This window comes from Demequina iriomotensis, from assembly GCF_000971395.1.
GTDB lineage: Bacteria > Actinomycetota > Actinomycetes > Actinomycetales > Demequinaceae > Demequina > Demequina iriomotensis.
Map to the genome: position 1 here is coordinate 1 of NZ_BBME01000016.1, position 55314 is coordinate 55314.

At 72.9% G+C, this 55314-nt stretch carries 57 protein-coding genes (1 of these 57 only partly in view); 24 read left to right on the top strand and 33 right to left on the bottom strand.

The annotated features are described in order from the left end of the window. Positions 1–112: 112 nt before the first annotated feature. From dusB to AOM09_RS10795, 3 genes are all read right to left on the bottom strand, one after another. Positions 113–1285: a tRNA dihydrouridine synthase DusB gene (gene dusB / locus AOM09_RS10785; RefSeq protein ID WP_062388144.1), complete on the bottom strand. Its 1173-nt coding sequence runs from the start codon at positions 1283–1285 to the stop codon at positions 113–115. 286 nt (positions 1286–1571) lie between these two features. Next, positions 1572–2786: a YibE/F family protein gene (locus AOM09_RS10790; RefSeq protein ID WP_062388147.1), complete on the bottom strand. Its 1215-nt coding sequence runs from the start codon at positions 2784–2786 to the stop codon at positions 1572–1574. 2 nt (positions 2787–2788) lie between these two features. Then, positions 2789–4174, bottom strand: coding sequence for a glycine--tRNA ligase (locus tag AOM09_RS10795; RefSeq protein ID WP_062388150.1), 1386 nt, complete (start codon positions 4172–4174; stop codon positions 2789–2791). 215 nt (positions 4175–4389) lie between these two features. Between AOM09_RS10795 and AOM09_RS10800 the strand changes: the two genes are divergently transcribed. From AOM09_RS10800 to AOM09_RS10820, 5 genes are read left to right on the top strand one after another with little or no spacing between them, the layout of a single operon-like run. Beyond that, complete coding sequence (locus AOM09_RS10800; RefSeq protein WP_156162339.1) at positions 4390–5322, top strand: metal ABC transporter substrate-binding protein; 933 nt, start codon at positions 4390–4392, stop codon at positions 5320–5322. Beyond that, positions 5315–6142, top strand: a complete 828-nt coding sequence (locus tag AOM09_RS10805) for a metal ABC transporter ATP-binding protein (RefSeq protein WP_228375125.1) — start codon at positions 5315–5317, stop codon at positions 6140–6142. The genes AOM09_RS10800 and AOM09_RS10805 overlap by 8 nt, the downstream gene beginning before the upstream one ends. Continuing rightward, positions 6139–6975, top strand: coding sequence for a metal ABC transporter permease (locus AOM09_RS10810; protein ID WP_369346099.1), 837 nt, complete (start codon positions 6139–6141; stop codon positions 6973–6975). Before AOM09_RS10805 ends, AOM09_RS10810 begins: the two co-directional genes overlap by 4 nt. Then, positions 6972–7385 carry a Fur family transcriptional regulator gene (locus AOM09_RS10815; protein WP_062388156.1) on the top strand — a complete coding sequence of 138 codons (414 nt, stop codon included), beginning with the start codon at positions 6972–6974 and terminating at the stop codon, positions 7383–7385. The genes AOM09_RS10810 and AOM09_RS10815 overlap by 4 nt, the downstream gene beginning before the upstream one ends. After that, on the top strand, positions 7385–7927 hold the full coding sequence (locus AOM09_RS10820; RefSeq protein WP_062388158.1) for a DedA family protein: 543 nt from the start codon (positions 7385–7387) through the stop codon (positions 7925–7927). Before AOM09_RS10815 ends, AOM09_RS10820 begins: the two co-directional genes overlap by 1 nt. A gap of 3 nt (positions 7928–7930) precedes the next feature. Here the strand turns inward: AOM09_RS10820 and AOM09_RS10825 are convergent, their stop codons facing one another. The 3 genes from AOM09_RS10825 to AOM09_RS10835 are packed head-to-tail and all read right to left on the bottom strand — an operon-like array spanning position 7931 to position 10161. Continuing rightward, on the bottom strand, positions 7931–8689 hold the full coding sequence (locus AOM09_RS10825) for an isoprenyl transferase (RefSeq protein WP_439644978.1): 759 nt from the start codon (positions 8687–8689) through the stop codon (positions 7931–7933). Between the two features lie 46 nt (positions 8690–8735). Then, a complete protein-coding gene (recO, locus tag AOM09_RS10830) occupies positions 8736–9467 on the bottom strand; it encodes a DNA repair protein RecO (RefSeq protein WP_062388164.1) in 732 nt (243 codons plus the stop codon). Between the two features lie 19 nt (positions 9468–9486). Continuing rightward, positions 9487–10161, bottom strand: a complete 675-nt coding sequence (locus AOM09_RS10835; protein WP_267127881.1) for a TetR/AcrR family transcriptional regulator — start codon at positions 10159–10161, stop codon at positions 9487–9489. 99 nt (positions 10162–10260) lie between these two features. Here AOM09_RS10835 and AOM09_RS10840 point away from each other — a divergent pair, with 99 nt between their 5' ends. After that, entirely contained in the window at positions 10261–11268 is a 1008-nt protein-coding gene (locus tag AOM09_RS10840; RefSeq protein ID WP_228375126.1) for an NAD(P)-dependent alcohol dehydrogenase, read from the top strand. 25 nt (positions 11269–11293) lie between these two features. On the opposite strand, the gene AOM09_RS10845 is transcribed toward AOM09_RS10840, so the two are convergent. The 10 genes from AOM09_RS10845 to hrcA form a co-directional block, all read right to left on the bottom strand. Next, a complete protein-coding gene (locus AOM09_RS10845; protein WP_156162340.1) occupies positions 11294–11809 on the bottom strand; it encodes a hypothetical protein in 516 nt (171 codons plus the stop codon). 11 nt (positions 11810–11820) lie between these two features. Continuing rightward, positions 11821–13560 (bottom strand): 2-isopropylmalate synthase, encoded by a 1740-nt coding sequence (leuA, locus tag AOM09_RS10850; RefSeq protein WP_062388169.1) that lies wholly within the window; start codon positions 13558–13560, stop codon positions 11821–11823. 292 nt (positions 13561–13852) lie between these two features. Beyond that, positions 13853–14752 carry a GTPase Era gene (gene era / locus AOM09_RS10855; RefSeq protein ID WP_062388172.1) on the bottom strand — a complete coding sequence of 300 codons (900 nt, stop codon included), beginning with the start codon at positions 14750–14752 and terminating at the stop codon, positions 13853–13855. After that, positions 14745–16055, bottom strand: a complete 1311-nt coding sequence (locus tag AOM09_RS10860; RefSeq protein WP_062388175.1) for a hemolysin family protein — start codon at positions 16053–16055, stop codon at positions 14745–14747. Before AOM09_RS10860 ends, era begins: the two co-directional genes overlap by 8 nt. Next, positions 16052–16501 carry an rRNA maturation RNase YbeY gene (ybeY, locus tag AOM09_RS10865; protein ID WP_062388177.1) on the bottom strand — a complete coding sequence of 150 codons (450 nt, stop codon included), beginning with the start codon at positions 16499–16501 and terminating at the stop codon, positions 16052–16054. Before ybeY ends, AOM09_RS10860 begins: the two co-directional genes overlap by 4 nt. Continuing rightward, positions 16498–17523 (bottom strand): PhoH family protein, encoded by a 1026-nt coding sequence (locus tag AOM09_RS10870; protein WP_082099099.1) that lies wholly within the window; start codon positions 17521–17523, stop codon positions 16498–16500. The genes ybeY and AOM09_RS10870 overlap by 4 nt, the downstream gene beginning before the upstream one ends. Before the next feature lie 38 nt (positions 17524–17561). Then, the gene (locus AOM09_RS10875) at positions 17562–17903 is read right to left on the bottom strand and encodes an HIT domain-containing protein (protein WP_062388183.1); all 342 of its coding nucleotides are present in this window, start codon (positions 17901–17903) and stop codon (positions 17562–17564) included. A gap of 4 nt (positions 17904–17907) precedes the next feature. Next, positions 17908–18663: a 16S rRNA (uracil(1498)-N(3))-methyltransferase gene (locus AOM09_RS10880; RefSeq protein WP_062388195.1), complete on the bottom strand. Its 756-nt coding sequence runs from the start codon at positions 18661–18663 to the stop codon at positions 17908–17910. Then, on the bottom strand, positions 18660–19799 hold the full coding sequence (dnaJ, locus tag AOM09_RS10885; protein WP_062388198.1) for a molecular chaperone DnaJ: 1140 nt from the start codon (positions 19797–19799) through the stop codon (positions 18660–18662). Before dnaJ ends, AOM09_RS10880 begins: the two co-directional genes overlap by 4 nt. Beyond that, positions 19800–20807, bottom strand: coding sequence for a heat-inducible transcriptional repressor HrcA (gene hrcA / locus AOM09_RS10890; RefSeq protein WP_062388199.1), 1008 nt, complete (start codon positions 20805–20807; stop codon positions 19800–19802). Between the two features lie 188 nt (positions 20808–20995). On the opposite strand from hrcA, the gene AOM09_RS10895 reads away from it, so the two are divergent. Together AOM09_RS10895 and AOM09_RS10900 are read left to right on the top strand one after the other, a co-directional pair. Next, positions 20996–21361: a DUF4870 domain-containing protein gene (locus AOM09_RS10895; RefSeq protein WP_062388203.1), complete on the top strand. Its 366-nt coding sequence runs from the start codon at positions 20996–20998 to the stop codon at positions 21359–21361. An 82-nt stretch (positions 21362–21443) separates the two neighbouring features. Then, positions 21444–21941, top strand: coding sequence for a DUF4870 domain-containing protein (locus AOM09_RS10900; protein WP_062388206.1), 498 nt, complete (start codon positions 21444–21446; stop codon positions 21939–21941). On the opposite strand, the gene AOM09_RS10905 is transcribed toward AOM09_RS10900, so the two are convergent. The 3 genes from AOM09_RS10905 to lepA all read right to left on the bottom strand — a co-directional run bounded on the left by AOM09_RS10905 (position 21922) and on the right by lepA (position 27081). Next, positions 21922–23895: an acyltransferase family protein gene (locus tag AOM09_RS10905; protein WP_369346104.1), complete on the bottom strand. Its 1974-nt coding sequence runs from the start codon at positions 23893–23895 to the stop codon at positions 21922–21924. The two genes, AOM09_RS10900 and AOM09_RS10905, sit on opposite strands and share 20 nt — an antisense overlap. Positions 23896–23996: 101 nt before the next feature. Then, positions 23997–25175 carry a radical SAM family heme chaperone HemW gene (gene hemW / locus AOM09_RS10910; RefSeq protein WP_062388213.1) on the bottom strand — a complete coding sequence of 393 codons (1179 nt, stop codon included), beginning with the start codon at positions 25173–25175 and terminating at the stop codon, positions 23997–23999. 52 nt (positions 25176–25227) lie between these two features. Then, the gene (lepA, locus tag AOM09_RS10915) at positions 25228–27081 is read right to left on the bottom strand and encodes a translation elongation factor 4 (RefSeq protein ID WP_228375127.1); all 1854 of its coding nucleotides are present in this window, start codon (positions 27079–27081) and stop codon (positions 25228–25230) included. A gap of 168 nt (positions 27082–27249) precedes the next feature. Between lepA and AOM09_RS10920 the strand changes: the two genes are divergently transcribed. The 4 genes from AOM09_RS10920 to AOM09_RS10935 all read left to right on the top strand — a co-directional run bounded on the left by AOM09_RS10920 (position 27250) and on the right by AOM09_RS10935 (position 30539). Next, a complete protein-coding gene (locus AOM09_RS10920; protein ID WP_062388215.1) occupies positions 27250–28908 on the top strand; it encodes a putative bifunctional diguanylate cyclase/phosphodiesterase in 1659 nt (552 codons plus the stop codon). A gap of 23 nt (positions 28909–28931) precedes the next feature. Further along, complete coding sequence (locus AOM09_RS10925) at positions 28932–29432, top strand: type II toxin-antitoxin system PemK/MazF family toxin (RefSeq protein WP_439644979.1); 501 nt, start codon at positions 28932–28934, stop codon at positions 29430–29432. A 77-nt stretch (positions 29433–29509) separates the two neighbouring features. Then, entirely contained in the window at positions 29510–29770 is a 261-nt protein-coding gene (gene rpsT, locus AOM09_RS10930; RefSeq protein WP_042212820.1) for a 30S ribosomal protein S20, read from the top strand. Between the two features lie 85 nt (positions 29771–29855). Next, positions 29856–30539 carry an EAL domain-containing protein gene (locus tag AOM09_RS10935; RefSeq protein ID WP_062388218.1) on the top strand — a complete coding sequence of 228 codons (684 nt, stop codon included), beginning with the start codon at positions 29856–29858 and terminating at the stop codon, positions 30537–30539. Positions 30540–30548: 9 nt separating this feature from the next. Here AOM09_RS10935 and holA read toward each other — a convergent pair whose 3' ends face one another. The 5 genes from holA to leuS all read right to left on the bottom strand — a co-directional run bounded on the left by holA (position 30549) and on the right by leuS (position 38148). Next, complete coding sequence (holA, locus tag AOM09_RS10940) at positions 30549–31550, bottom strand: DNA polymerase III subunit delta (protein WP_062388636.1); 1002 nt, start codon at positions 31548–31550, stop codon at positions 30549–30551. Between the two features lie 5 nt (positions 31551–31555). After that, positions 31556–33832: a ComEC/Rec2 family competence protein gene (locus AOM09_RS10945; RefSeq protein ID WP_062388220.1), complete on the bottom strand. Its 2277-nt coding sequence runs from the start codon at positions 33830–33832 to the stop codon at positions 31556–31558. Next, positions 33829–34539 carry a ComEA family DNA-binding protein gene (locus AOM09_RS15570; RefSeq protein ID WP_062388223.1) on the bottom strand — a complete coding sequence of 237 codons (711 nt, stop codon included), beginning with the start codon at positions 34537–34539 and terminating at the stop codon, positions 33829–33831. Before AOM09_RS15570 ends, AOM09_RS10945 begins: the two co-directional genes overlap by 4 nt. 104 nt (positions 34540–34643) lie before the next feature. Next, the gene (locus AOM09_RS10955; RefSeq protein WP_062388225.1) at positions 34644–35492 is read right to left on the bottom strand and encodes a DegV family protein; all 849 of its coding nucleotides are present in this window, start codon (positions 35490–35492) and stop codon (positions 34644–34646) included. A 154-nt stretch (positions 35493–35646) separates the two neighbouring features. Continuing rightward, a complete protein-coding gene (leuS, locus tag AOM09_RS10960; RefSeq protein ID WP_062388228.1) occupies positions 35647–38148 on the bottom strand; it encodes a leucine--tRNA ligase in 2502 nt (833 codons plus the stop codon). Between the two features lie 181 nt (positions 38149–38329). Between leuS and AOM09_RS10965 the strand changes: the two genes are divergently transcribed. Both AOM09_RS10965 and AOM09_RS10970 read left to right on the top strand, forming a co-directional pair. After that, entirely contained in the window at positions 38330–39358 is a 1029-nt protein-coding gene (locus AOM09_RS10965; RefSeq protein ID WP_062388231.1) for a CAP domain-containing protein, read from the top strand. Between the two features lie 91 nt (positions 39359–39449). Continuing rightward, on the top strand, positions 39450–41162 hold the full coding sequence (locus AOM09_RS10970) for a D-alanyl-D-alanine carboxypeptidase family protein (protein ID WP_062388233.1): 1713 nt from the start codon (positions 39450–39452) through the stop codon (positions 41160–41162). A 6-nt stretch (positions 41163–41168) separates the two neighbouring features. Here AOM09_RS10970 and AOM09_RS10975 read toward each other — a convergent pair whose 3' ends face one another. From AOM09_RS10975 to AOM09_RS10985, 3 genes are read right to left on the bottom strand one after another with little or no spacing between them, the layout of a single operon-like run. After that, complete coding sequence (locus AOM09_RS10975) at positions 41169–42005, bottom strand: transglutaminase family protein (RefSeq protein WP_062388235.1); 837 nt, start codon at positions 42003–42005, stop codon at positions 41169–41171. Next, positions 42002–42925, bottom strand: a complete 924-nt coding sequence (locus tag AOM09_RS10980) for an alpha-E domain-containing protein (protein WP_062388239.1) — start codon at positions 42923–42925, stop codon at positions 42002–42004. The genes AOM09_RS10975 and AOM09_RS10980 overlap by 4 nt, the downstream gene beginning before the upstream one ends. Further along, positions 42919–44523: a circularly permuted type 2 ATP-grasp protein gene (locus AOM09_RS10985; RefSeq protein WP_062388242.1), complete on the bottom strand. Its 1605-nt coding sequence runs from the start codon at positions 44521–44523 to the stop codon at positions 42919–42921. Before AOM09_RS10985 ends, AOM09_RS10980 begins: the two co-directional genes overlap by 7 nt. A gap of 103 nt (positions 44524–44626) precedes the next feature. Between AOM09_RS10985 and AOM09_RS10990 the strand changes: the two genes are divergently transcribed. The 8 genes from AOM09_RS10990 (at position 44627) to moaA (ending at position 50206) form a co-directional block, all read left to right on the top strand. Then, positions 44627–45160: a PH domain-containing protein gene (locus tag AOM09_RS10990; protein WP_062388245.1), complete on the top strand. Its 534-nt coding sequence runs from the start codon at positions 44627–44629 to the stop codon at positions 45158–45160. Between the two features lie 50 nt (positions 45161–45210). Continuing rightward, positions 45211–45612, top strand: a complete 402-nt coding sequence (locus tag AOM09_RS10995) for a TOBE domain-containing protein (RefSeq protein ID WP_062388248.1) — start codon at positions 45211–45213, stop codon at positions 45610–45612. Beyond that, positions 45609–46394, top strand: coding sequence for a molybdate ABC transporter substrate-binding protein (modA, locus tag AOM09_RS11000; RefSeq protein WP_062388251.1), 786 nt, complete (start codon positions 45609–45611; stop codon positions 46392–46394). Before AOM09_RS10995 ends, modA begins: the two co-directional genes overlap by 4 nt. A gap of 13 nt (positions 46395–46407) precedes the next feature. After that, positions 46408–47190 (top strand): molybdate ABC transporter permease subunit, encoded by a 783-nt coding sequence (modB, locus tag AOM09_RS11005; RefSeq protein WP_062388254.1) that lies wholly within the window; start codon positions 46408–46410, stop codon positions 47188–47190. Beyond that, a complete protein-coding gene (locus AOM09_RS11010) occupies positions 47187–48209 on the top strand; it encodes a sulfate/molybdate ABC transporter ATP-binding protein (RefSeq protein WP_062388256.1) in 1023 nt (340 codons plus the stop codon). Before modB ends, AOM09_RS11010 begins: the two co-directional genes overlap by 4 nt. A gap of 79 nt (positions 48210–48288) precedes the next feature. After that, entirely contained in the window at positions 48289–48783 is a 495-nt protein-coding gene (locus AOM09_RS11015; RefSeq protein ID WP_062388259.1) for a MogA/MoaB family molybdenum cofactor biosynthesis protein, read from the top strand. Next, positions 48783–49199, top strand: a complete 417-nt coding sequence (locus AOM09_RS11020) for a molybdenum cofactor biosynthesis protein MoaE (RefSeq protein WP_062388262.1) — start codon at positions 48783–48785, stop codon at positions 49197–49199. The genes AOM09_RS11015 and AOM09_RS11020 overlap by 1 nt, the downstream gene beginning before the upstream one ends. After that, a complete protein-coding gene (gene moaA, locus AOM09_RS11025) occupies positions 49196–50206 on the top strand; it encodes a GTP 3',8-cyclase MoaA (protein ID WP_062388265.1) in 1011 nt (336 codons plus the stop codon). Before AOM09_RS11020 ends, moaA begins: the two co-directional genes overlap by 4 nt. A gap of 13 nt (positions 50207–50219) precedes the next feature. On the opposite strand, the gene AOM09_RS11030 is transcribed toward moaA, so the two are convergent. Then, positions 50220–50840, bottom strand: coding sequence for a GyrI-like domain-containing protein (locus AOM09_RS11030; RefSeq protein ID WP_062388267.1), 621 nt, complete (start codon positions 50838–50840; stop codon positions 50220–50222). Positions 50841–51073: 233 nt separating this feature from the next. On the opposite strand from AOM09_RS11030, the gene AOM09_RS11035 reads away from it, so the two are divergent. Together AOM09_RS11035 and AOM09_RS11040 are read left to right on the top strand one after the other, a co-directional pair. Beyond that, the gene (locus tag AOM09_RS11035; protein WP_062388270.1) at positions 51074–51676 is read left to right on the top strand and encodes a dihydrofolate reductase family protein; all 603 of its coding nucleotides are present in this window, start codon (positions 51074–51076) and stop codon (positions 51674–51676) included. 283 nt (positions 51677–51959) lie between these two features. Then, positions 51960–53309, top strand: a complete 1350-nt coding sequence (locus tag AOM09_RS11040) for an HNH endonuclease signature motif containing protein (protein WP_062388273.1) — start codon at positions 51960–51962, stop codon at positions 53307–53309. Positions 53310–53448: 139 nt separating this feature from the next. Here AOM09_RS11040 and AOM09_RS11045 read toward each other — a convergent pair whose 3' ends face one another. The 5 genes in view from AOM09_RS11045 to AOM09_RS11060 are tightly spaced (at most 11 nt apart) and all read right to left on the bottom strand, a layout consistent with a single transcriptional unit that may run on beyond the window. Further along, complete coding sequence (locus tag AOM09_RS11045) at positions 53449–53691, bottom strand: MoaD/ThiS family protein (RefSeq protein WP_062388639.1); 243 nt, start codon at positions 53689–53691, stop codon at positions 53449–53451. Next, a complete protein-coding gene (locus tag AOM09_RS15000; RefSeq protein ID WP_082099059.1) occupies positions 53688–53939 on the bottom strand; it encodes a DUF6457 domain-containing protein in 252 nt (83 codons plus the stop codon). The genes AOM09_RS11045 and AOM09_RS15000 overlap by 4 nt, the downstream gene beginning before the upstream one ends. Beyond that, on the bottom strand, positions 53936–54574 hold the full coding sequence (gene mobA, locus AOM09_RS11050) for a molybdenum cofactor guanylyltransferase (protein ID WP_082099102.1): 639 nt from the start codon (positions 54572–54574) through the stop codon (positions 53936–53938). The genes AOM09_RS15000 and mobA overlap by 4 nt, the downstream gene beginning before the upstream one ends. A gap of 11 nt (positions 54575–54585) precedes the next feature. Then, positions 54586–55068, bottom strand: a complete 483-nt coding sequence (gene moaC / locus AOM09_RS11055) for a cyclic pyranopterin monophosphate synthase MoaC (protein ID WP_062388276.1) — start codon at positions 55066–55068, stop codon at positions 54586–54588. Further along, a protein-coding gene (locus AOM09_RS11060; RefSeq protein ID WP_062388279.1) for a molybdopterin molybdotransferase MoeA crosses the window boundary here: on the bottom strand, positions 55065–55314 show its final stretch. It continues 938 nt past the right edge of the window; 250 of the gene's 1188 nt are visible here — the last part of the coding sequence; its start codon lies beyond the right edge, outside the window; its stop codon occupies positions 55065–55067. The genes moaC and AOM09_RS11060 overlap by 4 nt, the downstream gene beginning before the upstream one ends.

A 55314-nucleotide genomic window follows, 5' to 3' on the forward strand; every position in this document is an offset into this window, starting at 1 on the left:
GCCGGTGAGGCCGCGGGGTCAGATGGGCCGGGCCGGGCTGGACCGGACGGGACCGGGTGTCGAGGCGCCCGGGTGTCGAGGTGCCCGGGTACCCGGGCAGCTGGAGCGCTCCTCAGCCGCCCGAGACGCTCAGCTCGGCCTCTCGCAGGCGCAGCTCGAGGTCCGGCGTGATGTCCTGCGTGTCGAGCCAGCCCTCGGGGCACGCCGGCACGCGGGCCGAGCCCTGACGACCGCGCGGCCCCTCCGCCTCGTCACCGGGATACGGCGAGTCGAGGTCGAGCGTGTCGAGGATCTCGCGCAGCTCGGCGAGGGTCGAGACCAGCCCGAGCGACCGGCGGACCTCCCCGCCCACCGGATAGCCCTTGAGGTACCAGGACATGTGCTTGCGGATCTCGCGCATGGCCTTGTCCTCGTCGTCGCCGAAGTGGCCGACCATGAGCTCGCCGTGACGGTAGATCGCCGCCGCCACCTCGCGCAGGCCTGGCTGCACGCGCTCGGGGCGGCCCTCGAAGGCGGCCTGCAGGTCGGCGAACAGCCACGGCCGCCCCATGCAGCCGCGCCCGACCACCACGCCGTCGCAGCCGGTCTGCTCGACCATGCGGACGGCATCCTCGGCCTGCCAGATGTCGCCGTTGCCGAGCACCGGCACCGTGGTCACGGTCTCCTTGAGGCGTGCGATCGCCTCCCAGTCGGCGGTGCCCGAGTAGTACTCGGCCGCCGTGCGCGCATGCAGCGCGACCGCTGCGGCGCCCTCGCGCTCGGCGGTGCGGCCCGCGTCGAGGTAGGTGAGGTGGTCGTCGTCGACGCCCTTGCGCATCTTCACGGTGACCGGGATGTCGAACCTCGAGGCCTCGCGCACGGCGGACCGCACGATGTCACGGAACAGGTCACGCTTCCACGGCAGCACCGCTCCCCCGCCCTTGCGGGTGACCTTCGGCACCGGACAGCCGAAGTTCATGTCGATGTGGTCCGCGCGGTCCTCCTCGCAGATCATCCTCACGGCCGCGCCGATGGTCGCCGGGTCGACGCCGTACACCTGGACCGAACGCGGTGTCTCGTCCGGGTCGTGCGCGATGATCCGCAGCGACTCGGGGGTCCGCTCGACGAGCGCGCGCGACGTCACCATCTCGGCGACGTAGAGGCCGCCGCCGTGCTCGCGGCACAGGCGGCGGAAGGCGGCGTTCGTGATGCCGGCCATCGGCGCGAGGATCACCGGGGTGTCCACCTCGAGCGGGCCGATGCGCAACGGCGGGAGCAGGCGCGTGGTCGGGGTCATGGCGTCCATTGTCTCAGGCCACGCACGGGACCCCGCCAAGGCACCGACGGACCCGGGAGCCGAGCCGCCTGACGGCGGGCGCACTCGCGCCCGGGCCGCTGAGGGAAAGCCCGGGCGCGAGGCGCCGCGGCGCAGCGACCAGGCGCGCAGCCGCGACGTGCAATGAGGGACGGTGGCATTCGCCTGTGTCCCCCAGAGGATGCGATCCCTTCACATCCCCGAATGCCCGCCACGACAAGGTTGGGGCCATGGTGCGCGGCGCGTCAAGAGGAATAGGGCAATTCAGTGGAAAACATCACGATTCGGTCACATGCGAGTCCGTCGCGGCCGGTTCCGCCGTGTTGCCAGAACCCCCGACAGAACCCTGATGGTCGGCATCGTCCTCGACCGCCTCGCCGCTGAGGCCGACGATGAGCGCGCCGATGCCGGTGGTGAGCGGCACCGCCAGGACCAGGCCGATCGACCCAACCAGGGTCCGCACCACCTCGCCCGCAAGCTCGGAGGACGTGATCGCGCCGGTCACCGGGTCGTCGTACGCGGCGATCAGCATGATGAGCGGGAGCGAGGCGCCCACGTACGCGAAGGCGATCGTGTAGACGGTCGAGGCGATGTGGTCGCGGCCGATGCGCATGCCGCGCGAGAACAGCTGCCACGCCCCCAGGTCCGGGCGCGCCTTGCCCAGCTCCCACACGGCGGAGGCCTGCGTGATGGTGACGTCGTTAAGGACGCCGAGGCCCGCGATCATGAGGCCGCACAGCGCGAGCCCGTGCAGCGGGATCTCGCCGTCGAGGAAGGCGAGGTTGATCTCCGCCTCGGACGGCACGCCCGGGATCTGCGCCGCATGCACGGCCCACGTGCCCAGGATCGCGGTGAACAGCAGCCCCGCGATGGTGCCGAGGTAGGCGGTGGTGGTGCGCGCGTTGAACCCGTGCGCGATGTACAGCAGCACCGCGAGCGCCCCCGCCGAGGTCACCATGCCCACCAGCGGAGGATTCGCGCCGTCGAACAGCGCCGGCACGGTGTAGAACGCGATGATCCCGAACGCCGCCATGAGGCCCAGGAGCGCCCCGATGCCGCGCCACCAGGCGACCGCGAGCACCAGCACCACGTAGACGATCAGCAGCGCGAGGATGGGCGACGCGCGCTCGAAGTCCGAGAAGACGAGCGTGCCGTCGTCGAGCTCGACCACGCGGAGCCGGTCCCCGGGCTGCAGCTCGAGCGTGGGCACGCCCGTGGGCGCCATCTCGCGCTCGCCCTCCTCACCCTCGGTGGTGATGTCGACCGTGGTGGCCCCGGAGTCGGGATCCGTCGAGACGACGGTCGCGTCGAGCCGCTGCGCACCCTCGTACAGGAGGCTCTGGGAGCCGAGCGACTCCCATGAGCTGGGCCATGTGAGGGCCGCGCCCACCGCGACCGCGCCGAGCACCCCCAGCACCAGCGCCCACAGCAGGCGAGTCGTCGCAGCGCTCGCCCGCGGCGGGCGCTCGGAGTGCGAGTGCCCGGCCCCCATCGTCAGGCCCCGATGAGCCGCTGCGCGAGGTAGCCGCTCACCTGCGACAGCGCGACGCGCTCCTGCTGCATGGTGTCGCGGTCACGGATGGTGACGGCCTGGTCGTCGAGCGTGTCGAAGTCGATGGTGATGCAGTACGGCGTGCCGACCTCGTCCTGGCGGCGGTAGCGCTTGCCGATCGACTGCGTGACGTCGACGTCGATGTTCCACGCGCCGCGCAGCTCCTTGGCGAGCGACTCGGCGGTCGGGACCAGGTCCGCGGACTTCGACAGCGGCAGCACCGCGGCCTTGACCGGCGCGAGGCGGTGGTCCAGGCGCAGCACGGTGCGGGTCTCGGTGCCGCCCTTCGCGGTCGGCACCTCCTCCTCGGTGTACGCCTCGACCAGGAAGGCCATGAGCGAGCGCGAGAGCCCGGCCGCCGGCTCGATCACGTACGGCACGAAGCGCTCGTTGGTCGCGGGGTCGAGGTACGAGAGGTCCTTGCCCGAGTGCTTCGCGTGCGTCGACAGGTCGAAGTCGGTGCGGTTGGCGATGCCCTCGAGCTCGCCCCACTCCGAGCCCTGGAAGCCGAAGCGGTACTCGATGTCCGTGGTGCCCTTGGAGTAGTGCGAGAGCTTCTCCTGCGGGTGCGCGTAGAGGCGCAGGTTGCCCTCGGAGATGCCGAGGTCCGTGTACCAGGCCTGACGGGTCTCGATCCAGTGCTGGTGCCACTCCTCGTCGGTGCCGGGCGCCACGAAGAACTCCATCTCCATCTGCTCGAACTCGCGCGTGCGGAAGATGAAGTTGCCGGGCGTGATCTCGTTGCGGAAGGACTTGCCCACCTGCGCGATGCCGAACGGGGGCTTCTGGCGCGCGGTGCGCATGACGTTCTCGAAGTTGATGAAGATGCCCTGCGCGGTCTCGGGGCGAAGATAATGCAGCCCGGACTCGTCCGACGCGGCGCCGAGGTAGGTGCGCAGCAGCCCGTTGAACATCTTGGGCTCGGTCCACTGGCCGCGGCTGCCGCACGCGGCGCACGCGATCTCGGCGAGGCCGCCCTCGGGCGCGCGACCCTTCTTCTCCTCGAACTCCTCGAGCAGGTGGTCCTCGCGGTAGCGCTTGTGGCAGCTGAGGCACTCGACCAGCGGGTCCACGAACGCGGCGATGTGGCCCGAGGCCTCCCACACCTGCGGCGGCAGGATCACGGAGGAGTCGAGGCCCACGATGTCGTCGCGCGACGTGACCATCGCGCGCCACCACTGGCGCTTGATGTTCTCCTTGAGCTCGACGCCGAGCGGCCCGTAGTCCCACGCGGAGCGCGTGCCTCCGTAGATCTCGCCGCACGGGAACACGAAGCCGCGGCGCTTCGCGAGCGAGATGGCGTTGTCGAGACGGCTGGGTGCGGCCACGTGGTGCTCCTAGTGCAAGGGGGTCGGAATCGCTCGCGACAGTCTAGCGGCGCGCCGCACCGGGGACGATGCGCGACGCCAGGGGCGGCGCACGTCGGACGATGCGCGGCGCCGGGTCGGCCGCCTGGCGCAGCGCCGAAGCCACGGCGCGCATCGTCCCCGCCGGGACCAAGGTCTTATTGCTAATGATTCTCAATTGCAGTACCGTGATGCCCATGAAGACCGCACCCCCGCTCATCGCCGCCGCCGCGGCCTCCACGCTCCTGCTCGCCGGCTGCTCCGCGTCCGGCGCGGACACCGAGGGCTCCGGCTCGGCCACGGACGCCGCCCTCACGGTCGCGACCGCCTTCTACCCGCTTCAGTTCGTGGCCAAGCAGGTGGGCGGCGACCTGGTCGAGGTCACCTCGATGACGCCCGCGGGCGTCGAGCCGCACGATGTCGAGCTCTCCCCCGCGACCGTCCGCCAGCTGGGCACCTCGGACCTCGCGCTCTACCTGGCGGACTTCCAGCCCGCGGTCGACGATGCGATCGCGTCCACAGGCGTCGAGTCGCTCGACGCCGCCACCACGGTCGAGCTCCACGCGGCCGAGGAGCACGCCGACGAGGAGGGCGAGGACGACGACCACGGTCACGGCTCCGAGGACCCCCACTTCTGGCTCGACCCCGACCTTCTGGCCCACTTCGGCGACGCCGTGGGCGAGGCTTTCGCCGCCGCCGACCCCGACAACGCGGCGACCTACACCGCGAACGCCGAGGCGCTGCACGCGTCGCTCGAGGACCTCGACGCCGAGTTCGCGGCGGGGCTCGCGCAGTGCGAGCGCGACACCATCGTCACCGGCCACGAGGCCTTCAGCTACCTCGCGGAGGCCTACGGCCTCCACCAGGAGGGCATCGCCGGGCTCGACCCCGAGAGCGAGCCCTCGCCCGCCCGCATCCTCGAGATCAAGGACATCATCGCCGAGACCGGCGCCACCACCATCTTCACCGAGGACGCCGTGAGCGCCTCCGTCGCCGAGGCGCTCGCCACGGACGTCGGGGTCGAGACCACGGTCCTCAGCCCCGTGGAGACCGTCGCGGACGGCGACGACTACATTGGCGTCATGACCAGGAACCTCTCCGTGCTGGAGGATGCGCTCGGCTGTGAGTGACCCGTCCTCCACCCCGGACGTCCCGAGCCCGCTGGTCGAGGCGAGGGACGTCCGCGTCGCGCTCCAGGGCACCGAGATCCTCCACGGCGTCTCGATGACGGCGCGCCCCGGCGAGGTGGTCGCCCTCCTGGGCGGCAACGGCTCCGGCAAGTCCACCTTCGTGCGCTCCGTCGTCGGCGCGGTCCCCACCACGGGCGGCTCCATCGACCTGTTCGGCGCCCCCGCCTCCCCTCAGTCGCGCGCGCGCCTCGGCTACGTGCCTCAACGCATCACCGCGGCGGGCGGCGTCTCGGCGACCGCGATCGAGGTGGTGACCTCGGGGCTGCTCGGCAGCCGCGAGCGCGATGGCCGGGTCGGCTCGCGCCTGCGCGGCCTGGTCCCGCCGCGCGACGCCCGGGCCCGCGCCCGCGCCGCGCTCGACTCCATGGGCGTCGAGGACCTCGCCAAGCGCGACGTCTCGCGCCTCTCGGGCGGTCAGCAGCAGCGCGTGCTCATCGCGCGCGCGCTCGTGCGCCACCCGCGGCTGCTCATCCTCGACGAGCCGATGGCCGGCGTCGACCTGCAGTCGCAGGTCGCGTTCGCCCACACGCTCGGCCACCTCAAGGAGGAGGGCGTCGGCATCGTCGTCGTCCTCCATGAGCTCGGCGCCCTCGCGCGCCACATCGACCGCGCCGTGGTGCTCGAACAGGGCTGCGTGACGTACGACGGCGTCCCGCCCAAGGACCTCGGCGTCCACGCCCTCCCCGGCCACGACCACGAGCACCCCCACACGGACCCGGCGCCGCGCGACGGCTCCTCGCTGGGATTGGAGGGACCGTGAGCCTGCTCGCAGAACCGCTCATCCAGCGGATGCTCATCGTCGGCGTGCTGGTCGGCATGGCCGCGCCCGTGATGGGCACCTACCTGGTCCAGCGCAGGATGGCGCTGCTCGGCGACGGCATCGGCCACGTCGCGCTCGCCGGCGTCGCCGCAGGCTGGCTCGCCGGCGCCGCCTTCGACCTCGCCCAGCAGGACGCCCTGGCCATCCCCGGCGCCGTGGTCTTCGCGATCATCGGCGCCGTCGTGATCGAGCGCATGCGCTCGCGCGGCACCGCCGCGGACATCGTCATGGCCATCCTCTTCTACGGCGGCATCGCCTCCGGCGTGCTGCTCATCGGCCTCGCGGGCGGCTCGAACGCGAACCTGCTCGGGTACCTCTTCGGCTCGATCTCGACCGTGACCTGGGGCGACGTGTGGATGAGCGTCGGCCTGGCCGCCCTCATCCTCGTGGTGGGGCTCGGGCTGCGCGCCGCGCTGTTCTCCGTCACCCATGACCAGGAGTTCGCGCGCTCGACCGGGCTGCCGGTGGACGCCCTCAACATGGTGGTCGCGGTGCTCGCCGCCGTCACCATCACCGTCGCGATGCGGGTGGTGGGCGTGCTCCTGGTGAGCGCCCTCATGATCGTGCCCGTCGCGATCGCGCAGCAGCTCACCCGCTCCTTCTCCCGCACCATGCACCTCGCGATGGGCATCGGCGCCGTGCTCACCCTCACCGGCATCTGGATCACCGTGTTCCAGGACATCCAGCCGGGCTCGCTCATCGTGGTCCTCGGCGTCGCGCTCTACGTGGTGGTCGCCGTGGTCACCTCGCTGCTCAAGAGGGTGCGCCGATGACCCCGAGCGCGCCCGTGCCCCGCATGACCCGCCAGCGCCGCGAGATCCTCGACGCGCTCGACACGCGCGACTTCCGCTCCGCCCAGGCGTGGCACGAGCGCCTGCGCTCCGAGGGCTCGACGGTCGGGCTCGCGACCGTCTACCGCGGCCTGCAGTCCCTCGCCGAGCAGGGCGAGGTCGACGCCGTGGTCGCCGAGTCCGGCGAGACGCTCTACCGGCGTTGCGAGGCCGGCGACGAGCACCACCACCACCTCCGCTGCCGCATCTGCGGCCGGGCCGTCGAGATCGACGTCCCGGAGTTCGAGGCGTTCGCGCACCGCATCGCGTCCGAGCACGACTACGGCGACATCCGCCACACCATCGAGCTCACGGGCATCTGCCCGCAGTGCCGGGCTGCGAGCGAGCGCTGATGCCCGGCATCCCCGACGTCGTGTCCGACGGGCCGTGGTGGTGGCTCTTCGCGGCGCTCGTCGTGATCGTCTTCGTCCGTACCCAGGCGACCTACTGGCTCGCGCGGTGGGCGCGCGCCGGGGCCGATGCGGTCGCCGACCGCGCGGAGGCGCAGCACAGCAGGCGCGCCCGGATCGCGCGCCGCTTCTCCGGGCCCACGATGACCAAGGCGCAGGCCTTCACCGAGCGCTGGGGCTGGATCGCCATCCCGCTGTCGTTCCTCACGCTGGGCATCCAGTCCCTCGTCAACGGCGGCGCGGGCTACGCGCGGATGCACTGGGGGCGGTACACCCTCGCGATGATCCCCGGCTGCCTGCTGTGGGCCGCCGCCTACGAGGTGGTCGGATACTCGGCCTTCAAGGCGTTCACCATGTCGCCGTGGGCGCTCGGCGGCAGCGTGGTGCTCGTCGCCCTGGCGGTCGCGTTGCTGCTGCGCCGCCGCCGGCGGGAACCCGCCGCGCAGGCGCCCGCCACCGCATCGTCCCCCGCCGAGCGCGCCTGACCGCTACGCCGCCCCGAAGCGGCGGTTGCGCCGCGCGTACTCCTCGATCGCGGCCCACAGGTGCGTGCGGTCGACGTCGGGCCACAGCACGTCGCTGAAGACGTACTCGGAGTAGGCCGCCTGCCACGGCAGGAAGTTGCTCGACCGCTGCTCGCCGCTGGACCGCCAGAACAGGTCCACGTCGGGCATGTCGGGCTCGTCGAGGTGGGCGGCGAGGGTCTTCTCCGACACCTTCGACGGGTCCAGCTCCCCCGCCGCGACCTTCATGGCGATGGCCTTGGCCGCGTCCGCGATCTCGGCGCGCCCGCCGTAGTTCACGCACATCGTGAGCGTGAGGCCCGTGTTGTCCCGCGTGAGCTCCTCGGCCTTCTCGAGCTCCTTGATGACGGAGGTCCACAGCCGGGGCCGGCGTCCCGCCCAGCGGACGCGGACGCCCCATGCGTGCATCTCGTCGCGGCGGCGCCGGATGACGTCGCGGTTGAAGCCCATGAGGAAGCGCACCTCCTCAGGGCTGCGCTTCCAGTTCTCGGTGCTGAACGCGTACGCGCTGAGGTGGGTCACGCCGATCTCGACCGCTCCCGCCACCACGTCGAGGAGCGAGGCCTCGCCGCGCTCGTGACCCGCGGTGCGCGGCAGGCCGCGCTCCTTCGCCCAGCGGCCGTTGCCGTCCATGACGACGGCGACGTGCCGGGGCACCGCGTCCGCCGGGAGGTCGGGCGGCGTCGCGCCGGAGGCGTGCGGGAAGGGGCGGGCGTAGGTCACGCCCGTCAGCCTAACGGCGGACGATGCGCGGGCGGGGCCGTCGCCGTCAGGACCGGTCGACGTGCCCCAGGCTGCGCACCTTGCGCTCGAGGTGGAACTGCGCGTAGGCCGCGATCAGGCCCGCGGCGTCCCGCCGGTGCCGCGGATCCGAGCCGTCCGCGACGGGCCAGTTCCCCGAGAGCAGCGCCTCGAGCAGGGAGAACGTCTCCGGCGCCGGGGCGGCCGCGCCGGGCGGGCGGCATTCCTCGCACACCGCCCCTCCCCCGCCGACCACGAAGGCCCGGTGGGGTCCGGGGCGGCCGCAGCTCGCGCAGTCCGTGAAGCTCGGCTCGTAGCCGGCGAGCGCCATCGAGCGCAGCAGGAAGCTGTCGAGCATCAGCCCGGGCTCGTGCTCGCGGCGGCTGAGCGCGCCGAGCGCCCCGTGCAGCAGGCGGTACTGCTCCCACGCGGGCTCGCGCTCGTGGTCGACCAGCTTGTCGGCGGTCTCGACCATCGCGGTGGCGGCCGTGAAGAGCGCGTAGTCCTCGGCGATGCGGCGCGCGTACGGCTCCTTGGTCTCGACCTGGCTCACGATGTCGAGGTTGCGACCCTCGTACAGCTGCACGTCGACCAGCATGAACGGCTCCATGCGCGAGCCGATCCGGCTCGAGGTGCGCCGCACCCCCTTCGCGACCGCGCGCACCTTCCCGTGGCGCCGCGTCAGCAGGGTGACGATGCGGTCCGCCTCACCCAGCTTGTGGGTGCGGAGGACGATCGCGTCGTCACGGTAGAGGGGCACGCGGCCATTGTCCCGCGCGTCAGGCGCGCTCCCGCTCCACGGCGCGCGCGAGCCCGTCGAGCAGCAGGTCGAGGCCGTAGTCGAACGAGTCTCCGAAGTCGAAGTCGGGTCGCATCGCGTGCTCCATCGCGAAGCGCGTCAGCATCGGATAGGCGCCCGGATCGAAGGCCGCGGCGATCTCGCCCGCCAGCTCCGCGTCCGCGTCCCCGCGCTGCACCGTGAGGTTCGCCTCCTGCATCGCGAAGCCGTAGACGAAGCTGTCCAGCACCGCGTAGGCGTGCGCCACGAGAGGCAACGGCATCCCGGCACGGTCGAGGGTGGTCAGCACCGACTCGTGATGGGCGAGGAGCTCGGGGCCCGGGTGGCGACGGGACTCGAGCAGCGGCACGGCCCAGGGGTGGCGTGCCAGGACCTCGCGCGCGGAGCGGCAGCGCACCCGGAGGGCGTCGCGCCATTCGAGGTCCGCCGGCGGCTTCGCCATCTCGGAGAACACCACGTCCACCATGCCGTCGAGGAGCGCCTCCTTGCCCGCGACGTGGTGGTAGGTGGTCATGGGCTTGGTGCCGAGCTCGTCCGCGAGCGCGCGGATGGTGAGCGCCTCGATCCCGTCGCGGTCGGCCAGTCCCATCGCAGCGTCCAGGATCCGTGCGCGCGAAAGCCGCGGCCTGCGAACGTCTTGCCTGGTATCTGACACTTCGGCCTCCAACCCTTGCGATTCGTACTAAGTACGTCTAGCGTCGATCGTATCAACTCGTACTAAGTACGAACTACCTCGACACGAAGGAGCAGGACCATGACCGCGACCGTCCCCACCCGCACCAGCACCATGCGGGCCGCCGTCCAGCGCCGCTACGCCGGACCCGAGGAGATCCACGTCGAGACGGTCGAGGCGCCCACGCCCGGCCCGGGCGAGGTCCTCATCGAGGTCCGCGCCGCCGGCGTCGACCGCGGCGTCTGGCACCTCATGACCGGCCGCCCGCTCGTCATGCGCGCGATGGGCTTCGGGCTGCGCCGCCCGCGCCAGCCCATCGCGGGCGAGGACGTCGCCGGAGTCGTCGTCGGCATCGGCGCGGGCGTCACGGGCTTCTCGCTCGGCGACGAGGTCCTCGGTGCCGCGAAGGGCTCCTACGCTCAGCACGCGGTCGCCAAGGAGGACAAGCTCGTGCGCAAGCCCTCGTCCCTGAGCTTCGAGGAGGCTGCCGTCCTGCCCGTCTCCGGCGTCACCGCCCTGCGGGCCGTCGAGCGCGCCGGGATCTCGACGGGCCAGCGCGTGCTCGTGCTCGGCGCCTCGGGCGGGGTCGGCTCGTACGCCGTCCAGCTCGCCGTCGCGACGGGCGCGCGCGTCACCGGCGTCGCGAGCGCCGCCAAGGCCGAGCTGGTGCGCTCGCTCGGCGCCGAGGACGTCATCGACTACCGCACCACGGACGTCACCTCGCTCGACCTCGAGTTCGACGCGATCCTCGACATCGGCGGCCTCACCCCCCTGCGCCGCCTGCGCAAGGTCCTCTCCCCGACCGGCACCCTCGTGATCGTCGGCGGTGAGGGTGGCGACGCGCTCACCGGAGGCGTCGGCCGTCAGCTGGTCGCGGGGCTCGTGTCGCTCTTCACGCGACAGACCCTCGCCAGCTTCGTCGCGCTCACCGCGGCGGAGCCGCTCGAGGTGCTGGTGGCGCGCATCGTCGCCGGCGACATCCGCCCCGCGCTCACCCGCACCTACCCGCTCGCGGAGGCCGGCACAGCCATCGTCGACCTCGCCGCCGGCCGGATCGCCGGCAAGGCGGCGGTCGTCGTCGGGGGCTGACCGGCCGCCGCGCCGCGCGCGAGGCTCAGAGGTCGCCGGTCTCCGCGGCCGCCGGCTCGCTGAACACCAGCACCTCGACGTCGGCGCCCGCGAGCGCCTCCGCGACCTCGTCCTCGGTGGGCTCGTCCGAGATCCCGCCGACCACGCCCGCGGGATCCGCGAGCGCAACCACGGCGGACACGATGGACCCGTCCTCGAGGTCGCCGACGAGCACCGCGCGGCACGCGCTCGCCTCCGCGTCCGTCACCGTGTCGTCCCAGCACAGCGCGCCCGTGACGTCCTCGGCGTCGGGGTTCGCCGCGAGCACCAGGTCCAGGACGGCGTCCGCGGCGTCGACGAAGCCGTCCTCCGGGGCGCCGGTCCAGCACGCGAGGACGGCGTCGGGCTGATCGGCGACGATCCCCGCCATCTGCTCCGTGTCCTCGCACGGGGTCGAGGCGAGGCCCAGCCCGGAGAGGTCCGGAAGCTCGGTGTCCGGGGTCGACGCGCCGCACGCGGCGAGCGCCGCCGCCGCCAGGACGGCGGCGGCGAGCCCGCGCATCGTGCGCATCGTCATCGGCCCGCGCGGTTGACCGCCGAGATGATGGCCTTGAGCGTCGCCGTGGTGATCGACGGGTCGATGCCCACGCCCCACAGGATCTGGTCGCCGATCTGGCACTCGACGTACGCGGCCGCGACCGCGTCGCCGCCCCCGCTCATCGCGTGCTCGTGGTAGTCGAGGACCTCGACGCGGACCCCGCGGGTGCCGAGCGCCGCGACGAACGCCGCGACCGGGCCGTTGCCCGAGCCCTCGACGGTGCGCGTCTCTCCCCCGTCCGTGATGTCGGCGGCCAGCGTGTCGGGGCCAGCGTCCGAGGACGTCGCGCGCGTGCCCAGCAGCGAGAAGCGGCCCCACTGGAGCTCGGGGTCGGTCGCGGGCAGGTACTCGTCCTGGAAGATGTGCCACAGCGTGTCCGCGGTCATCTCGACGCCCGTGGCGTCGGCCTCGCGCTGGACCACGCGGGAGAACTCGATCTGGAGGCGGCGCGGCAGGTCGAGATTGCGCTCCGTCTTGAGCAGGTACGCGACGCCGCCCTTGCCGGACTGCGAGTTCACGCGGATGACGGCCTCGTACGAGCGCCCGACGTCCCTGGGGTCGATCGGCAGGTACGGCACCGCCCACTGCAGATCGTCGACCGTCACGCCCTGGCGCGCGGCCTTCGCGTCCATCGCCTCGAGGCCCTTCTTGATCGCGTCCTGGTGCGAGCCGGAGAACGCGGTGAAGACCAGGTCGCCGCCCCACGGATGACGCGGGTGCACGTCGATCTGGTTGCAGTACTCCACGGTGCGACGGATCGCGTCGATGTCCGAGAAGTCGATCTCCGGGTCGATGCCCTGGCTGAAGAGGTTCATCCCCAGCGTCACCAGGTCGACGTTGCCGGTGCGCTCGCCGTTGCCGAACAGGCAGCCCTCGATGCGGTCCGCGCCGGCCATGTAGCCGAGCTCGGCGGCCGCGATGGCCGTGCCGCGGTCGTTGTGCGGGTGCAGGCTCAGCACCACGCTGTCGCGGTAGTCGAGGTGGCGGTTCATCCACTCGATCGAGTCGGCGTAGACGTTGGGCGTCGCCATCTCGACCGTGGCGGGCAGGTTGATGATCACCTTGCGGTCGGGCGTGGGCTTCCACACGTCGAGCACCGCGTTGCACACGCGCACCGCGTAGGCCAGCTCCGTGCCCGTGTAGGACTCGGGGCTGTACTCGTAGAACACGCGCGTGTCCGGGATGGTCTCCTCGAACTTCTGGCACAGCATCGCGCCGTGGGTCGCGATGTCGAGGATCTGGTCCTCGTCGGCGCGGAAGACCACCTCGCGCTGGAGGATGCTCGTGGAGTTGTAGAGGTGGACGATCGCCTGCTTGGCGCCGCGCAGCGACTCGTACGTGCGCTCGATGAGGTGCTCGCGCGCCTGGGTCAGGACCTGGATGGTGACGTCCTCGGGGATGCGATCCTCCTCGATCAGCATCCTTACGAAGTCGAAGTCGGTCTGGCTCGCGCTCGGGAAGCCGACCTCGATCTCCTTGTAGCCCATCGTCACCAGCAGCTCGAACATGCGCAGCTTGCGCTCCGAGTTCATCGGCTCGATGAGGGCCTGGTTGCCGTCGCGCAGGTCGACCGCGCACCAGCGCGGTGCCTTCTCGATGCGCGCGCCCGGCCAGGTGCGGTCCGGCAGGTCCACCTGGATCTGCTCGTGGAAGGGGGCGTACTTGCGGATGGGCATGGGCGACGCCGTCTGCGCGCCGCCGGTGTAGTGGCTCATGGGGGTTCCTTGCTGCTTCTCGGTCTGCATCTCAGTCTGGTCCGGCCGGCAGGCGGAAGGCCGCGACGAGGGACCGACCTGGGCTAGGCCTCGTCGCGGCACATAAGCAGCGAGCGTGCACGCATGCGACCACCATAGCCCACGCGCCGCATCGTCCCCGCGCCGCATGGTCCCCGCCCCGCTCGCACAAGTCACGGATCCGCGGCGCCACGATCCGCGGCACCCGCACGAATCCCGATCCGAGGCGCCCGAGATCCGTGACTTGGTGCATCGGGCGCGGGGTGGGGAGCGGTCAGAACCCGAGCCGCCCCAGCTGCTTCGGGTCGCGCTGCCAGTCCTTCGCGACCTTCACGTGGAGGTCGAGGTAGACCTTCCGCCCCAGCAGGTGCTCGATCCCCGCACGCGCGGTCGCCCCGACCTCCTTGAGGCGCGAGCCCGCCTTGCCGATGATGATGCCCTTCTGCGAGTCCCGCTCCACGAACACGTGCGCGCGGATCTCGAGCACCGGCCGGTGCGCGTCCTCGCTGTCGGGTTCGACCATCTCCTCGATCACGACGGCGATCGAGTGCGGGAGCTCGTCGCGCACGCCCTCGAGCGCCGCCTCGCGGATGAGCTCCGCGATGCGGACGTCCTCGGGCTCGTCCGTGAGGTGACCCTCCGGGTAGAGCGCCGGCCCCTCGGGCAGCCGCCCGGCGAGCACGTCGACCAGCGTGTCGATCTGGATGTCCTTGACCGAGCTCACGGGCACGATGTCCGCCCAGTCCCCGAGCTGCGACACGTCGAGCAGATGCTCGGCGACGCGCTCGCGGGGCACCTTGTCGACCTTGGTGACGATCGCGACCACCGGCGCGCGCGTCTCCGCGAGCTCGCGCGCGATCCACTTGTCGCCCGGGCCCACCTTCTCGTCCGCCGGCAGGCAGAACCCGATGACGTCGACCTCGAACAGCGTCTCGCGGACCAGGTCGTTGAGACGCTCGCCCAGCAGGGTCCGGGGACGATGCAGCCCGGGCGTGTCGACGATGACCAGCTGGGCGTCGTCCCGGGTGACGATGCCGCGGATCGCGCGACGCGTGGTCTGCGGCCGCGAGGACATGATCGCGACCTTCTCCCCCACGAGGGCGTTCATCAGCGTCGACTTGCCCGCGTTCGGGCGTCCCACGAACGCCACGAAGCCCGACCGGTGCTCACTCATCGTCGTCATCCTTCCGTCCGCGCCTGCGCGGCACGGTCTCGTTCTCGCCGGTGCCCGCCTCGGGCTCCGGCGCACGCGTCGCGATCACGGACACCAGCCTGCGCCTGCGCCCCTCGGCGCGCTCGGCGAGCAGCTCGATGCCGTGGGCCGTGGCCTGCGATCCGGCGATGGGCACCTTGCCCAGCGCCTTCGCGAGCAGTCCCGCGACCGTCTCCACGTCCTCGTCGTCGATCTCGACGTCGAACAGCTCCGCGAGCTCGTCGAGCCCGCAGCGCGCCGGGATGCGGAAGCGCCCGTCTCCCAGGTCCTCGATCTCGGGCGCCGTCGCATCGTGCTCGTCGACCATCTCGCCCACGATCTCCTCGAGCGCGTCCTCGATGGTGACCAGACCGGCGACGCCGCCGAACTCGTCGACCACCACGCCCATGTGGAACACCTCGTCCTGCATGCGCCGCAGCAGATCGTCCACCGGGAGCGACTCGGGCACGAACTCGGGATCGCGCACCAGCGCGTCCACGGGCTCCTCGAGGCGAGCGGGGTGGTCCCACGTCCAGCGGACCACGTCCTTGAGGTAGAGCACGCCCACGATGTCGTCGACGCCGTCGCGGATCACCGGCACGCGCGAGAAGCCCGAGCGCATGAACAGCACCATCGCCTTGCGCGCCGGCGTGCCCGACTGGAGCGTGATCATGTCGGTGCGCGGCACCATCACCTCGCGGGTGAGCGTGTCGCCGAGGCTGACCACCGAGCGCAGCAGCTCGGCGTCCTCCTCCTCGAGCGCGTCGGTCGCCTGCTCGACCAGGTCCTCGGGCTCCGCCAGCTCGCGGATGCGCAGCGGCGGCACCACGGCGCGGATCGGCGTGGTGAGCCGCACCAGGCCCCACGCGAGCGGCGCGAGCGCGCGCACCGCGGCCTCCGGGGCGCGGCGCGCGGCGGCCCGAGGCCAGGCCCGCACCACGACGAGCGAGAAGAAGCCCGCCACCGCCCACGCGAGCAGCAGCGACAGCTCGGTCTCCCAGCCCGCCGCCTCCCCGATCACGAGCGCGAGCGCCGTCCACGCGACCAGGGCGACGGCCTCGAGCACCGCGTACGCCACCGAGGCGGCGTTGTCCGCGTGGTCGGGAAGCGCCGCGAGCCGGGCGGCGCGGGTGGGCCGGCCGTCCGGTCGCAGCTGCGCCGCGATCCGCCGCTCGTCGGCGTACGGGATCTGCTCGAACGCGGCGACCAGCGCGTGGAGGGCCGCGGACCCCGCGAGCCCCGCCGCGAGGACGACGACCAGCAGGGTGATCGCGGTCGACGTCATCGGTTCGCGAGGAACGTCAGCAGGAGGTTGCGCTGCAGCGCGAACATCTCCTTCTCCTCCTCGGGCTCGACGTGGTCGTAGCCGAGCAGGTGGAGGATGCCGTGCGTGGTGAGCAGCAGCATCTCCTCCTCCGCGGAGTGCCCCGCCGTCGCGGCCTGACGCGCCGCCACCGACGGGCACACCACGATGTCGCCGAGCAGCCCCGCCGGGGTCGGCTCGTCGGGCGTGCCAGGGCGCAGCTCGTCCATCGGGAAGCTCAGCACGTCCGTGGGGCCCGGCTCGTCCATCCACTGGAGGTGGAGCTGCTCCATCGCGTCCTCGTCGACGAACATGATCGCCAGCTCGGCGCCGTCCGCGACGTGCATCTGCCCCAGCACGTAGCGCGCGAGCTCGGCGAACTCGACCTCGTCGACCGTCGCGTCCGTCTCGTTGTTGACCTCGATCATCGCTGCTCCCCCCGCTCGAAGCGGCGCTTCTGGCCGGTCGGGCGCGGCGCGCGCCCCGACTCGTTCTCGTCGTTGACGGCGTACGCCGTGATGATGTCGCTCACCAGGCGGTGGCGCACCACATCGTCCGCGTTCAGGTGGCAGAACGCGATGTCCTCGACCCCGGACAGGATCTCCGAGGCCGCGCGCAGGCCCGAGCGGGTGCCGCCGGGCAGGTCGACCTGGGTGACGTCGCCCGTCACCACCATGGTGGTGCCGAAGCCCAGACGCGTGAGGAACATCTTCATCTGCTCGCGCGTGGTGTTCTGCGCCTCGTCGAGGATGACGAACGCGTCGTTGAGCGTGCGCCCGCGCATGTACGCGAGCGGCGCCACCTCGATGGTCCCGGCCTCCATGAGGCGCGGGATCGACTCGGGGTCCACCATGTCGTGCAGCGCGTCGTACAGCGGCCGCAGGTAGGGGTCGATCTTCTCGCTGAGCGAGCCGGGCAGGAAGCCGAGCCGCTCGCCCGCCTCGACGGCCGGGCGCGTGAGGACGATGCGGTTGACGCGCTTCGACTGCAGCGCCGCCACCGCCTGGGCCATGGCGAGGTACGTCTTGCCCGTGCCGGCGGGCCCGATGCCGAAGGTGATGGTGTGCGACTCGATCGCGTGGACGTACGCGGCCTGCCCCTGCGTCTTGGGGCGGATGGTGCGCCCGCGCGTCGACAGGATCGAGCGGCTCAGGACGCCCGCGGGCCGCTCCGCGGTCGCGGTGGACGATGCGCCCGCGGCCCCGTCCGCACGCCCGCCGCCGCCCGTGGCACGCAGCATCCGCACCGACTCGCGCGCGACGTCGGGCGTGAGCGGCACGCCCGCGCCCAGCACGTCGCGCAGCTCCTCGACGGCGCCCGCGGCGGCCGCGACGTCGTCCTCGTCGCCGGTGAGGGTGATGCGGTTGCCGCGCACCATGATGTCGACCGCGGGGAAGGCGCGCTCGACCTCGCGGAGCACGCCGTCGCCCGAGCCCAGCAGGTCGGGCATGCGCGCCGCGTCGTCGACCACGACCACCCGGGTGACGCTCACGCGTCCCACCCGAGGCTGCCGCCGTTCATCACGTGCCCGTGCACGTGGAAGACCGTCTGCCCCGCCGAGGGCCCCGTGTTGAAGATCCAGCGGAACTCGCCGTCGCACTCGGCGTCCGCGACCTGCTGGGCCACCGTCGCCATCTCCGCGAGGATCTCGGGGATCTCACGCGCGGCCGCGGCGACGTTCGGGACGTGCACCTTGGGGGCGACGAGGACGTGCACCGACGCCTTGGGCGCGATGTCGCGGAACGCGATCACGTTCTCGGTCTCGAGAACCTTCTGCGCGGGGATGTCGCCGGCGACGATCATGCAGAAGATGCAGTTCGTGGAGGTCATCCCTCTAGCGTAGTGACCAGTGGCCACGCAGTGCGCCGAGCGCGGCGAGCGCCGCGGGGCCGGCGGACGAGGCGCGCAGGACGTGCGGCCCCAGCACCACGGCGACGGCGCCGGCGGCGGCGAGCGCCTCGACCTCGGCGTCCGAGATCCCGCCCTCGGGCCCGACGACGATCCATACGGGCTGATCGGCGTCCTCCCATGCCAGGCCGGCGAGCGGCACCGCCGCGTCCTCGTGCAGGACCAGCACCCGCGCGCCGGCGGCGACCGCGTCGCGCACGCGCGCCGCGAGCTGCCTGGTGGTCACCGCATCGTCCACCGCGGGCACCCGCGCGCGCCTGCTCTGCTTCGCGGCCGCGAGCGCGAGCGACGCCCATTTCTCGACGCCCTTCGCGGCCTTGGGGCCGCGCCACTGGACGATCGCCCGGTCGGAGGACCACGGGACGATGCGCGTCGCGCCGAGCTCGACGGCCGCCTCCACCGCCTGCTCGTCCCGCCCGCCCTTGGCGAGCGCCTGGACCAGCGTGACCTCGGGATCCCGGTCGTGACCCACCGCCTCGACGCGGATCTCCATCCACCGGTCGCCGGTCGCGATCAGCACGCCGCTCGCGCGGGCGCCTGCGCCGTCGACCACGTCGACGCGCTCGCCCACCTGGCGCCGCTGCACCGTGACGGCGTGGCGCGCCTCGTCCCCGTCGACGCGGAGCGTGCCCCCCACGGCTGCCTCGGCCGCCGCGGGGTCGACGAAGACGGGCGCGGTCACCGCTCGCGGCCCAGGAACGCGTCCTTGAGCCGCGAGAACACGCCGCCGCCGATCGGCGCGAGGCGCGCCTCGGGGGCCTCCTCGCCGCGCAGCTTCGCGAGCTGGTGGAGGAGCTCGGCCTGCTCGTCGGTGAGGTCGGTGGGCGTCACCACGTCGAGGTGCACGAAGAGGTCGCCGCGGCCCTGTCGCTGCAGGCGGCCCACGCCGAGGCCCTTGAGCCTGACGGTCGAGCCCGCGTGGGTGCCGGGGCGCACGTCGACCTCCTGGGGTCCGTCGAACGTCTCGACCGACAGCACCGTGCCGAGCGCGGCCGCCGTCATCGGCACCTCGAGCGTGCAGTGAAGGTCCGCACCGCGGCGCTCGAACACCGCATGGGCGCGCTCGCGGATCTCGATGTAGAGGTCACCCTTCTGCCCGCCCGCCACGCCGGCGTCGCCGACGCCGGTCATGCGGATGCGGGTGCCGGTCTCGACGCCCGCGGGGATGTCGACGCTCACGGTGTGACGCGAGTGGGTGCGCCCCTGCCCCGAGCAGTCGGTGCAGGGCGTGTCGATGGTCGAGCCGTAGCCGCCGCACGTGGGGCACGGCGCGGTGGTCATCACGTTGCCCAGGAGCGAACGCGCGACGCGCTGCACCGAGCCCGTGCCGTTGCACTGGCGACAGCCGTTCGGGTGCGTGCCGGGCGCGCAGCACGAGCCGTGGCACGTGCTGCACACGTCGGCGAGGTCCACCTGGATCTCGCGCGTCACGCCGAACACCGCCTCCTCGAGCGTGACCTCGGTGTGGACGAGCGTGTCGCCGCCACGCTGCGTGCGCGAGGCCGGGCCGCGCTGCTGCTGGCCGAACGGGCCGGCGCCGCCGCCGAAGAACGTCTCGAAGATGTCCTCGAAGCCGAAGCCCTGCGCGCCTCCCGCGCCGCCCGACGCCGAGCGCGGGTCCACGCCGCGGTCGTACTGCGCGCGCTTGTCGGCGTTGCCCAGCACGTCGTAGGCCGCGGCGACCTCCTTGAAGCGCTCCTCGCCCTCGGCGCCCGCGACATCCGGGTGCAGCTCGCGCGCGAGCTTGCGGTACGCCTTCTTGATCTCGGCCTCGGTCGCGTCCCGGGAGACGCCGAGCGTGCCGTAATAGTCCTTCACCTAGAGCTCCACCACTTTCGACAGATAGCGGGCGACGGCGCGCACGGCGGCCATCGTCCCTGGATAATCCATGCGTGTCGGCCCGAGCGCGCCCACCAGGGATGCCGCGTCGCGACCATAGGCCGCGGCGACGATCGACGTGCGCGACAGCGCCTCGTGATGCGTCTCGGCGCCGATGCGGACCGAGACATCGTCCCCCTCGTCCGCCATCTCGTGCAACAGCCGCAGCAGCACCACCTGCTCCTCGAGCGCGTCGAGCACCGGCGCGATCGTCGCCGCCTCGAGGCCCGAGCCGGCGCGCGCGAGGTTGGACGCGCCCGCGAAGACCACGCGCTCGACCGTGCCGCCGCGCGTCGCCGCGACCACCACATCGGCCACCGTCCCCGCCCACGGAACCTGGTCCGGCGCCTCCGCCCACAGCGTCAGCGCCGCCTCGAGCCGGGCGCCGCCGAGCCCGAGCGCGGTCGCGTTGATCTCGCGCACCGCGCGCTCGAAGGACTCGTCCGAGGTCGCCTCGCCCAGCGCGATGCTCTGCTGCTCGACCCGCGCATCGGCCGACACGACCACGACGAGCGCATGCTCGGTGCCCATGCGCACGAGCTCGACGCGGCGCACCGCGGACTCGCGCAGCGACGGGTACTGGACCACCGCGACCTGCCGCGTGAGCTGGCTGAGGAGGCGCACCGAGCGCTCCACCACGTCGTTGAGGTCGACCGCGTCTGACAGGAACGTCCCGATCGCGCGACGATGCGCGTCGGACAGCGCGCTCGCCGCGAGCTGGTCGACGAAGGACCGGTAGCCCTTGTCGGTGGGGATGCGGCCCGCCGAGGTGTACGGCTGGGCGATGAGCCCCTCCTCCTCGAGGATCGCCATGTCGTTGCGGATGGTCGCGGAGGAGACGCCGAGCGCCTGGGTCTCCGCGAGCGCCTTCGAGCCCACGGGCTCGTGGGTGGCGACGTACCCCTCCACGATCGCGTGGAGCACCGCCCGCCGACGTTCCTCGGTCACGATCCCTCCTGGCACTCGGACTCGTTGAGTGCTAATCCTATCCCGGGGGTCGGGCGCCACCCTCGGCGCGCCCTCGTCCCGTCACGGAATGCGGCCCGGAATGCGCGCGTTACGAGGGGCGTCTCGCTAGCATCGAGACGTGGGACGCGATCTGCGCGGCCCGCACCGCACCGACGAAAGGCTCCGCCATGACCGAGAACCCGACGCCCCCGGCCCCCCAGAGCGGCGAGCCCGGCGACACCGGGCTCGCGACCGTCGCCCACGCGACGGTGTTCACCGGCTTCCTCATCCCGCTCATCATCTGGCTCGTCGGCCGCGAGCGCAGCACGTTCACCGACACCGAGGGCAAGGAGGCGCTCAACTTCGGGATCCTCGTGACCCTCGGCTACGTCGCCGCCGCGGTGGTCGGCGTCCTCCCCTTCCTCGGGTTCATCGGCTACCTGCTCGACTTCGCGGTGTTCGTGGTCGCGCTCATCTTCGGCATCCAGGGCGCGATGGCGGCGAGCAAGGGCCAGTCCTACCGCTACCCGTTCTCGCTGCGCCTCGTCGCGTAGGGGGTCCACCCCGACGAAGATCAGGGCCGCGCTCCCCCTCCGGGTGGATGCGCGGCCCTGCGTCGTTTGCGAGCCTGGGGCCATGAACGAGCAGACCGCACCCCAGACCCCCGACGACGGCGCCACGGTGCCGCCGCAGCCCGACCCTCAGGCGGGACCCGCGCCGCACGCAGGACCCGCGCCGCAGGCGCCGCCGTACGCGCCGCCCGCCCCGATGCTCGAGTCCGAGGCGCGCACCATGGCGATGCTGGTCCACATCGTCGCCGCGATCGCGATGGTCCTGTCCGCGGGCACGCTCGCCTGGGCGGTGCCGCTGGTGATGTGGCTCCTCTACCGCGAGCGCAGCGCGCTGGTCGACCACCACGGCAAGGCGAACCTCAACCTGCAGCTCACGTCGATCGTGGTGTTCGTCGCGGGCATCGTCCTCGGCATCGCGACGCTCGGGATCGGTCTCATCGTCACCGTGCCCGCGATGATCGCCTACTGGGTCTACGCGCTGGTCATCTCGATCATGGCGGGCGTGCACGCCAACCGCGGCGAGTACTACCGGATCCCGTTCATCATCCCGTTCGTGCGCTGACGGCCCTCAGCAGGCCGCGCTCGACGACGCGCGCGAACACCTTCATGCCCGTCGCGTCGGGGTGGATCCCGTCCGGGCCCAGCACGGACGGGTCCTCCTCGACCGCGGCCTGCCAGTCCGCCACCACCACGTTGGCGTGACCGCGGGCCGCCTGGCGCACGGCGCGCTGCGAGCCCGCCATCCACGAGCGGTCGCCGTACGGCGTCACCAGCACCAGCGTGCGGTCCCCGACCGCGGCGACCAACCGGTCCATCTGATCCGCGGGAACCTCGCCGTTGGTCCCGAGCGCGACCACCACGTAGGGCCGCAGCCGGCCCTTGCCCTCGAGGGCCTCCACGCGATCGACGCCCTGCGAGAACTGCCGACCGACCTCGGCGTCCACCGCGACGCCCGGGAGGGCGCTCGCGAGCGCGGGCGCCGAGCCGAGCGTGACGGAGTCCCCGACCACGGTGACGTCCGAGCCGTCCGGCACGGCGGGGCGCTTCGGGGCGGCGCTCGGGACCGCGCTCGGGGAGGCGCTCGGCGACGGCGCGGACGATGCGGGGGCGGGCGGCGGAGCCGAGGGTCGCGGCGCGGAGGGGGTCACGTCGATGAGGCTCGCCGCGCGCACCGCGGCGGCGCCCGCGTCGAGCTGGACCTGCAGCGAGGTGCGCGTCGGAGCGGCGGTCAGGCCCCAGCCCGCGAGCCCCACGGCGGTCGCGCCGATGACGACGATCGCGGCGACGCGCGCCCACCGCTCTCCCCGCAGCGCGGCGCGCACCCGGCCTCCCGCGAGACGCAGCGCCCGGCGCGGGCCCATGCGTCGCATGGGAGCCTCGAGCCAGCGGTAGGAGGCGGCGGAGGCGGCGAGCGTCACCAGCACCGTGAGCACGACCGTGAGGACCGATGCGTCGCGGACCCGGCCTCCGTCGACCGCCGTCGCGACCACGATGAGCACGGGCCAGTGCCACAGGTAGATGCCGTACGAACGGTCGCCGACCCACCGCAGCGGCGCGACGTCGAGCCGTGCCCCGACCTCGGGCACCACCAGCACCATCCGGATCGCCGCGGCCGTCGCGAGCGAGGCCAGCAGCAGACCGCCGCGGTAGGCCCACGGCGAGTCCCACGGCATCGCCATCGCGATCGCGGCGAGGGCCGCGAACGCCACGGCACCGAGCGCGAGCGCGCCGGGCGCGCGCTCCCGCTTCGTGCGGCGTCCGCGCTCCCACGTCCACCAGAAGGCCAGCGCGGCGCCGATCATGAGGCCGAAGGCGTGGGTGTCGGTGCCCATGTACACGCGCGTCGGGTCGCCGTCGGCCGGCCAGAGCACGGCCATGCCGGCCGCCGAGAGCGCCGCCAGCGCCCCGGCGAGCACGGCGGCCCGGCGCGCACGGATCCCCAGCGCGAGCGCGCCGATCACCGCGAGGGGCCAGAGCACGTAGAACTGCTCCTCGACGCTGAGGGACCACAGGTTCTCGAACAGCCCGGGCATGCTCGCCTCGGCGTAGCTGCGCCCGCTCGCGACCAGCTCCCAGTTGCTGGTGAAGGTCGCCGCCGCGCCCACGTGCGCGCGCACCCCGACCAGGACGTCGCCCCACGGCGAGCCCTCCACCGGGATGCCACGTGCGGCGCCGATCGCCGCGGGCAGCGCGACCGCGGCAAGCGTCGCCGTCACCACCGCCACCAGGGCCGGCACCAGCCGACGCACGCGATGACGCCAGAACCGTGTCAGCGAGACCCGCCCGGTGCGCGCGTGCTCGCGCAGCAGGATGGTCGTGATGAGGAAGCCGGACAGCACGAAGAAGACGTCGACGCCCACGTAGCCGCCGGGAACCAGCGACGGCGCCAGGTGGTACGCCACCACGAGCAGCACCGCGACGGCGCGCAGGCCGTCGAGGCCCGCGATGCGGGTCGGGCGGGGTGCGGAGGGCCCGGAGCGGCGCGCGGCGGGGCGCGTGAGGCTGTCGGTGGTGATGGCAGTGCCGGCAGCCCGGCGGCCGCCGCTCCTTTCGAGACGTGAGCGTCAAGCGTACGCGCGCGAGGGCCCTCGTCGTGACCGGTCACGGCGTGTCGCGGCTACGTCAGGGAGCGGACCACCAGGTCGGCCAGCAGCCTGCCGCGGCGCGTGAGCCGCAGCGTGCCGCGCAGCGCCGCGGCGCCGTCGATCAGCTCGTCGGCGATGAGCCGCGACACCGCCTCGGCGCGTCCGGTCACGCTCTCCGCGGGGACGCCCTCGCGCAGCCGTAGCCGCAGCATGACCTCCTCGAGGCGCAGGTCCTCCGTCGACAGCTCCTCGCCGTCGGCCTCGGGGCTCTCCCCGGCGGCGAGGCGCGCGGCGTAGGCGCGAGGATGCTTGACGTTCCACCACCGCCGCGCGGGGACCTCGGCGCCGTCGGCGAGGTGCGGGCCCAGGTAGGAGTGCGCGCCGGGCCCCACGCCCCACCAGTCCTGGCTGCGCCAGTACGCCATGTTGTGACGGCAGCGGTCGGAGCTCTCGCGCGCCCAGTTGGAGACCTCGTACCAGGAGTAGCCGGCCTCCGCCAGCATCGCGTCGGCGAGCTCGTACATGTCCGCCTGCACGTCCGGGTCCGTGGGCGCCACCTCGCCGCGGCGCAGCTGCCCGCCCATGCGGGTGTTGGGCTCGATCACGAGCGCATAGGCGCTCACATGGTCGGGCTCGAGCGCGAGCACCGCCTCGAGGCTCGTGCGCCAGTCGGCGAGGGACTCCCCCGGCGTGCCGTAGATGAGGTCGAGGCTGACCTTGAGGCCCGCGTCCCGCGCCCACGTGACGGCGCGCTCGACGTTCGCGGGGTTGTGCGTGCGGTCGAGCGTCGCCAGCACGTGCGGGACCGCGGACTGCATCCCGAGGCTCACGCGGGTGAAGCCCGCGCGTGCGAGCGCGTGGAGCGACTCGCGCGTCACCGAGTCGGGGTTCGCCTCGGTGGTGACCTCCGCATCGGCGCTGAGTCCCCACGTCCCCCGCACCCCGTCGAGCAGCGCGATCAGCGCCGACGAGTCGAGCATCGTGGGCGTGCCCCCGCCGAAGAACACCGTGCGCACCGCGCGCGCGTCGCCGCGCATCGTCCCCCGCGCGAACGCCATCTCCTGGAGGGCCGCGTCGACGTAGCCCTCGCGGGTCGCGCCCTCGACCTCGCCGGGGGCGTACGTGTTGAAGTCGCAGTAGCCACACCGCACGGAGCAGAACGGGACGTGGACGTAGACTCCCAGATCCCTCGCGACAGCACTCATGGCCATAACGCCATCATGCCTGGTGTCGGGGGAATCCGTCGCGTCGGACGGAGGCACGCTACTTCTTCTTGCCCTTGTCAGAGCCGTCGTCGGACGTGGACAGCGCGGCGATGAAGGCCTCGGGCGGCACCTCGACCGAGCCGATGTTCTTCATGCGCTTCTTGCCCGCCTTCTGCTTCTCGAGCAGCTTGCGCTTGCGCGAGATGTCGCCGCCGTAGCACTTGGCGAGCACGTCCTTGCGGATCGCGCGGATGGTCTCGCGCGCGATGATGCGCGAGCCCACGGCGGCCTGGATGGGCACCTCGAACTGCTGGCGGTCGATGAGGTCCTTGAGCTTGCCGACCATCGACAGGCCGTACGAGTAGGCCTTGTCCTTGTGGACGACGGCGCTGAACGCGTCGACCTGCTCCCCCTGGAGCAGGATGTCGACCTTCACCAGGTCGGCCGCCTGGTCGCCCGCGGGCTCGTAGTCGAGCGAGCCGTAGCCGCGGGTGCGGGACTTGAGCTGGTCGAAGAAGTCGAAGACCACCTCGGCGAGGGGCAGCGTGTAGTGCATCTCGACGCGCGTGTCCGACAGGTAGTTCATGGTGCCCATGACTCCGCGGCGCTCCTGGCACAGCTCCATGACGGTGCCGATGAACTCGCTCGGCACCAGGATCGAGGCCTTCACCACGGGCTCGCGGACCTCGCGGATCTTGCCTCCCGGGAACTCGGATGGGTTGGTCACGGTGTGGACCTTGCCGTCCTCCATCTCGACCTCGTAGACCACGTTCGGCGCGGTCGAGATGAGATCGATGCCGAACTCGCGCTCGAGGCGGTCGCGCACGATCTCGAGGTGGAGCAGGCCAAGGTAGCCGCAGCGGAAGCCGAAGCCGAGGGCCACGGAGCTCTCGGGCTCGTAGACCAGCGACGCGTCGTTGAGCTGGAGCTTGTCGAGCGCGTCGCGCAGGATCGGGAAGTCCGAGCCGTCGAGCGGGAACAGGCCCGAGTAGACCATCGGCTTGGGGTCGCGGTAGCCGCCGAGCGACGACTCGGCGCGACGCGCGGCCGCCGTCACGGTGTCGCCCACCTTGGACTGGCGCACGTCCTTCACGCCGGTGATGAGGTAGCCCACCTCGCCCACGCCCAGGCCCTTCGTGGGCACCGGCTCGGGGCTGATGACGCCGATCTCCAGCAGGTCGTGCGTCGCGAGCGTCGACATCATCGCGATCTTCTCGCGCGGCTTGAGCGAGCCGTCCACCACGCGGACGTAGGTGACCACGCCGCGGTACGTGTCGTAGACCGAGTCGAAGATCATCGCGCGCGTGGGCGCATCGGCGTCGCCCACGGGGGCGGGGATGTCCCGCACCACGCGGTCGAGCAGCTCGGGCACGCCGGCGCCCGTCTTGCCCGAGACGCGCAGCACGTCGTCCACGTCGCACCCGATGAGCTGCGCGAGCTCCGCGGCGTAGCGGTCCGGGTCCGCCGAGGGCAGGTCGATCTTGTTGAGCACCGGGATGATGGTGAGGTCGTTCTCCATCGCGAGGTACAGGTTCGCGAGGGTCTGCGCCTCGATGCCCTGCGCCGCGTCGACCAGCAGGATCGCACCCTCGCATGCGGCGAGCGAGCGCGACACCTCGTAGGTGAAGTCCACGTGGCCGGGGGTGTCGATCATGTTGAGGGCGTGCGGGGCGCCGTCGACGGACCAGGGCATGCGCACGGCCTGCGACTTGATGGTGATGCCGCGCTCGCGCTCGATGTCCATGCGGTCGAGGTACTGCGCCTTCATCTGACGCGCCTCGACCACGCCCGTGAGCTGGAGCATGCGGTCCGCGAGGGTCGACTTGCCGTGGTCGATGTGCGCGATGATGCAGAAGTTGCGGATGAGCGCCGGATCGGTCGAGGCGGGCTCGATGCGGGGATCTGCAGACACGGTGATGACGGTTCCTCGGTTCGGACGGAAGGGTGCGGGCCATTGTCCCACGAAGCGGACGGCGGTCGCGGCGCGGGACCGATGCTTCAGTAAACGCGCGGATTGCCGATACTGAGGGCAGACCGGGCCATCGCGGCACCGGTCCCGAGGCGTGCGAGGGGGGTGGCGATGTCCGAGTCCGAGCTGTTCCGGCCCGCCTTCGACGGCTCGCCCATCGGCATGATCGTCCTCGGCGCCGACGGAGCCCTCCTCGACGTCAACGGCGCGTTCGCGCGCATCGTCGGGCGCACGGTGGCGGCGCTGCGGACCTATCGCCTGCGGGACCTCACCCACCCGGATGACATCCCCCGCGACGAGGAGCTGCGCTGGCAGCTCGACAACGGGGAGCTGCCGTACTTCCAGGCGCAGACCAGGCTGCTGCACCGCAACGGCGACGCCGTGTGGACCCGCATGACCGTGTCGCCCGTCGTGAGCGAGGACGGCGAGCAGCGCTACCTCGCGCACGTCGAGGACATCACCGAGATCCGCCGGGCCAAGGACCTCCTCGAGCGTCGCGCGCTCTACGACCACCTCACCGGCCTCGCGAACCGCACGCTCCTGCTCGACCGCCTCGAGGCGGCGCTCGAGGCCCGCCGCACGGACGCCCACACGGTCGCGTGCGTGTTCCTCGACGTCGACCACTTCAAGGTGGTCAACGACTCCCTGGGCCACGAGTCCGGCGACGCGCTGCTCCAGGAGATCGCCCGTCGCATCAAGGGCGCCGTCCGTCCCGGTGACACCGTCGCGCGGCTCGGCGGCGACGAGTTCGTGGTGATCCTCGAGTCGATCCCCACGCAGGCGGCGGCCGAGGCCTTCCTCACCGTGCTGGCGGCCGACATCCAGGTGCCCTTCACGCTCGGCGGCCACGAGGTGGTGCCGACCGTCAGCGTCGGGCTCGCCCTCGCGGAGCCCGAGATCACCGCCGAGAGCCTGGTCCGCAACGCCGACACGGCGATGTACGCCGCGAAGCAGCGGGGCCGCGCGCGCGTCGAGGTCTTCACCAGCGAGCTGCGCTCCCACGCCCTGAACAAGCTCTCGATCGAGGCGGAGCTGCGCACCGCGATCCGCGAGGGCGAGCTGGTGGTGCACTACCAGCCGATCGTGCGCCTCGACACCGCCGAGGTGGTCGCGTACGAGGCGCTGGTGCGCTGGAACCATCCCAACCGCGGGCTCCTGCTCCCCGACGAGTTCATCGAGATCTGCGAGGAGGCGAACCTCGTCGTCCCCCTCGGCGCCTTCGTCATCACCGAGGCCTGCGAGTTCATCGCGGCCCACCCCGAGTTCACCGGGCGTGTGTTCGTCAACGTCTCGACGCGCCAGATCGGCTCCGCGGACCTCACACGCGTGGTCACGGCGGCGCTCGACTCGACCGGCATCGACCCCGCGCGGCTCGGCCTCGAGATCACCGAGTCGGGCATGCTCATCGCGACGCAGGCGGCGCGCTCCGACCTCGACGGGCTCACCGCGCTGGGCATCGACCTCATCATCGACGACTTCGGCACGGGCTACTCCGCCCTCAGCTCGGTGCTCCTCAACCCCGTCTCGGGGATCAAGCTCGCGCGCGAGTTCACGCTGCGCCTGGGCGACCGCGGCACCGGCGACCGCATCTCGACCACCGTCGCGACGCTCACCCGCAGCCTCAAGATGTCGGGCGTCATCGAGGGCGTCGAGTCGGAGGCGCAGCGCGCGATCGCGCGCGACCACGGCTGGCAGCTGGGCCAGGGCTTCCTGTTCGGCCACGCCCGTCCGGCGGACGAGCTCGACCTCGGCGCCGTCGCGCAGGCCTGACCGCGCCCGGTACCGTCGACAGGGTGAGCTCCCTGATCAACCTGATCCGGCGCATCGTCCGCGCCGTCCGCTCCACGCCGCACCCGTCGACCGCTCGTCCGGCCCCGCCCGCCGGATCCCGCTACCCGGGCGACTTCGAGGGGCGCCCGCGCGTGAGCTACTCCCCGACCCGCGGCGGCGACCCCGAGCCGGGCGAGATCGTGTGGACCTGGGTGCCCTTCGAGGAGGATCACACGCAGGGCAAGGACCGGCCCGTGCTGCTCATCGGGCGCGACGGCCGCTGGCTGCTCGCGCTCATGCTCACGAGCAAGGACCACGACCTCGACGCGGCCCAGGAAGCGCGCTGGGGCCGCTACTGGATGGACATCGGCTCCGGGCCGTGGGATGCTCGGGGGCGGCCGAGCGAGGTCCGTCTCGACCGCATCGTGCGCGTCGACCCCGCCGGGGTGCGCCGCGAGGGCGCCATCCTCGACCGGGGAACCTTCGACAAGGTCGCCGGTTCGCTCAAGGACCGCCATTCCTGATATGCTGTCCGTTCGTGTGTGAGCGCGCCTGCTCGCGCCCCACCCATAAGTTTTCACCTGAATGTAGAAGGATCGCTGTGGCTAACATCAAGTCGAAGATCAAGCGCATCGGCACCAACGAGAAGTCGCGCCTGCGCAACGTTGCCGTGAAGTCGGAGCTCAAGACCAACGTGCGCAAGGTGCGCGAGGCCATCGCCGCCGGCGACAAGGCCACCGCCGAGACCGCCCTCAAGACCGCCTCCGTCAAGCTCGACAAGGCCGTGTCGAAGGGTGTCATCCACAAGAACCAGGCCGCGAACCGCAAGTCGGCGCTGGCCAAGCAGGTCGCCGCTCTCTAAGCGACCTCGCACACCTACGCCCCGTATCGCTTCGGCGATCCGGGGCGTTCGTGCTTTTTCGGCAGTTGTCGATAGTCTCTGCTTCGTGAACCATCAGGTGCGTCCCCGGCTGTGGCACCCGCCGCACCTCGTGGCGGACGCGACGCGCGTGCTGGTCGCCCGTCAGGGCATCTTCACGCGCGACGGCGAGGCGCACGGGCACGAGCTGCTGTACCGCGCCGAGGGTCACGGCGGCCTCGCGATCGACCGATGGAGCGCCGCCGACCAGGACCGCGCGACCGAGCACGTGCTCGCCGCGACGTTCTGGCGCGACCCCGACATCACGTCTCCCCTGCCGGCCTTCGTCAACTTCACCGGCAGCTACCTGCTCACCCGCGAGGTGGAGCGCGACTGCGATGCGCGACGCGTGGTGGTCGAGATCGTCGAGTCGACGGACGCGACCGAGGCCGTGGTCGACCGCGTCGCGGCGCTCAAGCGGCGCGGCTTCCGCATCGCGCTCGACGACTTCATCGGGACGGCCTCGCAGCAGCGGCTCCTTCCCCTCGCGGACTACGTCAAGATCGACTGGCGGGACCTCGTGATGCTCGGTCCCGGCCTCGTGGGCGCCGCGCGCGCCCACGGCGCTCTGCTCGTGGCCGAGCGGGTCGAGGATCAGGAGATCCTTGACGACTGCGCGCGCCTGGGCTTCGACCTGTACCAGGGATGGCGCTTCGAGCCGGCCGTCACGCTCGACCGCGGCGCGTGCGACGAGCAGGCCGCCGTCGCCTGACGGTCGCGGCTAGCGTCCCGGCTGCGCGAGCTCGGCGACCGTACGCACCGCCCGTTCGAGGGCGAAGCCGGGAGCGCGCGAGGCGCCCTTGATCTCCGCATCGGCCCGAGCGACCGCCTGGACGGCCTCGGCGAGCGAGTCCGCATCCCAGCGGCGCAGGTCGCGACGCGCCCGCTCCTCCTGCCAGGGCTGGATCCCGAGCTCTCTCAGGGTCACCCCGCGGCCGCGCGCCGCACCCACCTTGATGAGCGTGCGCAGCTTCGACGCGAGCGCCGCGACCAGCGGGACCGGGTCCGTGCCCGTCGACACGGCATGCCTGACGAGCGCGATCGCATCGGCCGTGCGGCCCGCGATCGCCGCGTCCGCGACGGCGAAGCCCGTGGCGTTCACGCGCGTGCCGTAGTAACGCGCCACCGCCGCCTCGTCGAGCGGGCCGTCGACGTCGCTCGCGAGCTGGGCGCAGGCGGCGGCGATCTCGGCGACGTCCTCGCCGATCGCGTCGACCAGCGCGCGCACCGCGCGTGCCTGGGCGGGCCGGCCCGCCCGCTCGAACTCACCGGTGGCGAAGTCCACCAGCTCGGCGTCCTTCTTGATCGCGGGGCACGTGTACTCGGGCACGCCGCCCTTGCGCAGGGTGTCGAGCAGCTTCTTGCCGCGCACCCCTCCCCCGTGCTGGAGGACCACCACGCACTCCGGATCCGGGCGCTCGACGTACGCGAGCGCGTCCTGGAGGAAGTCGTCGTTCATCGACTCGAGCGCCTCGACCACGACCAGCCCGGGCTCCCCGAACAGCGACGGGCTGGTCGCTCCGGCGAGCCCGCCCTTCGCGTAGGCGGCGGCGTCGAGCCTCGTCACCTCGATGTCGCCCTTGGCGCGCATCGCCGCCGAGATCCGCTCGACGGCACGGGCCGCGAGCAGCTTCTCGGGCCCCGCGACCAGGACCACGGGCGCCGGGGAGGCGCGGTACCACGTCGCCTGAGGTGCCTGTCGCGATGTCTGCCGAGCTGCCATGCGCACTAGCGTCCCACGGCGCTCCGACAGGGCCTGACCAGCACGGGCGCACCGTCCCTCGTACCCAGCACCACGTCCCCGCACAGGTCGGTACGCAGGACCACGGCGCCCGCACCGCCGTAGAGCGCGAGCGCCTCCGGCGCCGGGTGCCCGTAGTCGTTCCCCGCGCCGACGGACACGAGCGCGACGGCGGCGCCGATCTCGCGGATGAGCGCCGCGTCCTGAGCCGCCGATCCGTGGTGCGCGACCTTCGCCACCGTGGTCCCTGCGAGATCCGCCGCGCGCGCGAGGCGTGCCTGGCCCCCGACCTCGAGGTCCCCGAGGGCGATCAGCGTGAGCCCGTCCACCGTCACGCGGAGCGCGGTGGACGAGTCGTTGACGTCGGTGCCATCGCGGGTGCGCGGCGCTGGACCGGTCTGCAGCACCTCCACCGTCAGGCCGCCCAGCGCCTCGGATGCCCCGGCGACGGGCGCCTCGGCGTGGAGGCCGGCCACGGCCGCGACTGTCGCGTCGGACGGCGCGGGCGGCAGCCACACCCGGCCGATGTCGACCTCCGCCCGCACCGCCGCGAGCCCGCCGGTGTGGTCCGCGTGCTCGTGGGACAGCACGAGCAGGTCGACGCGCGTCACCCCGAGCCGCGCGAGGCACGCGGCGGCGGCGTCGCCGCCCGGCCCGACGTCGACCATGAGCATGGCGCCGCGCGACCGCACCACGAGCGCATCGCCCTGGCCCACGTCGCACGCCACGATCGACCAGCCGTCGACGGCGCCTCCCCACGGCTCGGGCAGCCATCGCGGCGGCGCGTGCAGCAGCAGCCCGGCGACCATCGCGAGGCCCAGCGACAGGCCCCACCACATGCCTCGCGACCGCGCGAGGCCGACCGTCGCGAGCAGGAGCGCACACCCGAGGAGCAGGCCCCGCGTCCCGACGGCGGACGATGCGTCCCCTCCCGGCGCGCGAGCGAACGCGCGCGCGGCGAGGACGACCGGCCAGGCGCACCACGCCGCCGCCCCCGCCAACGCGGCGGCGAGCCCGGGCAGCGGCGCGGCGACCACGAGCGCCGAGACGCCGAGCAGCGTGACCGGCACCGCGAACGGGGTCGCCACGGCGTTGGCGGCCACCGCCCACGGCCCGACCGAGCCGTCGATCAGCGCGAGCACCGGCAGGCACGCGGCTTGGGCCGCGAGCGTGACCGCGGCGGCGTCCGCCACGGGCGCGGCGAACCGTCGGCGCAGGCGTGACGAGAGGGCCGGCGCGAGCTGCGTGATCGCGACCACCGCCGCGACGGACAACGCCAGCCCGGCATCGCGCGCGAGCTCCGGGCGCAGGACGATGAGCACTACGACGACCGCGCACAGCGCGGGCATGGACTGCCCGCGCCGCCCCGCCACCAGCGCACCCGCGGCGATCGCCGCCATGGCGAGAGCGCGCAGCACGGAGCCGCCCCCGCTCACGGTGACCGCGAGCGCCCCGCATGCGGTCACCGTGGCCGCGGCGACCACCCACGGCGACGCGCGCGCGCGACGCAGCGCCCCTCCCAGAGCGGCCGCGAGGATCGCGAAATGCGCGCCCGAGACCGCGGTGAGGTGCGCGAGCCCGCTGGTCCGGAGCTGCTCGACCAGGGTGGCCGGCATGGCCGACGTGTCGCCGAGCACCATGCCCGCGACCACCCCCGTCGTCGCGCCGTCCACGCCCGCGAGCACCCGCAGGAACGCGGCACGCGCACCCTCCGTCCCGGCCCGCCACCCTGCGGGAGGCGACACCTCGACCAGGCCTCCGTCGAGCAGCGCGTCCGCGGTGCCCCGGGACGCGGCGGTGAGCACGCCGCGTGCGACCGCGTCGCCCCCGCGGGGCGGCGCGTCGGAGGCGGGCACGATCACCACCACCACGCCTCGCCCGCCGGCCCAGGCCCGCCCGGGCGGCCGCCACGCGGAGGCATCGACGCGCACCGCGGTCCTGGCCTCCGCGGCGTCGCCCTCGAGGGTGCGCACCTCGGCGACCCGACCCGCGACCTCCACGGCGTGGCCCGCGCTCGCATCGATCCAGGCGCGCGACCCGACCGCGGCATGGGCCGTGAGCGCGGCCGCCGTCCCCGCGACGGCGCCGAGCGCCGCGAGCGGGAGCGCCGCGCGGGTGCCCGGTGCCAGCGCGAGCACGCCCGCGATCAGCCACGCCACCGACGCGCAGGCCCATGCGGCTCCACCGCCCCACACGATCAGGCTGCTCGCCCACGCGGCGACGGCGGCGGGCGCGAGGCGGAGGTCGCCCCAGCCCCGGATCACGCCGTGGCCAGGCCCGCGAGGCCCTCGATGAGCGCGGGGCCGACGCCCGACACACGTGACAGGTCGTCGACGGCGAGGAAGGGGCCGTGCGCCTCGCGATCAGCGATGATGCGCGCCGCGAGCACGGGCCCGATCCCCGGCAGGGTCTCGAGCGCGACGGCGTCCGCGGAGTTGAGGTTGACGGGCGCCCCGGTCGCCGCACCCGCGGGGGCCGCTCCCGCGGACGCGCCGCCCCCGGCTTCCAGCACGATGAGGTGCTCGCCGTCGACGATGCCGCGCGCGAGGTTCACCGAGGCCTCGTCGGCGCCCTCCGTCAGCCCGCCGGCCGCCTCGATCGCATCGACCACCCGGCCGTCGGCCGGCACCGTCACCAGGCCCGGCTCGACCACCGCGCCGCTCACGTGGACCACCGCGAGCGCGGGCGCGGCCGGCGTCGCGGGCGGCGCGGACATCGAAGCCGCCGCGGTGGGCGACGCGCCCGCCTCTCCCACGAGCGGCGTGACGGGCGCCTCTCGAAGCCCCCACCACGCGACGGCACCGAGCACCGCGACGGTCGCCGCCGCGGTGGCCGCGGTCCTGGCATCGAGCCGCCAGCGGGTCCGCCTCGGCTCGGGCGGCTCCGCGCCGTGGCCCGCGGCGTACGCGGTGACGGCGGCGCGGCGCACCCCGTCGGTCCAGCGTGCGCGCACGTCCTCGGAGGGGTCCATGCCGGCACGCTACGGCCGGATCCGTGGCCGCCCGCCGATGGTCGCCAGCGCCTGGGGACAGCCGGGCGACCTCACCGGTCCGGGCACCACGCCCGCGGCTGGGATCAGCCCTGGAGGTCCGCCACCACCGCCGAGAGCGTCCCCGGGCCGGCATGCACGCCCAGCACAGCGCTCACGTCACCGAGGACCACCGGCCCGACGCCGGGGTGACGCGCCTCGATCTCCCGCGCCACGCTCTCCCCCGCATCGTCCGCCCCGACGCCCATGACCGCGACCACGGGATGCGCGCACCGTTCCACCGCCTCGTCCACCGTCGCGTGGAGCTGCGCGCGCGCCCGTCCGAGGCTGCGCGCGCGGGACGCGACGATCACCTCGCCGTCGACCACCTCGAGGACCGGTCGGATGCCCAGCACGCGCCCCACGGCGGCGACGGCCGGGCCGATGCGCCCTCCGCGCCGCAGGTGGTCGAGCGACTCCACATAGAAGACGCAGCGCGCCGTCGCAGCGACCGTGCGCGCGGCGTCGGCCACGCGGTCGATCGGCGCACCCGCGTGCGCCGCCTGGGCGGCCGCGATCGCGGCGAAGCCCTGCGCCATCGCGACCGTCCGGGTGTCGACCACCTCGACGCGCACGGTCGAGCGTGCCGCCGCGGCCCGGGCGGCCTCGCACGTGCCCGACAGCATGCTCGAGAGGGAGAGGATCACGATGCCCTCCGCGCCCGCGTCGACCGCGGCGGCGATCGCGGCGTCGAAGGCCGCGGGCGTGGGCTGGGACGTGGACACCTCGTCCCCGGCGCGCAGCAGCGCGACCACCTGGTCGGGGCCGATGCCGCGCCCCTCGGCCCACGATTCGCCGCCGGCCGTGACCTGGAGCGGGACCACGCCGATCCCCCAGCGTCCCGCGAGCGCGGGAGGGAGGGATGCGGCGGAGTCGACGATGACTGCGACGGTCATGGCGTCACCTTAGCGACCCGGAAGCGGAACACGGTGCTGGGAGGCGAGGCGCGCGGACACGGCGTCCGGATTGTCCCCGGATGCGCCGGCGCAGTTCCGCACACGACGGCGCCCGGCCCCCGACGACGGGACCGGGCGCCGCGGCGGGTACGGATCAGGCGGTGACGATGTTCACCAGTCGCGGCGCCTTCACGATGACGGTGCGGATGCCCGCCTCGCCGATCGCGCGCTTGGCTCCGTCGGTCGCGAGCGCAAGCTCGCGCAGCTCGTCCTGGCCGATGCCGGGCGCCACCTCGAGGCGGTCGCGCACCTTGCCCATGACCTGGACGATGCAGGTCACGGTGTCCTCGACCAGCAGCGACTCGTCGACGGCCGGGTAGGTCGCCAGCGCCACGTCCGAGTGGCCGAGCATCGACCACATGTCCTCGGCCGCGTAGGGCGCGAAGAGGCTCAGCAGGATCGAGACGACCTCGGCCGCCTCGCGCACGGCGGGGTCGGCAGGACCCGCGCCCGAGTCGATGACCTTGCGGGTCGCGTTCACCAGCTCCATGGCGCGCGCGACCACCACGTTGAACTTGAAGCCCTCGACCAGGTCCTGCGCGTCGTGCAGCGTGCGGTGCGTGAGCGCGCGCAGCGCCGCGTCGCCGGAGGCCGGATCGACGCCCGGGGTGGAGGAGACGTCGCGCGCGAGGCGCCACGCCCGGGCGAGGAACTTCGCGGAACCGGCGGGCGACACGTCGGCCCAGTCGATGTCGTCCTCCGGCGGGCCCGCGAAGGCCATGGTGAGGCGGACGGCGTCGACGCCGAACTCGTCGAGCTGCTCCGACAGGCGCACCAGGTTCCCGCGGGACTTCGACATCGCGGAGCCGTCCATGAGCACCATGCCCTGGTTGAGCAGTGCCGTGAAGGGCTCGCCGAAGTCGAGCATGCCCATATCCCTCAGCGCCTTGGTGAAGAAGCGCGCGTAGAGGAGGTGCAGGATCGCGTGCGTGACGCCGCCGACGTACTGGTCGATGGGCGCCCAGCGCTTCGCATCCTCGACGTTGAACGGGCCGTCGGTCTTGGCCGGGTCGAGGTAGCGCAGGAAGTACCAGGACGAATCCACGAAGGTGTCCATCGTGTCGGTGTCGCGCAAGGCCGCGCCGCCGCACGACGGGCACGTCGTGTTGACCCAGTCCGTCGCCGCCGCGAGCGGCGACTGGCCCTTCGGCTTGAGATCGAGCCCCTCCGCGTCGGGCAGCTTCACCGGCAGCTGGTCGTCGGGCACCGGGACCTCGCCGCAGGCCTCGCAGTGGATGATCGGGATGGGCGTGCCCCAGTAGCGCTGGCGGGAGATCAGCCAGTCGCGCAGACGGTAGTTGGTCGCGGCGTCGCCGGTGCCGGCAGCGGACAGCTCCGCGACGATGGCGGCGATCGCCTCGGTCTTCGCGAGGCCGTCGAGCGAGCCCGAGTTGACGAGCACGCCATCGCCCGTGGCGGCCACACCCGTCTCGACCGGGTCGCCGAAGGGCTCGCCGTTCTCGTCCTTGCAGTCCAGCACGACGCGGACGGGCAGGTCCATCGCGCGGGCGAAGTCGAGGTCGCGCTGGTCGTGCGCGGGCACGGCCATGATCGCGCCGTGACCGTAGTCCGCGAGGACGTAGTCGGAGGCCCAGATGGGCAGGCGCTCGCCGTTGACGGGGTTCACGCCGTAGCGCTGCAGGAACACACCCGTCTTGGGACGGTCGGTGGCGAGGCGGTCGATCTCGTTCTCGCCCTTGACCTTCTCGACATAGGCGTCGAACGATGCGCGGGTCGCCTCGTCCGCGCCGGTCGCCAGCTCGGCGGCGAGGTCGGAGTCCGCCGCGACCACCATGAAGGTCGCGCCGTGCAGCGTGTCGGGGCGGGTCGTGTAGATCGTGATGGGCTCGTCGCGGCCCTCGATGTCGAAGGTCACGTCGGCGCCCCTCGAGCGGCCGATCCAGTTGCGCTGCATCGCGATGACCTTGTCGGGCCAGCTGCCGCGCAGGGTCTCCAGTCCGTCGAGCAGCTCGTCGGCATACTCCGTGACCTTGAAGTACCACTGGTTGAGCTTCTTCTTGGTGACAGGGGTGTCGCAGCGCTCGCACAGGCCGTTCACCACCTGCTCGTTCGCGAGCACGGTCTGGTCCGTGGGGCACCAGTTGACGTTCGAGTGCTTGCGGTACGCGAGGCCGCGCTCGAACATGCGCGTGAAGATCCACTGGTTCCAGCGGTAGTAGTCGGGACGGTGCGTCATGAGCACGCGGTCCCAGTCGAACGAGCACGCGTAGCGCTTCATCGAGGTGAGCTGCTGCGCGATGTTGTCCTCGGTCCAGCCGGCCGGGTCCACGCCACGCTTGATCGCCGCGTTCTCCGCAGGCAGGCCGAACGAGTCCCAGCCGATCGGGTGGAGGACGTTGAAGCCCTTCTGCACCCAGTGGCGCGAGATGACGTCGCCCAGCGCGTACGCCTCGGCGTGACCCATGTGAAGGTCGCCGGAGGGGTACGGGAACATGTCGAGCACGTACTTGGTGGGGCGCGCATCGTCCTCGCGGCCCGAGCGGAAGGGCTGGCGCTCCTCCCACACGGGGAGCCAGCGGTCCTCGATGGCGCGGAAGTCGTAGCGGGCTGCCTCGGTCTCAAACGTCTCGGTCACCCGAGGATTCTAGCCGCGCGCGTGCGGCTACCACGCAGGACGGTGCGCGAGAGCGCTCTCCCCGCCGCCGTGTGACTTGTGTCACGTTCCGCAGACGCGCCGCTTGATCCATGGGAGAAATGTGCCGATATCCCCCATAAGTGGGGGCACCGTGTCCCCGATGCCGCAGGAGGTTCCACCGATGCGACAGCTCTGGTCGATCAGCGCGCGCCGAGTCGCGCCCCTCGCCGTCCTCTCGATGATCCTGGGTGCCGTCACCCTCGCCGCCGGCAGCGCGCCGGCTGCGGACGCCGCCGGCGATCCGGTCTCGGCGCTGCTCAAGCGCACCAACGCGCACCGCGCCGACGAGGGCCTGCGCCCGCTCGACCTGCAGACGGGCATCACCGACGTCTCCCAGGACTGGAGCGAGGAGATGCGCGCCGCGAAGGACCTCGAGCACAACCCCAAGTTCGCGACCGAGATCCCCTCCACCGCCGACCGCGCCGCGGAGAACGTGGGCATGGCGTGCGGCTACGGGTCCGCGGCGGACAACGCCGCCGCCGTCATGGCCGCATGGCTGAAGTCCTCGGGGCACGAGGCGAACATCACCGGCGGGTACTCGGACATCGGCATCGGCGTCGCCTACGACAAGTCCAACGACTGCGTGTGGGCCACCCAGAACTTCGCGCACTACAGCGACTTCACGGCGACCCCCAAGCCCACGCTCTCCGGCAAGAAGAAGGTCGGCTCGGTGCTCACGGCCAAGTCGGGCTCGTGGAGCCCGACGCCCAGCACCGTCACGTACCGCTGGCTCCGCGACGGCAAGCGCATCGACGGCGCCGGCGGCCGGACCTACCGCGTGACCAAGGCGGACCGCGGCCACACCATCACGGTCAAGGTGATCGCGAAGCGGTCGGGCTACCTCACGAAGGCGCGCACGAGCGCGGGGATCGCGATCCCCAAGGCCTTCACCTCCGCGCCGACCCCGACGCTCTCGGGCACCGCGAAGGTCGGGTCGAAGCTCACCGCCACGGCGGGCACCTGGAGCCCGACGCCCGCCACGCTCAAGTACCGGTGGTTCCGCGACGGGAACAAGATCTCCGATGCGACCTCGCGCGGCTACACGCTGCGCAAGGCGGACAAGGGCCACGTCATCAAGGTCAAGGTCATCGTCGAGCGCAAGGGCTACTACACGACCACGCGCACGAGCTCCGGCAAGTCGGTCTCCTAGCGCGAAGCGGGCGCCGCCCGCCCCTCCCTCCGCGCGCGTCCCGTGGCACCATGGACGGGACGCCGTAGTCCACGGAGGGAGGCCGCCGGAGGTGGACGCTCGTGCCCGCGGACTCGCCCGCCGGATCGCCGGCGGCGCAGCGACGCTGTCGCTCGGCGCCGGCCTCGCGGTGATGGGCGCCGCTCCCGCGACGGCCGCCGCGTCGCCTGAGCCCGAGCCCACAACCGCCTCCGCGAGCGCCGAACCGACGCCGGCCGCCACGCCCGCCGAGCCCGAGCCCGAGCCGGCCACCACCACCGCCCCGACGACGGCAGCGACGCCTCGCGCGTCCGCGCAGCCGCAGGAACCCGCCGCGCCCGAGGCGGGCGCCTCGACGTCCGCACCCGCGGCTCCCGAGCCGGCCCCCGCATCGTCCCCCGCCGGGCCGTCGGCACCCTCGGCCCCGGTCGCACCCGTCCTCACCCCGTACGACCCGGACTCCCCCGCGCTCACCGCGACCGGGCCCGGCCCGCTGCCGGCGGTGACGTTCGCCGACGTCTCGGACACCCTCACGGACCCGACGTACTCACCGTTCGCGGCGGACATCGCGTGGCTCGGCCGCCAGGGTGTCGCCATGGGCGCCGCGGCCGACGACGGCGAGCTCGGCTTCATGCCCGACGCGGAGCTCACGCGCGGCGAGTTCGCCGCGTACCTCTACCGCCTCGCCGGATCCCCCGCCGACGCGGTCCCGGCCGTGTCGACCTTCGCCGACGCGCAGCCCTCCGACACCCCGTACTCCGCCGAGATCGCCTGGGCAGGCTTCGTGGGCATCGATACCGGCGTCCGCGAAGGCGCCGCTCGCCTCTTCCGACCGGAGGACCCGCTCACGCGCGGCGCGATGGCCGTGATGCTCCATCGCTTCGCGGGCGCGCCCACGGCGACCCGTGGGGCGCCCTACGACGACGTGTCCCCCGGATCCCGGGTGGACGATGCGGCGGCCTGGCTGGCGCGCACGGTCGCCGAGTTCGGTTGGGACGGCGAGGACGGCCGCGAGTTCCGCCCCGACGCGACCATCACCCGCGGCGCGGTCGCCGCGGTGCTCCGCCTCGCGGACCGCGCGGGGGTCGCGTTCGCCGAGCGCACCGACGGCCAGCGGGTGGTGGCGCCGGTGACGGTCACGGTCGACGGCGCCGACGCGCTCAACCTCCGGTCCGCTCCGTCCCTCGACGCGGAGGTCGCCTCGTGGGCTTCGGACGGCGACGAGCTCGAGACCACGGGCGCCGTCACGCGCTCGGGCTGGGTCGAGGTCGCGGCGGGCGACGGGCTCGCATGGGCGTCGATCGACTACCTCGCGGTGGACGCGACCGAGGCCGCGATCCCGGCGGCGGTGTCCGGCACCGCGGCGACCCTCGCCGGCGCATACGCGAACGGCGCGATCCCCGCGACAGCGCTGTGCGACCTCGCGTGGGACGCCGCCGCGCTGCTCGAGTGCGGCGCGGCGGGCGACCTCGGGCGCCTCGACGCCGCCTTCCACGACCGCTTCGGCGTCCACGTCCCCGTGACGAGCGCGTACCGCGACCTCGCGGGCCAGGTCGAGGCGCGGCGGACGCACGGCTGGCTGGCCGCCGAGCCGGGGACCTCGAACCACGGCTGGGGCGAGGCGATCGACCTCGACGAGTCGGCGCTGCCCGGCGGGTTCGCGGGCGACGCCTACGCGTGGCTCGTGTCGCAGGGCCCGGCGTACGGATGGCAGCTGCCCGCGTGGGCGCGCCCCGACGGCTCGAAGCCCGAGCCGTGGCACCTCGAGCACATCGGCGTGGCGTGACGCGGGCTAGTCGACCCGGGTGACGTTGACGGTGACGTCGAGGTCGGTGGTGGAACCCGCGACCACGCCCGTCAGCGGCGGCACGTCCGTGTACTCGCGGGCGCGCGCCACGATGACGTGATGGTCGCCCACCTCGCGGTCGTTCGTCGGGTCGAAGCCGAACCAGTCGCCCGTCCACCACTCGACCCACGCGTGGGACTCGCCGGACACGGTCTCGCCGATCGCGGCGTCGCGCTTGGGGTGGAGGTATCCCGAGACGTAGCGCGCCGGGATGCCCACGGTGCGCAGCGCCCCGATCGCGAGGTGGGCGAAGTCCTGGCATACACCGGAGCGCTCCTGCCACGCGTCGCGCGCCGGCGTGTGCACCGTGGTCGCCCCGGGGACATAGCTCATCTCGCCGAAGAGGTGGTCGCAGATGGCGCGCGCAGCGCGGTCGGGGCCGAGGCGCCCCGCCGCGTCCTTCGCGAAGGCGGCGAGCTCCTCGGTGGGCTCGGTGACCTCGCTCAGCCCGAGGTACTCGCTGAGCAGGTCCTGGAAGCGCGGGCCCGTGAGCGTGTCCCAGGATGCGCGCTCCTCGCGCGCCGGGACGCTCGACACCTCGACGAGGCTCGAGCCGACCACCGTGAGCGCCTCGTGCGGCTGCAGCACCTCGAAGACGTTGACGGTCGCCTCCCAGTAGTCCCGGTACGTCGACCGCCACGTCACGGGCGAGGCGTCGATCTTGGACTCGAGCACCCGCTGGCGCGGCAGCCAGGCCGGGGTCAGACGCGCCTCGTTGTACGAGGACACGATGGGTCCGCCGTACGTGAACGACGTCCGGTGCTCGATGCGAAGGGTGCTCACAGCGCCTCCTGGCTCCACAGCACGGTCGACGCCGGCAGGAAGTAGCGGTCACGGATGAGGTCCGACGCGGCGGCGCAGGCGCCCTGCACCTCCCGCATCTGACCGGGGAGGTCGGCGAGCACGTCGCGCACGTCCCGGTACTCGAGGTTGGTGCGCGCACGTCCCAGCGCGAGGCGTGCCCGGTCCGACAGCGCGCGCGAGTTCGACGCCCCCTCGATGAGCCCGAGCGTGTCCTCGGCCTTCTGCAGGTTGTATGCGATCGAGCGGGGGAACAGCCGGTCGACCAGGAGGAACTCGGCCGCGCGCTCCTCGGTGACGAGCGCGCGGACGGTGCGCAGGTACGCCTCGTGCGCGCTGCACGAGCGCAGCAGCGTCGTCCAGTTCGGGCCGGTGGTGCCCTCGAAGTGCCGCGTCATGAGCAGCCGCGCGATCATGTCCGCGCGCTCGAGCGAGCGCCCGAGCTCCATGAAGTGCCACGCATCGTCCCGCGACGTGGTCGCCGAGTGCAGGCCCCAGACCACCGCGGCGCGCTCGCGCACCCACACGAAGTACTCGTGCGGCCGTGCCGCCGCGGTCCACCGCGGCAGCTGGTTGCGGGTCATGTTGAGCGACTCCCACACCTCGGTGGAGATCACCTCGCGGGCCCGCCGCGCGTTCTCGCGCGCGGCCCCGAGCGTCCAGGCGATCGACGAGGACTGCTCGGGGTCGAAGGCGAGCTTCTGCAGCACGTCGCGGCGGCTCACAGGGGACTCGAACTCGCAGTTCATCACCGACAGCAGGGAGCCGTTGGCGCTGGGCTCGTCGACCCACGGGTCCTCGAGGAGCACGTTGAGGTGCACGTCGAGCAGGCGGGCGGTGTTGTCGGCGCGCTCGACGTAGCGGCCGATCCAGAACAGCGACTCCGCGATACGGCTCAGCATGAGGTCCCCCTGCGCTTCGGCTCGCCCTGCTGCTGCTGCTGTTGCTGCTGCTGGCCGTGCTCGATGTCGTCCGGGTGCGCGGCCTGCGGCACCGCGCTGATGCCGCCCAGCTCCACGCGCGACTCGGGCGGGGGCGTCGCGGAACCGCGCTGGCGCTCGCCGCCGAGCACCCAGGTGTCCTTCGAGCCGCCGCCCTGCGACGAGTTGACGATGAGCTGGCCGCGCGCGAGCGCGACCCGCGTGAGCCCGCCGGGCAGGACCCAGACGTCGTCGCCGTCGTTGATCGCGAAAGGGCGCAGGTCCACGTGACGGGGCTCGAGGCCGTCGTCCGTGAGCGTGGGCACGGTGCTGAGCTGGATCACCGGCTGCGCGATCCACCCGCGCGGGTCCGCGAGGATCTGGGCGCGGGCCTGGTCGAGCTCGGACCGCGAGGCCTTCGGACCGATGATGACGCCCTTGCCGCCGGCGCCGTCGACGGGCTTCACCACCAGCTCGTCGAGGCGGTCCATGACCTCCTCGCGCGCCTCCGTCTCCTCGAGGCGCCACGTGTCGACGTTCGGCAGGATCGGGTCCTCGCCCAGGTAGTAGCGCGTGAGGTCCGGCATGTAGGTGTAGATGAGCTTGTCATCCGCGACGCCGTTGCCGATCGCGTTGGCGATGGTGACGTTGCCCAGGCGCGCGGCATGGACCAGCCCGGGAGCGCCCAAGGTGGAGTCGGGGCGGAACACCACGGGGTCCAGGTAGTCGTCGTCCACACGCCGGTAGATGACGTCGACTCGGCGCCGGCCCGCCGTGGTCCGCATGTAGACGCGCCCGTTGTGGGTCTCGAGGTCGCGACCCTCGACCAGCTCGACGCCCATCGTGCGCGCGAGCAGGGAGTGCTCGTAGTACGCGCTGTTGAACACGCCCGGCGTGAGGACCACGATGGTCGGGTCGTCGATGTCGCCCGGCGCGCATCGTGCCAGCGCGGCGCGCAGGCGCTGCGAGTACTCGAGCACCGGACGCACGCCCATCGCGCCGAACATGTCGGGGAACATCTGCGACATCGCGCGGCGGTTCGACAGCACGTAGCTCACGCCCGAGGGCACGCGCACGTTGTCCTCGAGGACGCGCCAGATGCCGTGCTGATCGCGCACCAGGTCGATGCCCGAGACGTGGGCCCGCACGCCGTTCGCCGGGTCGATGCCCGCCGCCGAGCGGTAGAAGTACTGCGACGTCGCGATGAGGCGGCGCGGCACCAGTCCGTCGTTGACGCAGTGCTGCGAGCCGTACACGTCGGCGAGGAAGGCTTCGAGCGTGCGCACGCGCTGCGCCACGCCGGGCGAGATGATCTCCCACTCCTCGGCGCCCACCACGCGCGGCACGATGTCGAGCGGGAACGGCCGCTCCTCGCCCGCGTGGTCGAAGGTCACGCCCTGCGCGAGGTAGGTCGAGGCGAGCGCCTCGGCCCGCGAGTACAGGTCGTCGCCCGACATGCGGTCGATCTCCGTGTACACGCGCCGATAGGGGTCGCGCACCTTGCCCTCGAGGTTCACGGCCTCGTCCCACGCCTGAACCGGCTGGTATCCGGTCCACGGCGTGTGCTGATCGGCGGTCATGCAGCCACCCTATCCACGGCATGTTTCCCGGCGGTCACGGACACGTGTCGGGATGCGAACCGACCCCTGTTGTGGGCACGCCCGTCACTGCTACGTTCGCGCCATGGCCTACCCGCGCTCGCTGCTCGCTCCCGACGAGGAGATCGTCGTCGACAGCCACCCCCACTGGAAGGCGCTCGTGGGCGCCGTGCTTTTCTCGATCCTCGGGATCGCCGTCGTCGCCCTCGCATGGTGGTGGGTGGCGTCCGTCGAGTACGCCGACGTCGTCGAGACCGGGATCGGCGTCGTGGCCGGCGTCGCCGCCGCCGTGCTCATCGGCTGGCTCGCGATCGTGCCGTTCGTGCGGTGGTCGACCACGCACTTCGTCATCACCGACCGGCGCGTGATCTTCCGCACCGGGGTGCTCACCAAGACCGGCATCGACATCCCGCTCGCGCGCATCAACACGGTGCAGTTCCGCCACGGGCTCATCGACCGCATGTTCCGCACGGGCACGCTCATCATCGAGTCGGCGTCCGACGACCCGCTGTCCTTCGACGACATCCCGAACGTCGAGAAGGTCCACGCGCTGCTCTACGACGAGGTCTTCGACGCGCTCGACGGCGACGACGACGAGCCGCGTCGGCCCGCCGCCTGACGGCCGCGCTCGCCTTGTAACGCCGCATCTGCGGCGATAGCCTCACGTTCATGCCGCATCTGCGTATCTCCGAGGCCGCCGCGCTCGTCGGCGTGAGCGACGACACCATCCGCCGCTGGATCGAGGCCGAGTCGATCCCGACGGGGAGGGACGATGCCGGACGCACCGTGGTCGAGGGCGTCCACGTCGCCGCGTACGCGTCGCGTGCGACGGCCCCCGAGGACCCGACCGACGTGGCGCGGTCGGCGCGCAACCGCTTCACCGGCATCGTCACGCGCGTGCTCGTGGACGGGGTGATGGCCCAGGTGGACCTCCAGTGCGGTCGCCACCGCGTGGTGTCGCTCATGAGCGCCGAGGCGGCGCGCGAGCTCGCGCTCGAGCCGGGCGTGGTCGCGACCGCGGTGGTCAAGGCGACCACCGTCATCGTCGAGACGCCGGCGGGCTCCCGGTGAGACGCGGCGCCGCGCTCGCCGGCGCGGCCGGCCTCACCGTGGGCCTGGCCGCCTGCGCCGGAGCGACAGGGGCGGCCGGGCCCAGCGCGACGGCGATCGGCGCGACCGCGAGCGGCGACCGCACCCTCACCGTTTTCGCCGCCGCGTCGCTCACCGACGTGCTCGAGGAGATCGCGACCGCGTTCGAGACCGACCACCCGGGCCTGCACGTCCTCCGCAGCTACGCCGGCTCGTCCGACCTCGCCGCTCAGATCAACGAGGGCGCGCCCGCCGACGTCTTCCTGTCCGCGGACCAGTCGACCATGGACAAGATCGCCGGAGCCGTGGCCGGCGAGCCCACGGTCTTCGCGACCAACACGCTCACCTTCGTGGTGCCCGCGGGCAACCCCGCCGGCATCGCGGACCTGGCCTCGTTCGCCAAGCCCGGGGTCACCACGGTGATCTGTGCGCCGCAGGTGCCGTGCGGGGCCGCGACCGCGACCCTCGCCGCGCTCGGAGGCGTGACCCTCTCCCCCGCCTCCGAGGAGGCGAGCGTCACCGACGTGCTGGGCAAGGTCGCGTCCGGGCAGGCCGATGCGGGCATCGTCTACGTGACGGACGTCGCGCGCGCCGAGGGCGTCGAGGCCGTCCCGATCGCGCGCGCGGACGCGGTGGTGAACCGCTATCCCGCCGCCGCCCTGGCCGCGGCCGCCGATGCCGCGACCGCGCAGGCCTTCGTCGACTACCTCGCCGGCGACGAGGCGCGCGCGGTGCTCACGGGCGCGGGTTTCGGGGCGCCGTGACGGGCGCGCGCACATGACCGGACCGCGCTGGCTCGCGCCCCTCGCCGCGCTCGGCGGCCTGCTGGTGCTCCTGCCGCTCGCGGGGCTCGTGAGCCGCGTCGAGTGGTCCGAGTTCTGGTCGCTCGTGACCGCGCCCGACTCCCTCACGGCGCTGCAGCTGTCGATCCGGACGGCCACGGCGGCCACCGTCCTCACCCTGCTCCTGGGGGTGCCGCTCGGCTTCGCCCTGCACGGGATGCGCCGCGGGCCCCTGGCACCCGCGCGCGCGGCGGTCCGCGCCGTGGTGCTCGCGCCGCTGGTGCTCCCCCCGGTGGTCGGCGGCCTCGCGCTGCTCTCCGCGTTCGGGCGCCGCGGGCTGCTGGGCGAGGTTCTCGGCGGTTCGCTGGCGTTCACCACGCTCGCCGTCATCATCGCGCAGGCATTCGTCGCGATGCCCTTCATGGTCGTCTCGGTGGAGTCGGCGCTCGTCGCGCGCTCGGGCCGGCGCGAGGCGATCGCCGCGACGCTCGGCGCCTCGCGCACGCGCACGTTCGTCCGCGTGACCCTGCCCGGCATCGTCCCCGCCCTCGCCACCGGCGCGGTGCTCGCATTCGCGCGCGCGCTCGGCGAGTTCGGAGCGACCCTCACGTTCGCCGGCTCGCTCGCGGGCGTGACGCGGACCGCGCCGCTGGACATCTACCTGCTGCGCGAGACCGATCCGGAGGCCGCCGCCGCCCTGTCGCTCGTGCTCGTCGCGGTGGCGATCGGCGTGGTCGCGCTCGCCTACCGCCCGGTCACGACGAGGACGCCGCGATGAGGCTCGAGGCACGGGTGGCCGTGACGTCGCGCGGCGTCGACGCGACGCTCTCCGTCGGGGCGCACCGGACGCTCGCGCTGCTGGGCGCGAACGGCGCCGGCAAGTCGACCGTGCTGGAGTCCCTCGCGGACGTCACCCGGCCCGATCACGCACGCATCGTCCTCGACGGGCAGGTGCTGGCCGAGCCCGGACGCCGCCGCCCGGTGCCGGCGCGCAGGCGCGGCATCGTCCTCCTGTCCCAGGACGATGCGCTGTTCCCCATGAGCGTCCTCGACAACGTCGCCTTCGGCCCCCGGTCCGCGGGCCGGAAGGATGCGGAGGACGTGGCGCGCACCTGGCTCGATCACGTCGGCTGCCTCGACCTCGCGGGGAGGCGCCCCGGAGAGCTCTCGGGCGGGCAGGCCCGTCGCGTCGCGATCGCGCGGGCGCTGGCCGCGGAGCCCCGCGTGCTGCTGCTCGACGAGCCCTTCGCGGGCCTCGACGTCGAGGCCGCGTCCGCGATCCGGGCGCTGCTCCGCGAGCTGCTCGCCGGGACCACGGCGGTGCTCACCACGCACGACGCGCTCGACGCCCACACCCTGGCGGACGACGTCGCCGTGATGGAGTCCGGACGCGTGGTCGAGGCGGGGCCGGCGCGCGAGGTGCTGTCCCGCCCGCGTACGCGGTTCGCCGCCCGGATGGCCGGGCGGGTCCTGATCGAGGGGACGATGCGCGGCGGGCGCCTCGTCATCGACGAGGTCTCGAGCATCCCCGTCAGCGGCGGTCCCGGTGCGGGCTCTCGCGCGGCGGTCGCGGTGCCGCCGGCGTCCGTCGCGGTCGCGCTCGAGTCCCCGAGCATCGCGGGCGATCGCGCGTGGATCCTCGACTCCGTGACCACGCTCGAGCCGCGCGGCGATCACGTGCGCGTGCACGGCGCGCTCGTGTCCGCGGACGTCGACCCGGAGCTCGCCTCGGAGCTCGAGGCGGGTGCGCGCCTGTGGTGCGGGGTCCCGCGGGGGCTCGACGCGTACGCGTTGTAGGCCACCACTCACGGCGCCGCGCCCGGGGCAGTCAAGGCTCGGCAACCGCCCCGAAACAGCACGTTCGTAGACTGACCTCATGTCCCCCCTGACCGATCTGAGGGTCGCGGTCATCACCGTGTCCGACCGCTCGTCCGCGGGCGCTCGCGACGATGCCACCGGACCGGTGCTGGCTGATCGCCTCGCCGAGGCGGGCGCGTCCGTGACCCGATCGCTCGTCCCGGACGCCGTGGTGGACATCCGTCATGCGATCTCGGGCGCGATCGCCGCCGGCGCGCGGGTGGTCGTCACCACCGGCGGCACCGGCATCGGGCCGCGCGACGTCACCCCCGAGGCGACCGAACCGCTGCTGCTGCGCCCGTTGCCCGGCATCCCCGAGCTGCTGCGCCAGCGCGACGCCCATCTCTCGCCCTCGGTCGCGCTCTCGCGCGGCATCGCGGGCGTCACGGCTGGCACGCCGGGGGCGCTCATCATCAACCTGCCCGGCTCGGTGCGGGCGGTCGAATCGGCGCTGCTGGTGCTGCCCGACCTCCTCGCGCACGCCGTGGCCCAGCTCGACGGCGAGGACCACTGATGCTCGCGATCGCCGCCCTCACCGAGGCACCGCTGTCGCTCGACGCGCACGTCGCGGCCGTCGCGGGGCCCCGCGCGGGTGCGATCGCGACCTTCCTCGGCACGGTGCGCGACCACGATCCGAGCGTGGAGGGAGAGGTGGTCGGGCTCGACTACTCGGCGCATCCCACGGCAGGCGAGACGCTCGCGGCCATCGCCGCGCGCTTCGACACGGCGGACCTCGCCATCGCGGTGACGCACCGCGTCGGGTCGCTCGCAGTAGGCGAGGCCGCCATCGTCGCCGCGGTGTCCGCGCCGCATCGTCGCGAGGCACTGGACACCGTGTCCGCCCTGGTGGAGGCCGTGAAGGCCGAGCTGCCCGTATGGAAGCGCGAGATGCTCGCGGACGGCTCGCACACGTGGGTGGGGATCGCATGAGCGTGCACGAGGAGCCGGGGCTGGTCGACCGCTACGGCCGGGCGCACCGCGACCTGCGGATCTCGCTCACGGACCGCTGCTCGCTGCGCTGCACGTACTGCATGCCGGCGGACGGGGTCCCCTGGCTCGCGTCGTCGACGCTGCTCACCACCGACGAGATGGTGCGGCTCGCGCGCGTCGCGGTGTCGCTCGGCGTGCGCGAGGTGCGCCTCACGGGCGGCGAGCCGCTGCTCCGCCCCGACGTGGTGGACGTGGTCGGGGCGCTCGCGGCGCTGCCGACGCCCGACGGCCCGCTCGACCTGTCCCTCACCACCAACGCGCTGCGGCTGCCGGCGCTCGCCGCGCCCCTGCGCGATGCGGGCCTCGACCGCGTCAACATCTCGCTCGACACGCTCCAGCGCTCGCGGTTCCTCGAGCTGACGCGCCGCGACCGCCTCGCTGACACGCTCGCGGGCATCGAGGCGGCGCGTGCCGTGGGCTTCGCGCCGATCAAGCTCAACGCGCTCGTGATGCGTGGCGTGAACGACGACGAGATCGTCGACCTGGTGGCCTTCGCGATCGACCGCGGGCTCGAGATGAGGTTCATCGAGCACATGCCGCTCGATGGCGGGCACACGTGGCGGCGCGAGGAGATGGTGACGGGCGAGGAGATCCTCGAGGCGATCTCCGCACGGTTCCCGCTCGAGCCCGTGGGACACGACGGTGCCGCGCCGGCCGAGACGTTTCGCATCGCGGGGACCACCTCGACGGTCGGGGTCATCGCGTCGGTGACGCGCGCCTTCTGCGACCGCTGCGACCGCGTGCGCCTCACCGCGGACGGCCAGTTCCGCAACTGCCTCTTCGCGCATGACGAGTCGGACCTCAGGTCGCTGCTGCGCGACGGCGCGGACGATGCGCGGCTGGCGCAGGCGATGCAGGCGTGCGTCGCGCAGAAGCGGCCGGGCCACGGGATCGACTCGCCCGACTTCCTCCAGCCCGCGCGCCCGATGAGCGCGATCGGGGGCTGAGGTCCCCGCGGGTCTACGCGGGGCCGACCGGCTGCCGCAGGAGGGTCCGCAGCCTCTCCGGTGCCACCTTCCGGAAGTCGCTCAGGTAGATCTCATGGTGGCGGCCGGTCATGCGCAGCCCGGCCTCCTCGATCTGGGCGTGCACGCGAGCGAGCGCCGGGCCCTCCGCGTCGAACGAGCCGACGTGAAGCGTCTGGAGGCAGCGACCCTCGGCAAGCTCCTCGACCCTGACGTCGCCCAGGCGTGCAGGGGCGCCCTTCACCCCGGCCGCGCCGATCGCCCGCTCGAGCAGCGCATCGTCCACCCAGTCCGGTTGCAGGATCATGAGCGTCCAGTCCCACGCCGACTTGTCGCGCCGCGTGGTGAAGCTCGTGGGGTCCGCAGCGCTCCACAGACCTTCGAGCGGCATGACCACATAGTCGCGGCCGAGCTCCCGCTTCGACGCGAACTTCGCCTTGTACGCGACTGGGAAGAGCGCCTCGATGGCCTCCTGGAAGCTCGGCTCGACGTTGGGATCGCCGTGACCGTCGATCATGAGGTAGCGCGCGGCCGCGACCTCGAGGTCGCGGATCTCATGGCGTCGCGCCTGGTAGGCGTCGAGCGTCCGCTTGAGGTCTGCCTTGGGCTCGGTCATGGTCCTCCCCCGATCACGCGGCGTCCCGACCAGTGAAGCACGACGCTCACGAGGGCTGCGGCGCCATAAACCGTTCATGCACCCCCAGCTCGCGCACGTGGGGCCGGCCGAGAAGGAGCCGTCTCCTCCGCTCGAGATCCACCGGGAGGCTGTCCAAGAAGCTCATCGCCGTTCCCCTCCTCTGAGCGCTCGCCGGGGCTAGCCTGGCAGGGTCCCCGGCAGAGGAGCTCCGCATGGGCACGGTGGTGCTGTACGGCACGGTCTCGGTGGACGGGTTCATCGCCGACGATCAGGACCAGCCCGGACCTTTGTTCGCATGGCTCGTGTCGGGCGAGGTCCCGCTCGGTGACGGCGGCCGGCTGATGGTGGCGCGGGCGTCCTACGACTACACGCGGCCGTACTGGGATGCGATCGCCGTCACCGTGGTCGGCCGCCACGTCTTCGACCTCACGGACGGCTGGGCCGGGATACCTCCGAGCGGAGTCGACCATGTGGTGGTGGTGACGCACCGTGGCGCACCGCCCGGCTGGAACGCCGATGCGCCCTTCGACTTCATCGACGGCGTCGAGGCTGCGGTAGCGCGGGCACAGGAGCTCGCCGGGGCGCGCCTCGTCGAGGTCGCCGCCGGCGACGTGGGCGGCCAGGTGCTCGCCGCGGGACTCGTCGACGAGGTACGCATGGACGTCGCACCCGTGGTGCTCGGGCGCGGCAAGCGGTACTTCGGGTCGGTCGACGGCACGCATCTCCTCGAGGACGCGGTCGAGGTGATCCGGGGCGAACGGGTGCTACACCTGCGCTATCGGGTGGAGCGCAGGGATTCTGGCGCGGCGACGTAGCCGGGCTCGCCGCCGCCGCGTCACAGCGACGGGCCACCGATGGCCCGCGCGGACCTCGCGCGACCGCGATCACCCGTGGAATGGGGCGTTGGCGGTCGCTTTCGAGGACGTGGCGCGCGTCGTGGGGCGTTGGCGGTCGCGGGAGCGGTCGGGCTCGTCTTCGCCGCCGCAGCCACCCGTGGCTGGGGCGTGGTCCACAGGCCCGGGCTGGGTCGAGTTTTCCACATCTACCTGGGGAGATGATCGAGGCTGACTGTCAGAGGGTGGTGGTTGACTCGAGGTCATGGAGATCTCCGAGGCCGTCGCGGTGGTGACACGAGCGCTGGATGCGCTCGTGCCCGCGACGCCCGACGCGCTCGCGACGCTGTCCGAGGGTGAGGTCACGGCCCGCACCACCGTGCTGGCGCAGATCCGCCGTCAGGTCGACCTCCGTGGTGCGGTGCTGGCCGGTGAGGTCGCCCGACGCTCCGACACCTCCGGTGGTGGCATGGCACGCCGACACGGGCATCGCAACGCCGTCGCGATGGTCGCCGACGCCCACGGCGGCACCACCCGCGAGGCCCGCGACCTCATCACCGCCGGTGCGGTCCTCACCGACACTGGTGTCGCGGACGGCTCCGCGCCCGCGCCGCGCTGGCCGATGCTGGCCGCGGCGCTGCGCGCCGGGGAGGTCTCCACAGCCAAGGCGGCACTGGTCAAAGACACCCTCGACGTCATGTGCGGCGCCGGCACGGACGTCGAGGCCCGTCTGGTAGGCAAGGCCCGCGCGCTGTCGCTGGCAGACCTGACGAAGGTCTGCACCGACGTGAAAGCACGCTGGGACATCGGCCAGCTCGAAGCGCGCGAGAAGCGTCAACGCGGCGAACGCTACCTGTCGATGACCGAGGGCGTGGACGGGATGATCACCCTGCACGCCACGATGGACCCCGCCTCCGCCGCACCGATCAAGACCTTCCTCGACGCCCAGGTGCGCCGCACCTTCGCCACCCGTCGCAACGACGGCGCCGGACCCATGCCCGCCGGTGAAGCCGGACGGATCCGCCTGGACAGCCTCGTCGACCTCGCCCGCCACGGACTGCGCTGCAACCACGCCGGTACGAGCGTGTCGACGACGCTCGTGGTCCACCTCGACGAGGAGGCCCTGCGCACCGGGATCGGGCTGGGACGCTGCGACGCGATCACCACCCCCCTCACCGCCGCCACCGCACGCCGCCTCGCCGTCGACGCACAGATCATCCCCCTGGTCCTGGGAAGCCGCTCCCAACCCCTCGACCTGGGCTACGCCACCCGCTTCTTCACCCCCGCCCAACGCATCGCACTGGCCATCCGCGACGGCGGCTGCGCGTTCTGCCACGCCCCCACCTCATTCTGCGACGCCCACCACATCATCCCCGCCTCCCAAGGCGGACCCTCCGACCTCGCGAACGGCGTGCTCCTATGCACCCGCTGCCACCACCGCATCCACGACGACGGCTGGACCATCCACGCCACCCCCACCGAGGTCGGGTTCACCCCACCGGCCACCATCGACCCCCAGCAGCGACCACGCCAAGGCGGCAAAGCCACCCTCCACATCGACCTACCCCCACGCGCACCAATCGCCGACGCCGCGGCGACCGTGCCACCCTTCTGACCGCCTTGCTCCAACGGCGCCGCCCACCACGCGAGCGCCACGGCGGCACGCCCAGCACCCGGCGGGCGCCGTCGCCCGGCACTGGAGCGGGCCGATGCGCGCGCGAGCCCGTCTCAGCAGCCGCATCGCGAGCGGGTGGTCAGCCGCCGGCGAAGGGCGGCAGCACGTCGACGAGGTCACCGCGTTCCAGCGCGGCACCGTCGTCGAGGCGCGATCCCTCGCGCAGGATGGCGCACTGGCCGATGACGCGCGGAGCATCGGCCCCCCGCTCCCCCAGGCCGACGCGCAGCAAGCCGACGGTGGCGACCTCCGCGCCATCGAGGGAGAGCTCCTTCGCACCGACGGCCTCGGCCGCGGCGGCGAACAGGCGCACCTGGATCATGCGCCCGCCCACGTCTTCGCGAGCGCCGACGCCTTCGCGCACTCCGGCCCGATGTCGGCACCGGTCGCGCCGCGCCGACCTGCCGCGTAGCCGACCAGGAAGGTCGTCAATGGCGCCGCCGGCCGAATCACCGAGTGCGCAGCATCCGCGGCGACGTCGAGGAGGGCGGACACGTCGACCTCGGCCAGGTCGAGCCCCAACTCGTCGGCGAGGGCGACCACCCATTGCTCCAGGCTGTTCTCGGTCATGGCATGCGTTCCTTCCAGTACTGCGCGTCGTCCCAGGTATCCAGATCGCGGGAGGCGCCGTCGACATCGGCGACGGTGACCATCTCCACACCGCTCACCAGCCTACGCAGGGATGTCCCCTCGAGGTCCCCGACGCATCGTGCGGCGAGGGGCGCGGTCGGGTACGCGGCGAGCAGCGGCTGCGGGAAGCCCGCCGCGTCGACGATCCACGCGCCGCGAGGCGGCGCGACGACACCCGGCTCGACGACGCCCCGCTCGTCGACACCCGGCGCGGCACCCACCGGTTCGGGCGTGATGGAGGCCGCGGCAAGGAGAGCGGGCACGACCTCGGCAGCCCGCGGCGTGTCGACACCCAGCACCACCGTCACCGCGGATGGCACCCGCCCGCGGGACAGCTCCGCGAGCCCGGCCGCGACCGCCGCCGCCGGACCCGACCCCGCCGGCGACTCGACCGTCCACCTCACACCGTCGCGGCGAGGACCACCCACGATCACCACGGCGGCGGCACCCGACACCGCGTCGAGGGCACGGTCGAGGAGCGCGCGACCGCCCACCTCGAGGTCGGGCTTCGACACCCCACCCAGGCGAGAGCCGCGACCGCCCGCCACGATGACCGAGTCCCAACCCGGGCCCATGTCTCCCCTGCTCAGGCCGGGTCGCGCCGCCACGGACCCGACTTGCCGCCGTCCTTCGCGATGAGCCGGATGTCGCGGATGGTGGTGCCCTTGTCGAGCGCCTTGACCATGTCGACCACGTTGAGCGCCGCGACCGACACCGCCGTGAACGCCTCCATCTCGACGCCGGTGCGGTCCGCGGTGGACACGGTCGCGATGATCCGCACACCCTCGTCCTCGACGGACACCTCGACCACCGCGCCGTGGACCCCGATCACGTGCGCGAGCGGGAGCAGCTCCGGCGTACGCTTGGCCGCCGCGATGCCCGCGATCCGCGCGAGCGCGAGCGCGTCGCCCTTGGGCACCGTGCCGTCCCGGAGCGCCTCCACCACGTGGGGCGCGCACGCGACGAAGCCCGACACGGTCGCGCTGCGCACCGTCGGCTGCTTGTGGGTGACGTCGACCATGCGCACCTGCCCGCGCGCGTCGAGGTGGGTGAAGCCGGAATCTGTCATGCGGTGAACCTCCTGACGGCGACGATATCGCCCGCGCGCACCTCGTCCGCGTCCGCGCGCACCCGCGCGAGCCCGTCGGCGGCCGCGAGCCGCGCCACCAGATGCGATCCGGACCCGCCCGACGTCGCCGGACGCACCCCCTCCGACGCGATCACCACCGGCATCACCTGCTCGCGACCCGGCGGGCATCGCCAGCCCTCGAGCGCGCCTCGAGGCTCCCAGGCGGGCTCGGGCACCCCGAGCATC

Coding starts and splice junctions, on each gene's coding strand:
- dusB (WP_062388144.1), bottom strand. CDS start 1,285: ATGGACGCCATGACCCCGACCACGCGCCTGCTCCCGCCGTTGCGCATC.
- AOM09_RS10790 (WP_062388147.1), bottom strand. CDS start 2,786: ATGGGGGCCGGGCACTCGCACTCCGAGCGCCCGCCGCGGGCGAGCGCT.
- AOM09_RS10800 (WP_156162339.1), top strand. CDS start 4,390: ATGAAGACCGCACCCCCGCTCATCGCCGCCGCCGCGGCCTCCACGCTC.
- AOM09_RS10815 (WP_062388156.1), top strand. CDS start 6,972: ATGACCCCGAGCGCGCCCGTGCCCCGCATGACCCGCCAGCGCCGCGAG.
- AOM09_RS10820 (WP_062388158.1), top strand. CDS start 7,385: ATGCCCGGCATCCCCGACGTCGTGTCCGACGGGCCGTGGTGGTGGCTC.
- AOM09_RS10840 (WP_228375126.1), top strand. CDS start 10,261: ATGACCGCGACCGTCCCCACCCGCACCAGCACCATGCGGGCCGCCGTC.
- AOM09_RS10845 (WP_156162340.1), bottom strand. CDS start 11,809: ATGCGCGGGCTCGCCGCCGCCGTCCTGGCGGCGGCGGCGCTCGCCGCG.
- leuA (WP_062388169.1), bottom strand. CDS start 13,560: ATGAGCCACTACACCGGCGGCGCGCAGACGGCGTCGCCCATGCCCATC.
- era (WP_062388172.1), bottom strand. CDS start 14,752: ATGAGTGAGCACCGGTCGGGCTTCGTGGCGTTCGTGGGACGCCCGAAC.
- AOM09_RS10860 (WP_062388175.1), bottom strand. CDS start 16,055: ATGACGTCGACCGCGATCACCCTGCTGGTCGTCGTCCTCGCGGCGGGG.
- ybeY (WP_062388177.1), bottom strand. CDS start 16,501: ATGATCGAGGTCAACAACGAGACGGACGCGACGGTCGACGAGGTCGAG.
- AOM09_RS10870 (WP_082099099.1), bottom strand. CDS start 17,523: ATGCCCGACCTGCTGGGCTCGGGCGACGGCGTGCTCCGCGAGGTCGAG.
- AOM09_RS10875 (WP_062388183.1), bottom strand. CDS start 17,903: ATGACCTCCACGAACTGCATCTTCTGCATGATCGTCGCCGGCGACATC.
- AOM09_RS10895 (WP_062388203.1), top strand. CDS start 20,996: ATGACCGAGAACCCGACGCCCCCGGCCCCCCAGAGCGGCGAGCCCGGC.
- AOM09_RS10900 (WP_062388206.1), top strand. CDS start 21,444: ATGAACGAGCAGACCGCACCCCAGACCCCCGACGACGGCGCCACGGTG.
- hemW (WP_062388213.1), bottom strand. CDS start 25,175: ATGGCCATGAGTGCTGTCGCGAGGGATCTGGGAGTCTACGTCCACGTC.
- AOM09_RS10920 (WP_062388215.1), top strand. CDS start 27,250: ATGTCCGAGTCCGAGCTGTTCCGGCCCGCCTTCGACGGCTCGCCCATC.
- holA (WP_062388636.1), bottom strand. CDS start 31,550: ATGGCAGCTCGGCAGACATCGCGACAGGCACCTCAGGCGACGTGGTAC.
- AOM09_RS15570 (WP_062388223.1), bottom strand. CDS start 34,539: ATGGACCCCTCCGAGGACGTGCGCGCACGCTGGACCGACGGGGTGCGC.
- AOM09_RS10955 (WP_062388225.1), bottom strand. CDS start 35,492: ATGACCGTCGCAGTCATCGTCGACTCCGCCGCATCCCTCCCTCCCGCG.
- AOM09_RS10965 (WP_062388231.1), top strand. CDS start 38,330: ATGCGACAGCTCTGGTCGATCAGCGCGCGCCGAGTCGCGCCCCTCGCC.
- AOM09_RS10980 (WP_062388239.1), bottom strand. CDS start 42,925: ATGCTGAGCCGTATCGCGGAGTCGCTGTTCTGGATCGGCCGCTACGTC.
- AOM09_RS10985 (WP_062388242.1), bottom strand. CDS start 44,523: ATGACCGCCGATCAGCACACGCCGTGGACCGGATACCAGCCGGTTCAG.
- AOM09_RS10990 (WP_062388245.1), top strand. CDS start 44,627: ATGGCCTACCCGCGCTCGCTGCTCGCTCCCGACGAGGAGATCGTCGTC.
- AOM09_RS10995 (WP_062388248.1), top strand. CDS start 45,211: ATGCCGCATCTGCGTATCTCCGAGGCCGCCGCGCTCGTCGGCGTGAGC.
- modB (WP_062388254.1), top strand. CDS start 46,408: ATGACCGGACCGCGCTGGCTCGCGCCCCTCGCCGCGCTCGGCGGCCTG.
- AOM09_RS11010 (WP_062388256.1), top strand. CDS start 47,187: ATGAGGCTCGAGGCACGGGTGGCCGTGACGTCGCGCGGCGTCGACGCG.
- AOM09_RS11015 (WP_062388259.1), top strand. CDS start 48,289: ATGTCCCCCCTGACCGATCTGAGGGTCGCGGTCATCACCGTGTCCGAC.
- AOM09_RS11020 (WP_062388262.1), top strand. CDS start 48,783: ATGCTCGCGATCGCCGCCCTCACCGAGGCACCGCTGTCGCTCGACGCG.
- moaA (WP_062388265.1), top strand. CDS start 49,196: ATGAGCGTGCACGAGGAGCCGGGGCTGGTCGACCGCTACGGCCGGGCG.
- AOM09_RS11030 (WP_062388267.1), bottom strand. CDS start 50,840: ATGACCGAGCCCAAGGCAGACCTCAAGCGGACGCTCGACGCCTACCAG.
- AOM09_RS11035 (WP_062388270.1), top strand. CDS start 51,074: ATGGGCACGGTGGTGCTGTACGGCACGGTCTCGGTGGACGGGTTCATC.
- AOM09_RS11040 (WP_062388273.1), top strand. CDS start 51,960: ATGGAGATCTCCGAGGCCGTCGCGGTGGTGACACGAGCGCTGGATGCG.
- AOM09_RS11045 (WP_062388639.1), bottom strand. CDS start 53,691: ATGATCCAGGTGCGCCTGTTCGCCGCCGCGGCCGAGGCCGTCGGTGCG.
- AOM09_RS15000 (WP_082099059.1), bottom strand. CDS start 53,939: ATGACCGAGAACAGCCTGGAGCAATGGGTGGTCGCCCTCGCCGACGAG.
- mobA (WP_082099102.1), bottom strand. CDS start 54,574: ATGGGCCCGGGTTGGGACTCGGTCATCGTGGCGGGCGGTCGCGGCTCT.
- moaC (WP_062388276.1), bottom strand. CDS start 55,068: ATGACAGATTCCGGCTTCACCCACCTCGACGCGCGCGGGCAGGTGCGC.